Raw genomic sequence first — 55667 nt, 5'->3', positions numbered from 1 at the left:
GTCGGCCGCAAGACCGCCAACGTGGTGCTCAACACGGCCTTCCGCCACCCGGTGATGGCGGTGGACACCCACATCTTCCGGGTCAGCAACCGCACCCGCCTGGCCCCCGGGAAGAACGTGGTGGAGGTGGAGCGCAAGCTGATGAAGGTGGTGCCCAAGGAGTTCCTCCTGGATGCCCACCACTGGCTGATCCTCCACGGCCGCTACGTCTGCCAGGCCCGCAAGCCCCGCTGCGGCAGCTGCCGCATCGAAGACCTGTGCGAGTACCCGGACAAGACCAGCGACGATTGAAACGCCGCCTCTTCAGCGGTGCGTTCGATTGAAAAAATCTTTTGTACGGTCTCGGCCTTTGCCGCTATAAGGTGCGCCATCAGCCCCTCGATCACTGGAGCGAGCCATGAGCGCCGACAAAGACGAGATCGGGATCGAAGACGAATTCGTCGCCGACGATGCCGAAGAGGTGGTGGAGAAGCCCGTCGAGGTTTCCAAGACCAACCTGACGAAACGCCGCGTCATCGACAACCTGCTGGAAGAGCGGCGGTTGAAGCGACAATTGGCGGACTATGATTTCGACCTGTAAGCCTCGCGTCCGCGGGGCTTTTTCTTGGCGATGAAAAAACACGTTTCCCGGGCTCCCCCTGCCGTCGCGACCGGCGGCGGTTCGGGCGCGGATGCCGACTATTATTCGTCAAATAAATCTGGTTACATAAAAAACATGAACCCTTACACGTTATAGGGTATTTAACCCGGCGTGCCAGGCAGTACGGCACGCCCCCAGGGTATCCGGCCCCGCGCCGGACCCTACGGACCATTGACCCCATGGAGAGGTACATTCGATGGCATCCCCCGTTCCCCGCGGTTCGCCGCCCGCTGCTCCTTCGCCTCTGCGGCCCTGACCTCACCCTCGTCGCGTCGCCCCGTTCGCCCTCTCGCTCCGTCCATCGCCCAAGTCTTGGCGGTCGTCCGGCGGCGTTCAGCCTGGCGTGGCGGCCTTCGTCTTTCCGGCACTTTCATGGAGGAAATGCTCGCCTGTCATCCTTTTCCGTTTCCCGTGTGTCCAACCCCTTCGTTCATCGTTACCCCACAGCAAGACGGCATTTGTCATGTACATAGGAAAAGCAGCCAAACTCTCCGGCACCACGGTCAAGAGCATTCGTCACTACGAGGAAATCGGCCTGATCCCGCAGCCCCAGCGCGAGGGCAAGTACCGGATCTACAGCCAGGAAAGCGTGGAAGTCCTGCGCTTCATCAAGTGCGCCCAGCAGCTCGGCTTCAAGCTGAAGGAACTGCAGGGCATCCTCCGCGACTACAGCGGCCAGGCGTTCCCCTGGGAACTGGCGCAGCGGGAGGTGCAGCGCAAGAAGAAGGAACTGCTGACCCAGATCGGCAGCATGCAGCAGCTCTACCAGGGCCTGCTGGACTTCGAGGAAAACCTCAAGGACGCGCGTGAGGAATGCCCTCTGGAACGGCAGTTGGCGCAGGCCGAGAAGAGTCTGGTGGCGGGTCACCTCTGAGGGGCCTGCTGCAGCGCCTGCCACACCCCGCGCCCACGCCACGATCGCCACACCCCCAAAAAAACAGCCCACCGCAAGCGGTGGGCAAAGGTGGAGCATGGAGCGAATCGCGGCGATCAGGCCGCCTCGGCCGCTAGCCCGGCAGCGGGGCCAACCCGTCCAGGGACGCCGGCGCAGCCGCCACCCGGCGGTCGCGCTCGGCGACGATGGCGCCGAAGAACCAGGGCGAGATCAGCGCCACCACCAGCACCGTCATCACCCCGCTGGTGAACAGCGCCAGGGCTACCAGGGCGCCCAGATCGACGATGGGCTTGAAGTCGGAGAACAGCAGCGCCAGGAAACCCACCGAAAAGATCACCACGTTGACCACCGTGGAGCGGCCGACGCTGTGCATGGCCTGGAGGATCGCCGGGTCCACGTCCATGCCCTGCTGCACCAGCAGCTTGATCCGCGACAGCAGGTGTACCGCGTAGTCCACCACCCCCACCACCAGGAAGGTCACCAGAGTGGTGCCGATGTTCAGCTGAATCTTCAGCAGGAACATGCAGCCGTAGAGGGTCACCGAAGTGGTCAGCAGAGTCAGCATGCCCAGCAGGCCGAGGCGTACCGACTTCAGCCAGAGCATCATCATCAGCGTCACCACCAGGGTTGCCAGGGTGAAGCTGAGCACTTGCCCGCGGGTGATCTCGTGGAGCACGCCGGTCCAGATCACCGGGGTGCCGGCATGGGTCACCTCCAGGTTGGCCGGCTTGTTCACCGCCAGCCAGGCGTCGAGACGGTCCAGCAGGCTCTGGTAGTCGCCGGCCACCGACGAGGTCATGGTGTAGAGGGTCAGGGCCTTGGAGTAGTCGGCGTTGAGCAAGAATGCCGTGAGGGGCTGGCTGGCGGTGACGTTTCGAGCGCCGCCGCGGGCGTACAGCCCGGCCAGGCGACGGTCCTCGTCGGGCCGCGCGGTACCGCCACAGACCAGCAGGTCGGTGTCGCCCGGCCAGTCCAGGGCGGCGATATCGGCCTGGGCGGCGAGGTGGGCCAGGTGGATCTGCGGTGCGTCCTCCGCCAGGTCCGCGGCGCGGCGCAGCACCAGGGCCGCGGCGCCTTCCCCAGCAATGCCGCCCTCGCCGTCCTCGCCGTCCTCGTCGAACGGACGAAACGCGTCGGCACCGCGGGTGCCGATGACGCCGGCCCAGGCCCAGGGCGTCCAGCTCGCTGCCGGCGCCTACCGCGATGGCGGCGTCGATGCGGTAGTTCTGCAATGCCGCGCAGGCTTCGCGCAGGGCTGCCTGGTTGCCGGCCACGCCCTGCATGTAGGCGTTGCACTCGCACTCCAGCTTGCAGGCCAGACTAATCCCCCCCAGCAGCCCGTTGCTCAGGCTCTTGAGCACCAAGAACGGGTCCGGGGCCCGTTCCTGCAGCACCCGCCGGGCCAGGCGCGCGGCGTCCAGGCCGTGTTCGCCGCTGCTGTCCTGCACCAGTTCGGCGTAGGCCTCCAGGGACGGGTGGGTGTAACTGTCCTGGCAGCAATAGAGGCCGAAGCGCAGGCGCGCCTGCCGCGGCCCTGGGGGCCCGGCGCGGTGACCTTATAGGCGTCCAGGCTGCTGCCGTAGCCGATCACCTCGGCGTAGGGCGTGGCGCCCCGGGCCAGGGCATGCTCCAGGCGCTCCAGCACCACGAAGCCACCGCCCTCCCCGGCGATCAGGCCGCTGCGGTCGCGATCGAAGGGCCGGCACAGGTCCGCGCCCCAGCGCTGCTCGCCGCTGGCCGCGCCGAGCAGGTAGAGCGCCCCCATGGTGTCCAGGTTGAGTACCGAGTCGGCGCCGCCGGCGATGGCCAGCGCCACTTCGCCACGGCGGATCATGTGGAAGGCGTTGCCGATGGCCTGGGCAGCGCCGGCGCAGGCGCTGCTGACGTTGATCACCGGGCCCTCGCAGCCGAGGTGATCGGCGATCACCCGGGCCAGGCGGTCGTTGCCCTGGCGCAGGGAGCCGTCGTGGGCGACCCGCTCGGCGCGCCGCACCAGGTGCGACCCGTCCGGACGCTCCTGGGGGTTCTCCGGCAGGGTCAGGCGCATGTCGGCCACCACGTGCTGGGGCGCGCCAGAGGCGCACAGCACCGCCGCGTTGCGCCAGGCCGCCGCGTCCAGGCCGCTGTCCCGGGCCGCCTGGCTGGCCGCGATCCAGCCGTAGCGGCTGCGGGTCTCCAGCGGTGTGCGCCAGGCCGGGTGGTCCTCCAGGTAGGCCGGCAGCCGCGACAGGTCCACCGGCGCGGCGAAGCGCACCGGGAAACTCTCCTCGCCACTTTCATCCGGGTGCCAGGGGCGGATGCAATGGGCGCCTTCGAGCATGTCGCTCCACATGCGCGCCCACTCGAAACCGAAACCGGTCACCGCCCCCATGCCGGTTATCACAATCCGTGTCGCGCTCATGCGCCTTTCTCCTGTTCGTCGATAGCCAACAGCACCGCCCCGACGTGGCCCGCGGCGGTATGCGACAGCAGCAGCGCGTAATGGGATTCGCCCCAGACCTCCGTCGACGGCTCCGCCAGTACGCAGGCGAGGTCGGTGAGCAGCCCGCTGGCGCCCAGTTCGCCGACGGCGCAGCGGCTGCCGGCCTGCACCGGGGCATCCCGCAGCAGCTCCGCCAGCAGCGGGTCGTGGCGGTCGGCGACGATCCGCCGGACGTCGCTCAGGGCCAGGCGCTCGCCCTGCAGGGCCTGGTCCAGCACCTGGCGCAGCACCGCCTCGGCGCGCTCGGCGCTGGCAATGTAGCCACGGGCGTGGCCGGCGATGCGCACCCGCGGTCCGCTTGCCGCCGGGGCCGTCGCCAGCAGCAGCGCGGCGGCGCCTTCGCCATGCACGGTTTCACGCGGCCCGGCGCCGTCGCGCAGGTACAGCGCCGGGGTCAGGTTGGGGCTGCTGCTGATGACCAGGGCCGCGTCGGCGTTGTCCTCGGCCACCTGCAGCACCGCCTCGATCAGCGCGTCCAGGCCGGCGTTGGCCTGGGAGCAGTAGCCACCCATGGGGCCGTTGCAGTGCAGCGCCTCGGCGACATAGGCCATGACGCTGCTGTTGAGCAGGGTCAGGGCATGCAGCGGCGGGGTGTTCGCCAGCAGGCCGGCCACCGGCCGTTCCGGCTGGCGCCCCATGGCCTCCACGGCGTCCCAGCAGGGGCTCGGCGCATCCACCTCGGGAATCGCCGCGCACAGGGCGACCCGCTCCGGCGGCAGATCGAGGGCATGCAGCGCCCGCGCCAAGCGCGCGGCGCAATACAGCAGGCGCAGGCCCTGGGGCTCGACGCTGCGCTGGATCTTGCGGTCGAAGCGATCGGTGGGTAGCCGCGGCGTCGCCAGGGCATGGGCCAGGCGCGCCGGATCGAAAGACAGGGGCCGTGGCGCGGGCGTCTCGCCGCGCAACGCGGCGGGTTCGTCGCCGGCCACATTCAACACCGCCTGGGCATGCAGGTAGACCGCTCGGTTGGCACACGGCATGGTCAGGCCCTCCCCAGCACGATGGAGCTGTTCACCCCACCGAAGCCGAACGAATTGGATAGCACCACGCTCACCGCCTGGCGGGTCGGCTGGTTGACGAGGCGCAGCTCGGGGAATTCGGCGTCGGCCTCGTCGTAGTTGAGGGTCGGCAGGACCACCCCGTCGCGCAGGGTGATCAGCGACAGCACCGCCTCGATGGCACCGCTGCCGGCCAGGGAATGGCCGATGGCGGACTTGTTGGCGGTCAGGGTGATGTCCCCCAGCATCTTGCCGAACACTCGCTTCAGCGCATGGGCCTCGCAGCTGTCGTTGACCTGGTTGGACGTGCCATGGGTGTTCACGTGCTGCACCGCATAGCGCAGCAGGCCGGCGTCTTCGATGGCGGCCTCCATGCAATGGGCGTACGTGCTGCCGTCGCGGCTGCTGGAGGTCATCTTTTCCGACTCGCAGAAATTGGCGTAGCCCAGCACCCGGCCCAGGGGCCGTGCGCCGCGCCGTTCGGCGTGCTGCTTGGACTCCAGCACCAGCAGGGCGGCGCCCTCGCCGAGCACGAAGCCGCAGCGGTCGCGCATGAACGGCCGGCTCTGCCCGGCGGCGCCGAACTCGGGTTTCTGGCACAGGGCGCCCAGGCTGTTGAACATGGAGTACGGCAACTCGTTGGCCATCAGCTCGACCGCGCCGCACAGCGCCAGGTCGATGTCGCCCCGCTCGATGGCGCGGTAGGCGCTGCCGATGGCCATGGTCCCGGCGGCGCAGGCGTCCGAATGGGTGTAGACGTGGTCGCGGATGCCCAGGCTGGCCGCCAGGTACGCGGTCTGCTGGTCGACCCGGCGGGCGAAGGGATGCTCCGCCCGCGCCGGCCGCTGCATATAGCGGTCCAGGTCGAGGCGACCCTGGCGGTCCAGGAACAGGCTGACCTGGTCCAGTTCCTGGCTATTGGCGCAGTATTTGTTGGAGCCGACGAACAGCCCGCTGTCGACCTGGCGGAACGCGCCGGACGACAGCCCGGCGTGGTCCAGGGCCTGCCGGGCCACATAGTCGGCCAGGACGGTCTGCCGCGGCTGGCCGCTCGCGTCGCCTGCAAAACCGGCATTGAGGTGGCGCCACTGCTCATCGTCGAGATAGCCGGCGGCGGTATTGGGAAAGCCCAGTTCGGCGAACAGCGGATGCTCGCGAACGCAGGACTGCCTGTCGCTGATCCGTTGGAACAAAGTTTCCGCGTCCAGCACCGTGGGCGCCACCAGGCCGTAGCCGGTGACGAAGACTTCGCGAGCCCGCATGGCCGACTCCTAGGCGTTGGCTTCCAGGTGGGTGGCGACGTATTTCTCCACCAGACGCCGGGAGATTCGTCGCCATTCAGGGGCGTGACGCGGGTGCTGCAGGCACCGCAGACCACCTGCTGGCGATCGTTGAGGGTGGCCTGGATGCCGCCGCATTCCGGGCAACCGGCCGGCAGGTAGTTGAAGACGTTGCGGCACTGCTCGGCCCAGTTGCGCACCGTGGTGGCGGCGAACACGTCGGCAGGCTTCATGCCCAGGCGCAGCTGGCCAGGGGCATAGGCGCTCAGGCTGCCTTCCAGCAGAGCCTTGCCACTCTCGGTGAGGCCGGTGTCGCCGACGAATTCCTGGATGTCGCCGCAGACCGCCGCTGCGTGATCCAGCACGCTGGTCTTGGGCAGGGTGCAGCCATACAGGCGGCCCAGTTGAAAACTCAGGTCTACAATGTCCAGGGAATCGGCAGACAGGTCGTCGACGATGCTGCTGTCAGCCTCGATATCGTCCATCTCGATGACCAACAACTGGGAAAGTATTTCACGTGTGCTCATAATAACGGCATCCAGTTCCAGCGGATTGTTCATGATGAGCTCCTTATATATCCGTAAGCCTACTACGTAATATCGCCGTTATATCCGGCGCGTCTCGCTGCGGCCGGCGCAATCTAAACTCGCCCTTTAAGGAAGAGTCAACACGACCCCCTCGCTTATTTCCCACTTGGAATACACCGGAATACGGATTTTTCACGCCGTATTAATTTCGCGCACATTAATTCGCGATGCACATTTTTTATTCATCTGAGGGCTATAGACTGCCGCCTCTAATTAACCACCAGTAAATGACGCACTTTACTGCACTTGGAAAGTTACTATTTCAAGGAGGTTACGTTTCAGGCCTTGTCACAACACTGCCTATTTATTTTGATTCTTGATCGCTGTTTTTTTCATAGACAAATCAAACAGTTGCTCTGCAGGACCAAGAGAGACGGGCTCGACGGCCCTGAAGGCAAAGTCAGCGAATCTGGCACTGAAGTACCTGAATAAACTGAAAGCCGGTCACGCTGCGCAGACCAATTTGTTCTTCTCATTCACGAAAGACACAGGCCTGCCGGGGGCTTTCGACACCCGCTGACGCTGCAAAAAAACCGATACAGAACGCACCTCGCTGCGACGAACGGCCACATTCTGGCGGGATAAATGGCAACGAACGCGGTGCGAACGGTGGGTGGGAGGCAGCTGAAACCCTCCCGGAACCCAGGCTTACCGGCGACTTGAAGCCCTGAGGTAGGGCCGGATAGGAAGAAATTGAGGTTAAGGAAAGCATCCTTCTTCGGAGACACGAGCTACAGGTAGGACAGCCTCATCGAATAGGAAGACCCTGCAGCACCTCTTCTGGTACGGACGTGCAACTAAAAACCAGCGGCGAGATGCTTCCTGTCTGGAGCGTTTATTGACTCTCCCATAAGGGCAGGCTTTACCGTGCGGCGGCTTCGTCCACTTGCAAGGTAGTGACCCCGTGAGTAAGAAAATCCTGTTGATTCTCGGCCATCCCTCGTCCGACAGCCTCTGTGCGCACCTGGCGGACGCCTATGCCTCGGGCGCCACCCAGGCCGGCTGCCAGGTGAAGCAGATTCGCCTGGGCGACCTGCGCTTCGATCCCACGCTGCACGAGGGCTACAAGCGCATCCAACCCCTGGAGGACGACCTGGTGAAAGCCCAGGAGGCGATCACCTGGGCCGCGCACCTGGTGTTCGTCTACCCCACCTGGTGGGGCGCCATGCCGGCCCTGCTCAAAGGCTTCATCGACCGCGTGTTCCTTCCCGGCTTCGCCTTCAAGTACCGGCAGAATTCCAAGTTCTGGGACAAGCTGCTGGCCGGGCGCTCGGCGCACCTGTTGGTCACCATGGACACCCCGCCCTGGTATTACCGCTGGATCTTCAGCATGCCGGGGCATCACCAGATGAAGAAGACCATCCTGGAGTTCAGCGGGATCAAGCCAGTCAAGATTTCCAGCTTCGGCCCGATCATGAACTCCAGCACGAAACAACGGGAACAATGGACGGCCCAGGCCTTGGACTTCGGACGCGAGGCCTGACAAATAAGGATTGACTGAGCGAACAAATAAAAAAGCCCCATGACGGGGCTTTTTTATTTGTTCGATAAAACTTGTAGGACAATTAACGCGATTATCGCCTTATATATCAGACAGCCTCTCGCTGTCGCCTATCGAAAGTATGGAAAGCGTCCCCTTGAAGTTAGGCCGTCATCGAATCGGGATATACATCGCTGTATTCAAACCGGCGACAACAACTCGATGCGGTATCCATCCGGATCTTCCACGAATGCCAGGACCCGGCTGCCGTGTTTCATCGGTCCCGGTTCCCGCACGATTCGTCCACCCCGGGAGCGGATGTCCTCGCAGGCCTGGTAGATGTCCTCCACTTCCAGGGCGATGTGGCCGTAGCCGGTACCCAGCTCATAGGCGGGCTTGTCCCAGTTGTGGGTCAGCTCGAGCACCGAGTTGTGCGCCTCGTCACCGTAGCCGACGAAGGCCAGGGTGAAGCGCCCGTCCGGGTAGTCCTTGCGGCGCAGCAGGGTCATGCCTAGCACCTCGGTGTAGAACGCGAGGGACCGTTCCAGGTCGCCGACCCGCAGCATGGTATGGAGCAGTCGCATGGCGTCTCTTCCTCTTTTTTCGACTCCAAAAAAAGAACCCCGGTACCGGACCGGGGTTCCTTGACCGCGAGGGTCATCCGTCGAGGCGCAGGCCTCAGGACAGCGTGCGGCCCTTGCCGGCGGCGATGCGCATGCGCAGCGCATTCAGCTTGATGAAGCCCGCGGCGTCGGCCTGGTTGTAGGCGCCGCCGTCTTCCTCGAAGGTGGCGATGTTGGCGTCGAACAGCGAGTCGTCGGACTTGCGGCCGACCACGATAACGTTGCCCTTGTACAGCTTGAGGCGTACTACACCGTTCACGCTGGCCTGGGAGGCGTCGATCATCTGCTGCAGCATCAGCCGCTCGGGGCTCCACCAGTAGCCGGTGTAGATCAGGCTGGCGTACTTCGGCATCAGCTCGTCTTTCAGGTGGGCTACTTCGCGGTCCAGGGTGATGGACTCGATGGCGCGGTGGGCCTTGAGCATGATGGTGCCGCCGGGGGTCTCGTAGCAGCCACGGGACTTCATCCCCACGTAGCGGTTCTCGACGATGTCCAGGCGGCCGATGCCGTTGGCACCCCCGATGCGGTTCAGTTCGGTGAGAACCTGGGCCGGGGTCATCTCTTTGCCGTCCAGGGCGACGATGTCACCCTTGCGGTAGGTGAGCTCCAGGTAGGTGGGGGTATCCGGCGCCTTCTCCGGCGACACGGTCCACTTCCACATGTCCTCTTCGTGCTCGGTCCAGGTGTCCTCCAGCACGCCGCCCTCGTAGGAGATGTGCAACAGGTTGGCATCCATGGAGTACGGGGATTTCTTCTTGCCGTGGCGCTCGATGGGAATGCCGTGGGTCTCGGCGTAGTCCATCAGCTTCTCCCGGGACAGCAGGTCCCACTCGCGCCAGGGGGCGATGACCTTGACCCCGGGTTTCAGGGCATAGGCGCCCAGTTCGAAACGCACCTGGTCGTTGCCCTTGCCGGTGGCGCCATGGGAAATGGCGTCGGCACCGGTCTCGTTGGCGATTTCCACCAGGCGCTTGGCGATCAGCGGACGCGCGATGGAAGTACCCAGCAGGTACTCGCCTTCATAGACGGTGTTGGCGCGGAACATCGGGTAGACGAAGTCGCGGACGAATTCTTCTCGCAGGTCGTCGATGTAGATTTCCTTGACGCCCATGGCCTGGGCCTTGGCGCGGGCCGGCTCGACCTCCTCGCCCTGGCCGAGATCGGCCGTGAAGGTCACCACTTCGCAGGCATAGGTGTCCTGCAGCCACTTGAGAATCACCGAGGTATCCAGGCCACCGGAATACGCCAGGACGACCTTCTTCACATCCGCCATTGCCATCAACTCCCCGAGGGTGTCGGAAAAGGAGCGATTCTACTGCTCCCGCCCAGGGATTTACAGAGGCGCGACAGCTTCTGATGACCAGGCGACAAAATGGGTCAGTCCCGCGACACCTTTTCGCGGATTTCAGGACGTGGCAGCGGGTGCGGCAATGGCCGGTTTGGCGGTGTCGGGCGTGGTGGGCGCCTCGCTGGGCGCGGTCTCCCGGGACAGGCTGATGGCCACCCGGCGGTTCTTCGCCCGGTTCGCCTCGCCCTTGTTGGGCACCAGCGGGTACTGCTCGCCATGGAAGCGCACCACGATCTGCGCCTCGGGAATGCCGTTGGCCTTGAGGTAGTCGGCCACCGCGAGGGCGCGGCGCCGCGACAGGTCGCGGTTGGTCAGGCGGTTGCCGCCGTTGTCGGAATGGCCGTCCAGTTCGATGTGATTCACGCTGGGGTCGGCCTTGATGTACTCGAGGATGATATCCAGCTTGGCCCGGGCCATGTCGTCCAGGTCCGTACCGCTGCCGGGGAAGCCCACCTGGGTCTTCTGGATCTGCTCGAAGTTCACCGGCAGCAGCTTGGCGGTGCAGGTGAGGTAATCGTTGTAGGCCTGGCGGAACTTGGTGGGTAACAGGCGGATTTCCACCGGCTCGTTGCCACTGCGGGCGCGGTGGCGGACCACCGGGCTGCGGCCTTCCATGAGGCCGGTGAGCAGGCGGCCGGCCTGGTCCTGGGAGCTGTTGAACGGCACCTCGCCGGTGGCCACGCTGACCGACCCGAGGTTGATGTCGCCGCGCCCCGGCTGCCAGGGCGCCGCGGCGGCCAGCAGGGTGGCCGAGCCGGTTCCCATCCAGCGCTCGCGCACCTTCAGGCGGAAGGTGGCCTGCTCGCCAGCGCGGCGGACGAACTCGCCACTGCCGAAGTCGGTGATGGGCTGGGACAGCCGGCATTCGAAGATATCGCCGTCCACTTTCCATTCCACCTTCTCCAGGCGGGTCTGGAAGGTGATGGCCGCGGCGGGCAGGCTGATGAACAGGCTAAGCAGAACAAGATGGGGGCGCACGGCAGGCTCCAGCGGTAGCGCGACTCTGAAGGGGCTATCGGTCGCGGCTCGCGAAACTTGATAGTCGCCGGTGCCCGGCGGGGGGCTTTTCCGGTAGCATTCCTTCCTTGATTTACCCGCCTGGAAGCTCCCATGTCCGACCGCTTGACCCTGCTGCGTCCCGACGACTGGCACATCCATCTGCGCGACGGCGCGCTGCTGCCCCACACCGTCGGCGACGCCGCCCGCACCTTCGGCCGCGCCATCGTCATGCCCAACCTGGTGCCGCCGGTGCGCAATGCCGGGGAAGCGGATGCCTACCGCAAGCGCATCCTCGCCGCGCGGCCGGCGGGCCGGGCCTTCGAGCCGCTGATGGTGCTCTACCTCACCGACCGGACCCGCCCCGAGGAAATCCGCGAGGCCAAGGCCAGCGGCTTCGTCTACGCGGCAAAGCTCTACCCGGCGGGCGCCACCACCAACTCCGACTCGGGCGTGACCCGTCTCGAGCTGATCTACCCGACCCTGGAAGCCATGGCGGAGGTGGGCCTGCCGCTGCTGGTGCATGGCGAAGTGACCCGCGCCGAGATCGACGTCTTCGACCGGGAGAAGGTCTTCATCGACGAACACCTGCGCCCGGTGGTGGAACGCTTCCCCACCCTGAAGGTGGTGTTCGAGCACATCACCACCCGGGACGCCGCGCAGTTCGTCGAGTCCGCCCCGGCCAACGTGGGCGCCACCGTCACCGCGCACCACCTGTTGTACAACCGCAACCACATGCTGGTGGGCGGCGTCCGTCCGCACTTCTATTGCCTGCCGATCCTCAAGCGCAACGTGCACCAGGAGGCCCTGCTGGACGCCGCCACCTCCGGCAACCCGAAGTTCTTCCTCGGCACCGACTCCGCGCCCCATGCGCGGCACGCCAAGGAAGCCGCCTGCGGCTGCGCCGGCTGCTACACCGCCTACGCCGCCCTGGAGCTGTACGCCGAAGCCTTCGAGCAGCGTGGCGCGCTGGACCGCCTGGAGGCATTCGCCAGCCACCATGGCGCGGATTTCTACGGCCTGCCCCGCAACCGCGATACCGTCACCCTGGTGCGGGAAGAATGGAATGCACCCAAGGAATTGCCGCTGGGCGACCACACGGTGATCCCGCTGCGCGCGGGCGAGCCGTTGCGCTGGCGCCTGCTGGAGGACAACGCGTGAGCGAAGAGCTGTTCGACGACGAGCTGGACACCCCGAGCGGCGCCGCGCGCCATCCCATGGCGCGGCGCTTCCGCGGCTACCTGCCGGTGGTGGTGGACGTGGAGACCGGCGGCTTCAACGCCGCCACCGACGCCCTGCTGGAGATCGCCGCGGTGACCACCACCATGGACGAGAAGGGCTTCCTCTATCCCGAGCACACCTACTTCTTCCGCGTGGAGCCGTTCGCCGGCGCCAACGTGGAGGCCGCGGCGCTGGAGTTCACCGGGATCAAGCTAGACCATCCGCTGCGCATGGCGGTGAGCGAGGAGCATGCCATCACGGAAATCTTCCGGGGCATCCGCAAGGCGCTCAAGGCCCATGGCTGCAAGCGCGCCGTGCTGGTGGGCCACAACAGCAGCTTCGACCTGGGCTTCCTCAACGCGGCGGTGAACCGCATCGGCATGAAGCGCAACCCGTTCCACCCGTTCTCCAGCTTCGATACCGCCACCCTGGCCGGCCTCGCCTACGGCCAGACCGTGCTGGCCAAGGCCTGCCAGAGCGCTGGCATCGAATTCGATGGCCGCGAGGCGCATTCCGCCCGCTACGACACGGAGAAGACCGCCGAGCTGTTCTGCGGCATCGTCAACCGCTGGAAACAGCTGGGCGGCTGGATGGACTACGACGAGTAGTCCGTCTCGCCGACGACGGGGGCGGGCCCACCCCGCCCTCTCCCGCCCGGTCTGGGCCTCAGGCGCTCTGGGCCGGCAGTTCCTGAGTCACCCCCCAGCCGTCCAGCACCCCCCCCAGGGGCTCCACCACCGCCTCCAGGTCCTGTTCGAAATCGTCGATGCCACTGGACGTGGCGTACATCACCTTGCTCACCTGCAGGTGCCAGGTGCCGTCCTGCTGAGAGACCTGGGCCTTGAGCCACTCGCCGCGGAACTGGTCGGCGGCGAGCCGGGCATGATCCTCGTCCGGGAAGATCGCGTAGAACTCGATGGGGTGGACGCGGGAAAAGTCGAACCCCCCCTCTTTCATGTGGCGCAACACGTTATTGCTGACATCCTCGTGGAAGGCTGTGCTCATGATCGACCTCCTTTCAGCGATGGAATCGAAGCCGACGCGCGCCGCAGGGGTGAACGCGGCGCCGTGGCGATGGCGCATCCCTCTGTGACAGGCCTCGGCGACGGATATTCGCCGCGTCCGACGGGCGCGTCACCGACGCGATGCCCGGCGAAACGCGGCGAACGCCGGCGAGCCCCTGGCGGAACCGGCCCCAGGCGCCATACTGCCCGAGTGCCGGCCCGCTTCCAGCCCCCTCGCAGGTATGCCATGCGCCAGTCGTTCCTCGCCCTGTTGCTCCTGCTGCTGGCCGCCTGCGGTCAGGTGCCGACCCAACCGCCACCGGAGACCCCGCGTCACGTGCCCCAGGGCATCTTCTCGCCGCCCCCGGTGACGCTGACCCTGATCGATTACGGCCGCTTCGCCCTGCTCTACGACTGCCAGCGCGGCGAGGCGCACCGCTTCACTTACCACCTCGACGCCGACCACGGCACTCTCAAGCGCCCCGGCGCCTTCACCCTCGACCAGGCATTCCCGGCGGGCTGTGCGCAGCAACTGACCACCCGCCGCTACGCCCAGGTGCACCCGGGGTTCGACGTGGGCCACCTGGCGCCCATCAACCAGTTCGACGACGACTTGGACACCATGCTGGAAACCAACCACATGCCCAACCTGGTGCCCCAGTGGAGCCAGCACAACCGGCGCACCTGGTACGCCACCGAACTGGTCGCCGAATGCTACCGGGACATTCGCCCGGTGGACGTCATCGGCGGGGTGATCTATGGCGACGAAGAGGCCGACCGGGCCAACGACTTCTTCGTCGACTCCCACGGCATCCGCACGCCGGAGTACTTCTGGCGGGTCATTCGCACCACCGACCCCGACAGCGGCGAAGAGACGCTGATCGCCTGGTACCTCCCCCACCGCAACGACCTGGGCACCGACCTGGACCCCTTCCTCATCAGTGTGCACGAGCTGGAACGCATCCTCGGCCCTGACGAGCCGCCCATCGACGTGCCCGAAGCCCTGAAAGATCAGCGGCCCGCCACCAGTTGGGCGTTACCCGCGGGCTGCAACCGCAGCTGACAGCCGCCACTACGAGACGGCGCTCTTCCAGTATCCCCTGGCGATCCGAACCGGCCCCGGGCGTCGCTCTTAGGGCGCGAGGCTGGGGCTGAACGCGGACACCAGGTAACCCGACAGGAAGACGCTGCTGGCGCCGCAGTCGCTCGGGCAGGTGGAAACGTCCCGCTGGGTCAGCACGTACACCGTGCTCCCCGGGTCCGCATACAGGCGCACCGGCGATGCACCGGTATAGAGGTTGATGGTGGTCCGGAAGGCGGTGGTGAAGGTCGCCGACTTGGAGAACGGGATTTCATGCCAGGCGGTGACGCCGTTGACATCAGTCCTCACCGAGACCGACGTGGCCTGCTGGTCGTGGGGCGTTTCCAGCCGGATGCTCACGGTCTCGATCACCAGGCGCTTGTCGCCGGGCACCTCGAACGAAACGTCGGTGCCCAGGCTGCCACCCTCGTACTGGGCGAACGCCCGGTACTGGAAGGGCTCGCGGGGAAACAGGCCCGGCAACAGATTCGGGTTGTCGGCCTCGGCGCGGGCCATGGGCTGGACGCCGGCCAGCAGGGCCAGCAGCGGGAGGAAATGAGCGGTCTTCATCGGCGGTTCTCCGGGACGGATGAGGGCCGCGAGACTTGGGCAGCGCGCTTGGCAGGACCAGGGCGGCGAGGATACGGCAGACGTCCCCGGTTACCCGCGGCCTCGCAGCCGGACAGGTGCGCTCGCCCTGGCGCACGCAGGCGCCCCGGCTCCACGGCTACCGGAGGAGAACGAGCCGGGTTGAGGATAGCCGCCCGCGGCGAAAGCGCCCCAGGTCTACCCGGAGCCAGCCGACACTGCACGGGCGGGAAGGGGAAAACCCGGCAAACCGGGGGGTGTGCTCACCGCACCGCTACGAAACGCCCCCACACGATCCTGCGCGCTCGGGGTCCTGATGATTCCTGCCATCACTATTTGCCGCCCGAGGGCAAGGGCGCGATGCCTGTCCGCAATGGGCCGCCGGCTCGCGCGCCAGAAGCACCGTCGCGATCGGCCCGCTTGCGAGGACGCTACTTGTCCTCGCCCAACAGGGACTTCAGCGCCTGCTGCAGATTGTCCACGGCGATCGGCTTGACCAGGTAAGTGTCGAACCCCGCCTCCAGCACCCGGGCCACGTCGTTGCGCGCGCCAAAACCGGTCAGGGCGACGATCGGGGTGGCGGCGAAGGCCGGCAGCTTGCGCAGTTCGCCGATGAGCTGGATGCCGTCCATACCGGGCATGCCGATGTCCGACAGCACCAGGTCGAAGGACGTTTCCGTGGCGATCTCCAGGGCCTGATGGCCGTCGTAGGCTACCGTCACCCGGGCGTCCTCCAATTCCAGCAGCGCCTGCATGACGTCGCAGACCTCCCTGGAGTCCTCTACCAGCAGGATGGCTTTGCCCGCCAGTTGATTGCCCGAGGGCGCCTCACTGTTTACCTCTTCCGGTTGGTCCTGGCACAGGGGCAGCCATACGCTGAAGGTGGCGCCCTGGCCCAGTCCCGGCGAGCTGGCCTCGGCCCGACCGCCATGGGCTTCCGCCAGTTGCCGCACCAAGGCCAGACCGATGCCCAGGCCACCGCGGCTATGGATGCTGTCGCGGTTGGGAGCCTGGCCGAACAGCTCGAAGATCTTCGGCAGGTGTTCGGCCGAGATGCCTGGCCCCTGGTCCTGCACGTCCAGGCGCAGCCTGGCGTCTTCGCGCTGCACCCGCACCTGTACCACACTGTTGTCCGGACTGAACTTGATGGCGTTGCTCACCAGGTTGCCGATGATCTGCGCCAGGCGCACCGGATCGGCGGTCACCACCAGGGGCTCCTGCTCCACCGGGGGGATGGTCAGCTCCAGGCGGATGGAACGGGCTGCCGCGTCGCCCCGCAACCCTTCCAGCACGTCGTTGACATGCTGCTGGAGCAGCACCGGGCTGGTGCTCAATTTCAGCTTGCCGGTCCGGATCCGCGACAGGTCCAGCAGGTCGTCGATGATCCGCGCCTGGCTGCGCACCGCATTCTGGATGGTGTCCACCGCCTTGCCGGCGACTCGCTGGTTCTGGATCACCGGCAGCCGCGCGATCAGGTCGGCGTTCAGCTGGATGATGTTCAGCGGCTGCTTCAGCTCGTGGGACATGATGGCGAAGAACTCGTCCTTCAGCTTGCTGCTCACCTGGGTGCGCTCCAGGCGGTTCTCCTGCTCGTCTTCCTGGCGTTTCTTCTCGGTGACGTCACGGCCGATCTTGGCGAAGCCGTGGTGGCCGTCGTTCACCAGCGGGGTAGTGACGCCGCTGCAGAAGAACCGCGAACCGTCCTTGCGCAGGTGCCAGCGCTCGTCTTCCGCGCGTCCCACGCGCTCGGCGCGCTCCATTTCCTGCTTCAGCACCCGGGCCTGGCGATCTTCCTCGGTGAGGATCAGGTCGCCGGAGCGGCCGATCACTTCATCCTCGCGGTAGCCGAATACCCGTTCTGCGCCGCGGTTCCAGCTGGTGATGTTCCCGGCCCGGTCGAAGGTGATGATGATGAAGTCCCGGGTGCTCTCGGCCGCCAGGCGCAGGCGCGCCTCCCCTTCCCGGGCCCGGTCCTCGGCCTCGCGGCGCTCGGTGATGTCGATGAAGGTCAGCACCGCGCCGTCGATGAGGTTTTCCGTGGTGCGGTAGGGCAACAGGCGAACGATGTACCAGCGTCCGTTCTTGCTGGGGACCTCCCGCTCGATGATGCGCAGCGACTCGAACGCGGCTGCCGCGTCATCGGCCATGCCCGGATAGTCCAGGCGGTGGGTGATGTCCAGCAGGGAGCGCCCGGTGTCGGAGCTGATGATGCTGAAGATTTCCGTGGCCCGCGGCGTGTACGACTTGATGCGCATGCGCTTGTCGACGAACACCGTGGCGATGTCGGTGGAGGCGATCAGGTTCTGCAGGTCGTCGTTGATCTTCCCGGTTTCCTCGACCTTGGACTTCAGCTCCTGGTTGACCGTGATCAGCTCTTCGTTGATGGACTGCAGCTCCTCCTTGCTGGTCTCCAGCTCCTCGGTAGTGGAGCGCAGCTCTTCGTTTATGGCTTGCAGTTCCTCGTTGGAGGCCTTGAGCTCCTCGGTGGAGGTTTCCGACTGCTCGATGGTGGCCTGCAGCTGTTCCTTGGTGCGCTGCAGCTCACCCTCCAGCTGGGACAGCACGCTGTCCTTGGTCTCGTCCCGGGGGCCCTTGCCCTCGCCGCTCATGGTCTCCTCGACTTCGTCGAACAGCACCAGCACGAAGTCGGCGTCCAGGTCCTTGAACGGCCGGGCCACCATGTTGATGTAAGAGTTGAGCCCCTCGTTGACGAAGTGCACCCGGCGCGCCTCGATGCTCTTGCCGGTCTGGATCGCCTGGAACAGCGCGGTGCGCAGCTCCAGGCGCAGGTCCGGGTGCACCAGGGACAGGAGATTGTGGGAGGGCTCGCCGCCCACGTAGCGCAGGAAGCGGCCAGCCCGGTCGGACATGTGAACGATGTCCGACTCGTGGTTCACCACCACGCTGGGGGGCGCGTACTGCTCCAGGGCCCGCTGGTGGATCTCGGCGAAGGAGACCTTGCGCCGCTCTTTCTTCTCCCCGACGCTGGCCACCGACATGCTGGTGTAGTTGGTGAAGGGCAGCGGCGTGGTCGGGCGGACCAGGTTGGACACGGCCTTGGCGCGGTAAATGCGGTTCTTCTTGTCCACCGCGGTGAACAGCGTCGAGCAGACGTCGGCCGACTCCGAACTGCCGAGGAACAGGTAGCCACCAGGGGCCAGGGCGAAGTGGAACATCTGCAGGATGTCCGCCTGCACCTCCCGCTCCAGGTAGATCAGCAGGTTGCGACAGACGATCAATTGCAGCTTGGAGAACGGCGGGTCCCGCAGCAGGTTGTGCAGGGCGAACAGCACCCGCTCGCGGATCTCCTTCTTCACCCGGTAGTAATTCTGCTCCTTGGAGAAATACTGGCGCAGGCGCGCCGGCGGGATGTCGCTGACCACGCTCTCCGGGTAGGTACCGCCGCGGCCCATGGCGATGGCGTGCTCGTCGATGTCGGTGGCGAACACCTGGATCTTGTGGTTGGTGCCGCTGTAGTCCACCTGGTCCGAAAGCAGCATGGCCAGGGAATAGGCCTCCTCGCCGGAGGAACAGCCTGCCGACCACACCCGCACAGCGGAGGTTTCCCCCTCGCCTTCAGGGGGAAAATTCAGCAACTGGGGGATCACGTCCCGCTCCAGCGCCTCGAAGGCCTCGCGATCGCGGAAGAAATTGGTCACGCCGATGAGCATGTCGTCCAGCAGCGAAGAGGTCTCGTCAGGCGTCGCCTGGAGGAAATCGCGGTAGCTGGGCAGGTCGCTCAGGCGGTTTACCTGCAGGCGCCGCTCGATGCGCCGCAACACCGTAGCTCGCTTGTAGTGCTTGAAATCATGGCCAGTGCGGGTCCGTAGCAGGACGATGATGTCCCGCAGCGCCACTTCGGCCTCCCGGGCCAGCTCGGGGTCGCCGATGGGCTTGATGGGCGCATGCACGTCGGCATCGGCGGGCAGGCGAATGCGTCGGATGTTCTCCCACAGGTCCAACAATTTCTGCGGCATGTCCGCCACCGGCAGGATGAAGTCCACTTCCCCCGAGGCGATGGCGCTGCGCGGCATGCTGTCGTACTCGGCGTCTTCCGGCACTTGCGCCAGGGTGACGCCACCCTGTTCCTTGATCCGCACCATGCCGATGGTGCCATCGCTGCCGGAACCGGACAGGATGATGCCGACCGCGTGCTCCCGGTGGGCATCCCCCAGGGTCCGCATGAAGATGTCGATGGCGATGTGCCGAGGCTGGCCCGCCTCGCGCTCGCGCACGCTCAGGTAACCGTCCTGCATCATCAGGTGCAGGGCGGGCGAGATCAGGTAGACGTGGTTGGGCTCGATCTGGGTCGTCTGGGTGACCTGCTGCACCGGCATCTTGGTGGACTTGGCGAGGATCTTGTCGGCGCTGCTCTCGAAGTCCGGGGCCAGGTGCATCACCACCACGAACGCCATGCCGGTGTCCTTGGGCATGTTCTCGAAGAACGTCAAGAGCGCCTGCAAGCCACCCGCGGAGGCACCGAGCCCCACCACCGGGAAAGGAAGATTGCTGGGTAGGGTATTTCCTTGGCCTGGCTGTTTGCGCTTTTCCATTAATGATCCATTCGTATGCCCGATAGCGCTCTTGCACACCGGAATCCCCGGCCCGCAGCGGCGCGGAATCATACCCAGCGCCACTCGCCCTTGCACAACCCGATAGCCAACGCGGCGCCTTCACAACGGCGCTGATGGGTACCTGTTGCTGCACTCCTGTAAGCACAAGCGGCCGCCAGTGACCTTTTTCCCCCTGGGACATTCCCACGCACACGGGGAAGAGCGCCCAGCGCTCACGCAGTAAACGCGGATAACGGAGCACCCGCATACCCCTGCCATCGCAAGCAACGATCGCAGAAGGTATCGGTTGAAATCATTCAACAAAGGGTCTGAATGAAGCGGCGTCACACAAGTTCTTCATGCATGACGAACGGTAGATCCTGCGGAATAGCGTTTTGCAATCAACGCGACGTCATCTGAGGCGTGATTCAGTGCATCGAGCGGCACTGGGCAGGCAAGAAGTGATCGAGCCGGGACGACGCGGAACTATTCAGTGAGTTGAATAGTTTGACTGTAGGGCTACAAACGAAAGGGGTGGCGGTCAGTTGAACCACCACCCCGGGATGCCCAAAAAATCAGGCTTTCTTCAGGGTCGCGGCCTGGTCGCCACCCTGCTCGGCGATGGCCGACAGCTTCTCGTCGGCAGCCTTTTCTTCCTTCAGGGTGTCCACCAGCAGTTGTACCGCGCTGCTCTTCATGCCCAGGTGCTTGGCCATGGCAATCAGGGTGCCGTAGCCGGAAATCTCGTAGTGCTCGACCTTCTGGGCCGCGCCGATCAGGCCGGCATCCAGCACTTCGCCTTTTTCGATCTCATCGATGAGTTCCTTGGCCTCTTCCACCAGCCCTTCCATGGCCACGCACTTCATGCGCTTGAGCTTCAGGCCCGTCGCTTCGACGAATTGGTCGATCCGCTCGATCTGGCCCTGGGTTTCTTCCAGGTGGGACTTGAAGGCTTCTGCCAACAGCGGGTTGGTAGAAGACCGCGCCATGCGCGGCAGTGCCCGGGTGATTTGCTTCTCGGCACTGTAGATGTCGGACAGCTCATGGATGAACAGATCTTCGATGGTCTTTCTGGCCATGTTTCACCTCGTGGTTTTCAGGTTCGAAAGCGGCGGGGATGCCGCACAAGACAAGCGATTTCGCGGGGCGCTGGAGTGGCGTCCGCCATCTCCATCAGGCGTAACGGGGCAGCGCCGCCTTCTGGGTGTAGCGGGTGCGTACGCGGTCGACGCGGCGCTCGTAGGAAATCTCGGTGTTGGGTGCATAAGTGGGCAGTAGGCGGCGGGCCTGGCTCTGCAAGTCCGCCACGGTGGGGACGCGGCCGGTTTCCAGATCCAGATCGCGGCGGATTGCGCTGATCACCCACTCGGTGCGCATTGGAATGCCTGAATGAGGGGCCGGTACCACGCGCTGGTGCAGCTCGCCGTCCTTCAAGAGGGTCAGCAGATGGGAGCCATCCGGACGCGGGCTAACGGAAAGGTTGTAATCGGGAAAGGCGGCTTCGATGGTAGCGAAATCGATGTTCATGGCGACCCCCAGAGTTGGATACCGCCAAGCTATTGCAGAGGGCGTGCCAACATCGAAAACCCTTTAAAACCGCGGCTTTCATCCCATTTCGTTACTTCTAAGGATTGCAAACTGCAAGATGGCCTTCATCTTGATATCAGTAACTTGCAACGATCATTCTCCCGGAACTTTCCTTTTTTCCAGTGAGGTCAAATGGAGTTAGCCGTCGCAAAAAGAGTTCATGATGAAGCGCACGCCCTTCACCTTTCATACGTTCGCCCGCACCCTGGCCGAGTGGTGCGGGCGTGCCCGAACGTTCCAGCTGGCCATCGCCATCATCGTGCTCTGGGCGCTCACCGGGCCGATCTTCCACTTCAACGACACCTGGCAGTTAATCATCAACACAGGCACCACCATCGTCACCTTCCTCATGGTGTTCCTGATCCAGAACACCCAGAACCGGGACACCGACGCCGTCCACATCAAGCTGGACGAACTCTTGCGGGCGACCCAGGGCGCCCACGATCAGCTGTTGAATCTGGAGGAAATGGATCGCAAGGAACTGGAAGCCCTGAAGGCTTACTACAACAAGCTTGGAACCGAAGCGCAGGTCGAGACCTCTCTAGAGGACCTTCAACTCGTTGAAGCCAACCCTGTCGAGCCAAAAGAATCCCATTGAGGAGTGAGCGATGGACGACCTGAAAAACCGTGGCAGTGCCGACCGTAGCCGTATCAATGTGCATGAACGGCACGAAGTCGATTACTGGACCAAGGCCCTGGGTGTATCCGAGGACCAATTGAAGGCGGCCGTGGAGGCCGTGGGCGTCTCGGCGGACAAGGTTCGCGCCCATCTCAAACACTGAGTGCGAGGAAACAAAAAAGGCGGTGCAAGGCATGCACCGCCTTTTTTATGCCCGGTCAACGCTGGCCGGTGGCGTGGGATAACGATCCCAGTTCGGCGCCGGTGAGCGGATCGGCTTCCGGATCGGACAGGGTACGCACCACCCTATTTGCCAGGGTGTCCTGCTCGTCCGCCGAAGAATCATCGTAGCGGTTCCATCACACCATCCATCGCCGGCTGCGGCGACTCGATGTAGGTCCATTCCGGGTCATTGGCTGCGCTCCATTCGCCCTGAGGACCGCCGATTTGCTCCAGCAGTCGGTTCGCCGGGTTCCGCTCGGCGATGCGTACGGTGTATTGCAGCCGCTTGTTGTGCATGAACCTCTCAGGGCGTTATGGGGTGTACGTTGCTAGCCGGAATTTCATGCGCTATCGCTGAATGAATACCCGTCTTCGTATGGGCCCACCTGGACGTCAATCTTCGCCAAACGGACCCACCTTCCAGGAAGCGTTTTCCCGGCCAGCCATTCGTGCGTTGCATTGGCACGTAATGCAGGACAACGCGTATTGGCTTCCATCAAGACCGAGCCATTGCCAGCTGCCGTTGCGTAATAATTCATGAAGCTCTTCCCTGAATATGGACGATTTGCCCGTCGTCATAACGGAGGAAATGTAAGCGGCGTCGGTTTTGCACTCCGGACGAACGAAATAATGGCAATAAACTGACACCTACGGCGTGGAATCATAAATAAATAATTCAGCAAAGCTGTTCGGCCGAAGCTCGGAACCAGGTTCTGTACGAAAGTCGTCGAGCGAAGGTCAGGCAAGGCAAAAAGAGGCGAAGAAGCGGAGTTTACGTGCTGTAAAAGAGCATTCTGAGTTTGTTTTTAACGCAGCATCACCGAGCGCAGGCACTTTCCGTACAGGACCTAATACTCCCCATCAGGGGACGATCATAAGGTCAACCTCATACCCAGGAGACCGTAATGACGACGTCCAAGAAAGACAACTTGCTGGATTGGCTGCGGGATGCCCACGGCATGGAGCAACAGGCGGAACAGATGCTGAAGGCCCAGTCGAGCCGCCTGGAACATTATCCGCAGCTCAAGGCCCGCATCGAGGAACACATCGAGGAAACCCGGGGGCAGCAGCGTCTGCTGGATGAATGCATCATCCGACTGGGCGGCTCCACGTCCACCTTCAAGGACCTGGCGGGCAAGCTCATGGCCTTCGGCCAGGCAGTGGGTAGCATGGCCATGAGCGACGAGGTGGTGAAGGGCGCCATGGCCGGCTATACCTTTGAATGCGTTGAGATTTCCACCTACACCGTGTTGATCGCCGCCGCCCGGGAACTGGGTGACGAGCAGACCGCGTCGGCCTGCGAGCGCATCCTGGAGCAGGAGAAGGCCATGGCCCAGTGGTTGCTGGACCATCTGCCGGAAACCACCCAGGCCTTCATGCGCCGTTCGGAAGATCCGGACGCCACGGCCAAACGCTGAGGCCAGGTCCGCCGCCAAAGGCCCTGCGATGCAGGGCTTTCTTCGTTTAGCACTTCGTTAGTGCGCTGTTTGAAATCCAACAAAAACTCGCATTGGCTCCTGACCGAGAAGAACCAATGCGAGTCTTTGGTTCAACGCCACATCAAATAAACGTAGTTATTCAAGGAATACTCCGCGTGAATACCAGGTTTCACCCCTCATGCCCGCGGTCATTCACACGGAGTATTTTCTACTGCCAGCACTCAATTAGTGCTGTCCGCCCTTGCGGCCGGCTTCCGACGCTTTTTCGCGATCATTGGCGAAGTTACCGCCGCTGGACTGTCCGCCTTTACGGCCGGCTTCGGCAGCGCGTTCACGGTCGTTGGCAAAGTTACCCGGGTTGTTATTGCCTTGGCGATTATCGGCCATTTTCATTCTCCTTGATACGTTGCATAAGAAGCACCATTGCTTCTTATGATTGAGAGAGATAGGCACTCCCGGGAGTTCTTCGAAACGGACAAATGGTAACGTTCGCAATCAAAATGCAATTAACCGCTTCGCTTAAATATCCATGCCAAATTCTTTTCCGATGGTCGACTATATAAATAATCACGCTGGAATGAAGGGCGGACTGCTTGATGCAAACGCTTTTTATGATGGTCAATTGACCTCATATGCAGAAAGCGTTGCTATGGCGCATGACACTAACTATGTCCCCAACGTGGCGGAGTATCGACTGGTACTGGGCGCCTGCATGACACGGCCGCACCGGGTCGTGACCGGGGCTCTAGGGCATTGTGCTGAAGATGGAGAACCCAACGCGGGCGGAACCACCATCCTGGCAAGACTGTTTCCGAAGCGCTGGACCCCGTTACGACGACTCCTCAAGGAAGTCCTAGACCTGATCGCGCTGCTGGACCGAAGGGTGAACGTGGTTACCCGCATACGGCCAGACACAGGCCGCACGCGGGTCACCGGTGCTCAGCGCATGAAATTGGCGGCGCGGCCGGCATCCTGGGGAAACTCCCCGCATACCGCATTCATTTGCTGAAGAATTTCCAATCGCTTCGCCAGGCATTCGCTGGCGACCAGGCGATCCCCCTCACGCCCTGTCGCCAGCAAGTGCTCGCGCATTGCCGTGAGCGCCAGCGACTTGCTGCGATTGGTGACGCAGAATTGCTGGAACTGTTCGAAGTTCATCTTGATTTCCTCCTGAATCCAAGACCCATGGAAGCCTAACGCTAGCGCCGACCCTCTAAATTCGCCAAGAGCTATTCGTCCGCAAGCGGCGCGGCGCACAGCTTTCGGCCACCGGAACGCCCCGGCAGGTTGGCTCACGGGCCACTGAACCCAATCGGTATCGTCAGCCCTTGCTATGTTCGGGCGAACTGGGCGGCTCCACCACCGCCCGGGGACCGAACTTGCCCCAGACCGCCAGGCCGATCACCGGCAACGCCACGATGACCGCCGCCCAGCCAAGCCGGACGCCCAAGGGCTTGTCGCTTCGGAACACGCTCAGCAACGCCCACAGGTCGAACAGCGCGATCGCCACGGCGACCGTAAGGGCGCAGATAGTCCACAGAGTCATTTGGAGTCTCCTTTCAGGGGTTCTCCCTGTTCAGTCTCACGGTGCCGCTTGGGCGTTCCGGCGTTTCGTCGTCCTTACGTCGGGGAATCCTGCACATCCCGCCATTGCGCCGGGACCGCGATTCCGGGCAGGCTCGGGGCCTCGGTACCGGCCGGTCACCGCGCCTTGTTCCCCGGCGACATTTACTTATAAGATCGCGCCTTTCCCTTTTTCCGTCGCTTCACGCGGCCTTTGCCGCGGCTTCCCTTCTTTTCCCAATAAAAAGGAAGCCCGGCCCGATGTAAGGTGTGAATCATGAGCATTAGGCATTTTCTCTCGTTGATGGACTGTACGCCCGCCGAGCTGAACAGCCTGATCCGCCGAGGCGTGGAGTTGAAGGACCTGCGCGACCGCGGCGTGCTCTACGAACCCCTGCGCAACCGGGTACTGGGGATGATCTTCGAGAAGGCCTCCACCCGTACCCGGCTGTCCTTCGAGGCGGGCATGATCCAGTTCGGCGGCCAGGCGATCTTCCTGTCCCCCCGCGACACCCAGCTCGGCCGTGGCGAGCCCATCGCCGACTGTGCCCGGGTGATGTCGCGGATGGTGGACGGGGTGATGATCCGCACTTTCGCCCACAGCACCCTGACCGAGTTCGCCGCCCACTCCCGGGTGCCGGTGATCAATGGCCTGTCCGATGACCTGCACCCGTGCCAATTGCTCGCCGACATGCAGACCTATCTGGAACAGCGTGGCACTATCGCCGGCAAGACGGTGGCCTGGATCGGCGACGGCAACAACATGTGCAACACCTACATCGAAGCGGCGGAGCAATTCGACTTCCGCCTGCGCATCGCCTGCCCCGAGGGGTTCGAGCCGAAGGCCGCGTTCCTCGAACGCGCCGCCGGCCGCGTGGAGATCGTCCGCGACCCACGGGAAGCGGTGGCCGGTGCGCACCTGGTGAGCACCGACGTCTGGACCTCCATGGGCCAGGAAGAGGACGGCGAGCGGCGCCTGGCGCTGTTCCGGCCCTACCAGGTGGACCGGGCGCTGCTGGATGCCGCCGACCCGGGGGTGCTGTTCCTGCACTGCCTGCCCGCCCACCGCGGCGAGGAGATCAGCGAGGACCTGCTGGACGACCCCCGCGCCCGCGCCTGGGACCAGGCCGAGAACCGTCTACACGCGCAGAAAGCGCTTCTCGAATTCCTCATCGAACACGCCTCCCACGCATGAACGACACCCTGCTCAGCCTTCGCGACGTCGCCTGTGGCTACCACGACCAGACCGTGGTCCATCACCTCAACCTGAACCTGAGGGCCGGCGACATCGGTTGCCTGCTGGGCTCCTCGGGCTGCGGCAAGACCACCACCCTGCGCGCCATCGCCGGCTTCGAGCCGGTGCAGGACGGCGAGATTCGCCTGGCCGGCGAGCGGCTGTCCGCCGCCGGCCACACCCTCGCCCCGGAGAAACGCCGGATCGGCATGGTGTTCCAGGACTACGCGCTGTTCCCCCACCTGAGCGTGGCGGACAACGTGGCCTTCGGCATCCGCAAGCATCCGGACAAGGCGCGCATCACTGCCGAGTTGCTGGAGCTGGTGAACCTAGCCAGCCTCGGCAAGCGCTACCCCCACGAGCTGTCCGGCGGTCAGCAGCAACGGGTCTCCCTGGCCCGGGCGCTGGCGCCGGAACCGCTGCTGCTGTTGCTGGACGAGCCGTTCTCCAACCTGGACGGCGAACTGCGCCGGCGCCTCAGCCACGAAGTGCGCGACATCCTCAAGAGTCGCGGCACCAGCGCCATCCTGGTGACCCATGACCAGGAAGAAGCCTTCGCCGTGTGCGACCAGGTGGGCGTCTTCAACCAGGGTCGCCTGGAGCAGTGGGATACCCCCTACAACCTCTACCACGAGCCGCAGACGCCCTTCGTCGCCAGCTTCATCGGCCAGGGCTATTTCATCCGCGGCGAGATGCAGAGCCCGGACACGGTGCAGACCGAACTGGGGGTGATCCGCGGTAACCGGGCCTATTCCTGGCAGAGCGGCAGCGCGGTGGACGTGCTGCTGCGCCCGGACGACATCGTCCACGCGCCGGACAGCCCGCTGCAGGCCCAGGTGCTGGGCAAGACGTTCCTCGGCGCAGCGACCCTGTACCGCCTGCGGTTACCCACCGGCACACAGCTGGAGTCGGTGTTCCCCAGCCAGACCGACTACGCGCCGGGGCAGCAGGTGGGCATCCGCGTCGCGGCCGCACATCTGGTGCTCTACCCGGCCAGCGCCGCCGCCCCGGCCAACCAGGAGGACGGCGTGCGCCGCTTCAGCGGCGCCGCCTGAATCGCCTCACGCCAGGTGCAGGCGGCCGCTGGCGACGATCACCGCGTGGCCGCCGATCTTCACCCGCTCCCCTTCCAGCCGGCACCACAGACGCCCGCCCCGGGCGCCGCCCTGGGACGCCTCCAGCGCCGTGCGACCCAGCCGCTCGGCCCAGTAGGGCACCAGGATGCAATGGGCCGATCCGGTCACCGGGTCCTCGTCGATGCCGATCGTCGGCGCGAAGCAGCGGGAAACGAAGTCCAGCTCCCGGCCTTTCGCCGTCACGATCACCAGCCCCCAGGGCAGGCGCTTCAGGGCGGCCATGTCCGGCGCGCAGGCCCGTAGCGCCTCTTCCGACTCCAGCACCACCAGCAGTTGCGGCGCGTCCAGCACCGCCACCGGCGTCTGGCCGAGCATGTCCGCCAGGCCCTCGGGTGCCGCGATGGGCCGGGCCGGTTGCGCGGGGAAGTCCAGCACCAGCCGCTCGCCCTCCCGCGCCACCGCCAGGGCGCCGCTGCGGCAGACGAAGTCCAGTCGCTGCCCCGGCTCGCCATACACCTGGAACAACACGTGGGCAGCGGCCAGGGTGGCATGGCCACACAGCGGCACTTCGGCGGAGGGGGTGAACCAGCGGATGCGCCAGCCGGCGCCCTCGCGGACCACGAAGGCGGTTTCCGACAGGTTGTGCTCGGCGGCGATGCGCTGCATCAGGTCGTCGTCGAGCCAGTGGTCGAGGCGATAGACCATCGCCGGGTTGCCGGCGAAGAGGCCCGTGGCGAAGGCGTCGATCTGGTGGAAATCGAGGGGCATGGCGTATCTCCGATGAAAAGGCCCACCGAGCATGCCCACCCCGCCCTGCCGGCGCCCCGTACACTTTGGCCGGATTTCGCCGGACACGTGGCGCCGGTGTTCGCGGACGGTGGCCGCCGCCTCGGAGGCGTGCGGCGCAGCGGGCATCGCGACCGCTCCGCGCCGTGACCGTCCTCCTGGCTCATGCCGATGAGCCGGCGCCCCCCCCCGACCGGCTCGGCGAGATGGCCTCAGCCGGCGCTGCGCACCCGCACCACGGCATCCAGCCAGCCGGCATAGAGCCCGTCGCGCTGCGCATCGTCCAGGGTCGGCTCGAAGCGCTGCTGGCGCTGCCAGTGGCTGGCGATCTCGTCCAGGTCGCGGTAGAACCCGGCCTGCAGGCCGGCCAGGTAGGCCACGCCGAGGGCGGTGGTCTCGGTGACCCGGGGACGTTCCACGGGGACCCCGAGGATTTCCGCGAGGAACTGCATCACCCAGTTGTTCTGCACCATGCCGCCGTCCACCCGCAGGGCACTGGGCGCCGCCGCGCCGTCCTGGCGCATGGCTTCCAGCAGGTCGCGGGTCTGGTAGCAGACCGACTGCAGGCCAGCGGTGACGATTTCCTTGATCCCGGTGTCACGAGTCAGGCCGAAGATCGCCCCGCGGGCCTTCGGGTCCCAGTAGGGCGCGCCGAGGCCGGTGAAGGCCGGCACCAGGTAGACGCCGCAGGCGTGGCCGGTCTGCTCGGCCAGGGCCTCGGTGTCCCGGGCGTGGTCGATCAGCTTGATGCCATCGCGCAGCCACTGCACCGCCGCGCCGGCGACGAAGATGCTGCCCTCCACCGCATAGCTGACCTGGCCGCCCAGGCGGTAGCCGACGGTGGTGAGCAGGCGGTTCTTCGAGGTCACTGGCGTCGCCCCGGTGTTCTGGATCATGAAGCAGCCGGTGCCGTAGGTGCTCTTCACCATGCCCGGCTGGAAACAGGCCTGGCCCACCAGGGCGGCCTGCTGGTCGCCGGCCATGCCCAGCACCGGGATCGGCGCCCCCAGCAGGTCGGCGCAGGTGGTGCCGAAGTTCGCCGCGCAATCCAGGACCTCCGGCAGCAGGCTGGAGGGGATGTCGAACAACGCCAGCAGGTCCTCGTCCCAACGCTGCTCGTGGATGTTGAACAGCAGGGTGCGCGAGGCATTGGTGGCGTCGGTGCGGTGTACCGCGCCGCCGGTGAGGCGCCACAGCAGGAAGCAGTCCACGGTGCCGAAGCGCAGCTCGCCGCGCTCGGCCCGCTCCCGGGCGCCCGGCACGTTCTGCAGAATCCAGCGCAGCTTGGTGGCGGAGAAGTACGGGTCGATGAGCAGCCCGGTGCGGGCGCTGATGCGCGCTTCGTGGCCGGCCGCCTTGAGCTCGGCGCAGTAGTCGGCGGTGCGCCGGTCCTGCCAGACGATGGCATTGTGGATCGGCTCGCCGCTGCGGGCGTCCCACACCAGGGTGGTCTCGCGCTGGTTGGTGATGCCGATGGCGGCGATATCCGAGGCGCTCAGGCCCTGGCTCGCCAGCGCCTCGCGGCAGACCTGCAGGGTGCTCGCCCAAAGCTCCTCGCCGTCGTGCTCGACCCAGCCGTCCTGGGGAAAGTACTGGCGGAATTCCCGCTGGCTGCTGGCCACCGGCACCCCGTCGAGGTTGAACACGATGGCACGGGAACTGGTAGTGCCTTGGTCGATGGCAAGCAGATGACGGGACATAAAACCCCTGGGAACGGATGGAGGAAAACCGCCGGGAGGACCCGGCGGCAGGTTGTCATGGTCGGCCGATGGCGGCGAAGCGGGCCTGGGTGTGTTCGGCCAGCACCGCCGCGCTCAATTCCACTTCCAGGCCGCGCCGGCCGGCGCTGACATGGATGCTCGGGTACTGCTGCGCGCTGTCGTCTATGAAGGTGCGCAGGCGCTTCTTCTGGCCCAGTGGGCTGATGCCTCCCACCAGGTAGCCGGTGGCGCGCTGGGCCGCCTGGGGGTCGGCCATGTCCGCCTTCTTCGCCCCGGCGGCGGTGGCCAGGGCCTTCAGGTCCAGGCTGCCGCACACCGGCACCACCGCCACCAGCAACTCGCCCTTCTCGGTGGCCGCCAGCAGGGTCTTGAACACCCGCGCCGGGTCCAGCCCCAGCTTTTCCGCGGCCTCCAGGCCGTAGGACGGCGCCTTTGGGTCGTGGCTGTAGCTGTGCACTCGATGCTCGGCGCGGGCTTTCTTCAACAAGTCGATGGCGGGGGTCATGGCTACTCCGGACAGGACGGACGGCAGGCGCTCACCTTAAGCCATCGGCTCGCCAGCGCCCATGCCGGCATGCCGCTCAAGGCCGTTCGTGACGGCCGTCTCAGCAGTTCTGCCAAGCGCTTCACAAACCCCAGCGCGCCTGAAACCCACCGGTCCGTTTCGGTCCGAACGTTCACCTTCGCGCTTTGACAGCATTCCTTTCTGACTATATTTTTTCGAATCTGAACAATCTTCCCGGCAACCCGCCATAAATACAAGAACAGAGAGAGGGACCCTCCATGTCCGCACCTGCCGCAACCCCCACGCTGATGGGCCAGTGTCTGGCCGAATTCCTCGGAACCGCCCTGCTGATCTTCTTCGGCACCGGCTGCGTCGCGGCGCTGAAAGTCGCCGGCGCCAGCTTCGGCCTGTGGGAGATCAGCATCATCTGGGGGGTCGGCGTGAGCATGGCGATCTACCTCAGCGCCGGCGTCTCCGGCGCCCACCTGAACCCGGCGGTGAGCATCGCGCTGTGCCTGTTCGCCGGCTTCGAACGGCGCAAGCTGCCCTTCTACATCGTCGCCCAGGTGGCCGGCGCCTTCTGCGCCGCCGCCCTGGTGTACGGCCTCTACAGCGGCCTGTTCTTCGAATACGAAAGCAGCCAGCACATCGTGCGCGGCAGCGAGGCCAGCCTGCCCCTGGCGGCGGTGTTCTCCACCTACCCGCACCCGCTGCTGTCGGTGGGCCAGGCGTTCCTGGTGGAAGCCATCATCACGGCGATCCTGATGAGCGTGATCATGGCCCTCACCGACGACGGCAACGGCCTGCCCAAGGGTCCCTTGGCACCGCTGCTGATCGGCCTGCTGATCGCGGTGATCGGCAGCGCCATGGGCCCGCTGACCGGTTTCGCCATGAACCCGGCACGGGACTTCGGCCCGAAACTCATGACCTACCTGGCCGGCTGGGGCCCGCTGGCCTTCACCGGCGGCCGGGAGACTCCCTACTTCCTGGTGCCGATCTTCGCGCCCATCGTTGGCGCCTGCCTGGGCGCGGGCGGCTATCGTCTGCTGATCGCCCGTCACCTGCCGAGCGTGCTGCCGGTGGTGGCGGTGACCGAGACCGTGCGCCTGGAGGCGGTGCTCGGCGAGCCCGTCGACGCCGCGCCGGTGACCAAGATGCAGGCATCCTGACCCCTTCCGCCCCGAGGCTTACGCCATGACCGACACCCACAACAAGAAATACGTCGTCGCCCTGGACCAGGGCACCACCAGCTCCCGGGCCATCGTCTTCGACCGCGACGCCAACGTGGTGAGCCAGGCCCAGCGCGAATTCGCCCAGTACTACCCCCAGGCCGGCTGGGTCGAGCACGACCCCATGGAAATCTGGGCGACCCAGAGTTCCACCCTGGTGGAGGCCCTGGCCCAGGCCAGTATCGGCCACGACGACGTGGCCGCCATCGGCATCACCAACCAGCGCGAAACCACCGTGGTCTGGGACCGGCACACCGGCCGGCCGATCCACAACGCCATCGTCTGGCAGTGCCGGCGCAGCGCCGCCATCTGCGAGCAGCTCAAGCGCGACGGCCTGGAGCAACGGGTCCGCGAGATCACCGGACTGGTGATCGACCCCTATTTCTCCGGCACCAAGGTCAAGTGGATCCTCGACCACGTCGAGGGCAGCCGCGAGCGGGCCCGGCGCGGCGAGCTGCTGTTCGGCACCATCGACAGCTGGCTGATCTGGAAGCTCACCGAAGGCAAGGTGCACGTCACCGACTACACCAACGCCTCGCGCACCCTGATGTTCAACATCCACACCCTGGAGTGGGACGAGGAGATGCTGCGCGTCCTCGACGTGCCCCGGGAAATGCTGCCCACCGTGAAGCCGTCCTCGACCCTTTATGGTGAGGCCAGCATCGGCGGCGTCGGCGGTGGCGCGATTCCCATCGCGGGTATCGCCGGCGACCAGCAGGCGGCGCTGTTCGGGCAGATGTGCGTGGAACCCGGGCAGGCCAAGAACACCTACGGCACCGGCTGCTTCCTGCTGATGCACACCGGCGACAAGGCGGTGGACTCCACCCACGGGCTACTCACCACCATCGCCTGCGGCCCCCGCGGCGAGGTGGGCTATGCCCTGGAAGGCGCGGTGTTCAACGGCGGTTCCACCGTGCAGTGGCTGCGGGACGAACTGAAGGTGATCAACGACTCGTTCGATTCCGAATACTTCGCCACCAAGGTCAAGGACAGCAACGGCGTCTACCTGGTGCCGGCCTTCACCGGCCTCGGCGCGCCCTACTGGGACCCCTACGCCCGCGGCGCGGTGTTCGGCCTGACCCGGGGGGTCAAGGTGGACCACCTGATCCGCGCCACCCTGGAATCCATCGCCTACCAGACCCGCGACGTCCTCGACGCCATGCAGCAGGACGCCGGCGAGCGCCTGCAGGCCCTGCGGGTGGACGGCGGCGCGGTAGCCAACAACTTCCTCATGCAGTTCCAGGCCGACCTGCTCGGCACGCCGGTGGAGCGCCCGGAAATGCGCGAGACCACCGCCCTCGGCGCCGCCTACCTGGCGGGCCTGGCCAGCGGCTTCTGGAGCAGCCTGGATGAGCTCAAGCGCAAGGCGGTGATCGAGCGGGTATTCGAGCCGCAGTGCGACGAGCACCAACGCGAGAAACGCTATGCCGGCTGGAGAAAGGCCGTGGAACGTACCCGCGGCTGGGACGACGGCGACCTCTGAGGCGACGCCCCTCCGGGGCCGGCCCTTTGCCCACCCGCTGCCAGTCGCCCGCATATGGGCGGCTGACAGCGGGTGCCCTCGTGCGGCATCCTTGGGGACTTTCCTGGGACCCGGGCCCGGCCGCACGAGAACGACGAATGAACCTGCCTCCACGACAGCAGAGCATCATCCAGGAGGTCCGCGAGCGCGGCTATCTGAGTATCGAAGAGATGGCCCAGATGTTCGCGGTCACCCCGCAGACCATCCGCCGCGACATCAACCAGTTGGCCGAACAGGGCCTGCTGCGCCGCTACCACGGGGGCGCGGCCTACGACTCCAGTATCGAGAACACGGCCTATACCATGCGCGCCGACCAGATGCGCGACGAGAAGCAGCGCATCGCCGAGGCCATCGCCCGCCTGGTGCCGGACAATGCCTCGCTGTTCATCAACATCGGCACCACCACCGAGGCCATCGCCCGGGCGCTGCTGGATCACCGCCACCTGAAGATCATCACCAACAACCTGCACGTGGCCACCATCCTCGCCGGCAAGGAGGACTTCGAAGTCCTGGTGGCGGGCGGCACGGTGCGCAGCGACGGCGGCATCGTCGGTCAGGCGGCGGTGGACTTCATCCAGCAGTTCCGCGTGGACTTCGCCCTGGTGGGCATCAGCGGCATCGACGAGGATGGCAGCCTGCTGGACTTTGACTACCAGGAAGTGCGCGTGTCCCAGGCCATCATCGATAACGCCCGGCAGGTGTTCCTGGCTGCCGACTCCAGCAAGTTCGGCCGCAACGCCGTGGTGCGCCTGGGGCCCATCAGCCTGGTCACCCGGGTCTTCAGCGACAGCCCGCCACCGCCCTCGGTGACGCGCCTGATGGCCCAGCACAAGGTCCACCTGGACCTGGTCTGAGCCCAAGGGCCGGCCTTCCGCCGGCCGACGCACTCCCCCTTTCTTCACCCTCCGGCCACCCTATCCAGGGGCATGGCCCGGTGGCGGCTGCCTTTTTTGGACGACGCCGACCGATCGAATACGAACCCGGGCTGGTCAATATCCGTGCACTCGACTAAGCTATTTTCGTATTCGAACATAAACGCGTTCATTTTCGACACCGGGGAACCGCCCATGAACCCAACGCCTTCATCCTCCACCCCGCTCGCCGAAGTCTACGATCTCGCCGTGGTCGGGGGCGGTATCAATGGTGTGGGGATCGCCGCGGACGCCGCGGGTCGCGGGCTTTCCGTGTTCCTTTGCGAAAAGGACGACCTCGCCCAGCACACCTCGTCCGCCAGCAGCAAGCTGATCCACGGCGGCCTGCGCTATTTGGAGCACTACGAATTTCGCCTGGTCCGCGAGGCCCTCGCCGAACGCGAGGTGCTGCTGGCCAAGGCTCCCCATATCGTCAAGCCGATGCGCTTCGTCCTGCCCCACCGCCCCCACCTGCGGCCGGCCTGGATGATCCGCGCGGGGCTGTTCCTCTACGACAACCTGGGCAAGCGCCAGCGCCTGAAAGCCTCCCGCGGCCTGCGCTTCGACGCAACCAGCCCGCTGAAGGCGGAAATCGCCCGCGGGTTCGAATACGCCGACTGCTGGGTGGACGACGCCCGTCTGGTGGTGCTCAACGCCATGGCCGCCCGGGAACACGGTGCCCACCTCCACACCCGTACCCGCTGCCTCAGTGCCCGGCGCAGCAAGGACCTCTGGGACATCGAGCTGGAGCGGGCCGATGGCAGCCGCTACGCGATCCGCGCCCGCGCCCTGGTGAACGCCGCCGGCCCCTGGGTGGCGCGCTTCATCAAGGAAGACCTCAAGCAGCGCTCGCCCTACGGCATCCGCCTGATCCAGGGCAGCCACATCGTGGTGCCGCGCCTGTACGAAGGCACCCACGCCTACATCCTGCAGAACGAAGACCGCCGCATCGTCTTCGCCATCCCCTACCTGGACCGCTACACCCTGATCGGCACCACCGACCGGGAGTACCAGGGCGACCCGGCCCAGGTGCGCATCAGCGACGAAGAGATCGACTACCTGCTGGCGGTGGTGAACGCCCATTTCACCCGCCCCCTGGACCGCAGCCAGATCCTCCATACCTTCTCCGGGGTGCGCCCCCTCTGCGACGACGAGTCGGACGAGCCCTCGGCCATCACCCGCGACTACACCCTGTCCACATCCGGCGAGGCCGGCGAGGCGCCCCTGCTGTCGGTATTCGGCGGCAAGCTGACCACCTACCGCAAGCTGGCCGAGTCGGCCATGGCGCTCCTGGCCCCGCATTTCCCGCGCCTGGGGGCCAGCTGGACCGCCGCCACGCCATTGCCCGGTGGCGAGGACATGGACGACCCGCAGGCCCTGGCCGCACGCCTGCAGGCCCACAACCCCTGGCTGCCCGCGGCGCTCGCCAGCCGCTGGAGCACCACCTATGGCAGTCGTGCCTGGACATTGCTGGAAGGCGCTAACAGCCTCGACGACCTGGGCCAGGACTTCGGCGCCGGCCTGCATGCCCGCGAGGTGGACTACCTGCGTCGCGAGGAATGGGCCCGTGAGCTGGACGACATCCTCTGGCGGCGGACCAAGCTCGGTCTGGAGCTGAGCCCGTCGCAGCGGGACGCCCTCGCCCAATACTTGGAAGAACACCGGGGCTCGGTGGTGGAAAGCAGCGCCGCCTGAGAACCCATCCAAAATCCGGATGGTTTCTACGTAAAAACAGAGACCATCCATTGTATTTCCTGCTTTAGCATCCGCCTCACACCTGATGAGGAGGTTTGCCATGTCATCCCCCACCGTGCGTACCATCATCGCCCAGAGCCAGGGCCGCGCCACGTCCGACGGCGCCGGGGTCAACCTGACCCGCGTGCTGGCCGAGCCCGGCGACGGGCGCTTCGACCCGTTCCTGATGCTGGACGAATTCGGCTCCGCCAACCCCGACGACTACGTCGCCGGCTTCCCACCCCATCCCCACCGCGGTTTCGAGACCGTCACCTACATGATCGAGGGGCGCATGCGCCACGAGGATCACCTGGGCAATGTGGGCCTGCTGCGCAACGGCGGCGTGCAATGGATGACCGCGGCCCGCGGCATCATTCACAGCGAGATGCCGGAACAGCAGGAAGGCACCATGCGCGGTTTCCAGCTGTGGCTGAACCTGCCGGCGCGGGACAAGCTGGGCGAGCCGTCCTACCGGGACTTCGATCCGGACGAGATTCCCCATCGCCCGTTGGCCGGTGGCAGCGCCGTGCGGGTGATCGCCGGGCACTTCGACGATGGCCAGGTGCAGGTCGAAGGCGCAGTCCGGCGCCCGGTCACCGACCCCCAGCTGTACGACCTGACCCTGGCGCCCGGCGCACGGGTCGCGCCGCGCCTGGCCGATGGCCTGCGGGTCCTGCTGTACGTGTTCGAAGGTGCGCTGCAGGTGGGCGGCGAGACGGTGGCCAAGGGTCACCTGGCGCGGCTCGGCGACGCGGGCGAGCTGATCCTGGACAGCGCCGACGGCGCCCGGGTCCTGCTGCTGGCCGGCCGCCCGCTGGGGGAGCCCATCGTGCAATACGGGCCGTTCGTGATGAACAGCCGGGAGGAGATCGACCAGGCGCTGCGCGACTACCGGGCTGGCCGCCTGGCTGGTTGAGGGCCGGGGGGGCGCACGCCACTTAGGATTGAGAATCGATCTCATAGACGCTACAGTGGCCGCCCTTTTTGCCCAGCCCGGTCACTGGCGATGTTCAAGGATCGCGAAAAACTGCTGTACGCCTTCACTGAGCAACGCGCCGCCCTGACCCGCTTTCTCGCCCGGCGCCTGGGCTGCGCCGCCCTCGCCGAGGACCTGGCCCAGGAAACCTGGCTGCGCCTGGCCGGCCGCGAGACGGCGGGCATCGGCAACCCCCGCGCCTACCTGTTCCGCATTGCCTCCAACCTGGCCTTCGACCACCAGCGCCACGCCGGGCTGGGGGTCGAGGTGGAGGCCGATGCCGCTACCGTCGACGCCATCGCCGACCCCAAGCCCACCCCGGAAGCCGAGGCCCTGCAGCGCAGCGAGCTGGCGCGCCTGCTGCGGGAGGTGGACAACCTGCCGCCCCGCTGCCGCGAGGTGTTCATGCTGGCCAAGTTCGAGGAGCTCTCCTACGCGGAGATCGCCAGCCGCCTGGGCATCGCCAAGAACACCGTGATGGTGCATATGGTCAAGGCCCTGGCCACCCTGGAACGCTGCATGGGCGACGACGCCTCGGAGCGCGACCGATGAGCGCGCCGCCGTTGCCCACCGACAGCCTTGCAGAAGAAGCCCTGGCCTGGCTGGTGCGGCTGCAGGACGAGGCGGCCAGCGCGGCGGACCGGGCGGCCTTCGCGGCCTGGCTGGAGACCTCCGCCGACCACCGCGCCGCCTGGCAGCGGGCGCAGCGCCTCTGGCGGCGCCTGGACGACCTGGCGCCGCATCTCGCACCTCCACCTTCCGCCCAGCCGGTACGGCGTACCCGGCGACGCCGTTCGCTGCTGGCCGCCGCGGCCTGCCTGCTGCTGGCCCTGGGCGTCGGATCGATGCTGCGCACCGGGGTGCTGGCGGACTACCGCAGCGGCGTCGGCGAGCATCGCCACCTGACCCTGGCCGACGGGTCGCGCATCGAACTGGGCAGCGACAGTGCCCTGTCGGTGGATTTCAGCGCCGACCGCCGGCGCATTCACCTGTACCGCGGCGAAGCGTACTTCGAGGTGAGCCCCGACCCGGCCCGGCCCTTCGTGGTGGACGCCGGCCCCCTGCGCGGGCGTGCCCTGGGCACCGCCTTCGCCGTGCGCCGCGACGGCGACCAAGCCAGCCTGACAGTCACCGAGCACCAGGTGGCGGTGGAGGCCGGCGCAGCCCACGACACCCTCGGCCGCGGCCAGCAGGTGCGCTACGACGACGCCGGCCTGCACCCGGCGGAACCGGTGGACCTGCGCCGCGCCCTGGCCTGGCGCCGGGACCGGCTGGTGTTCGTTGAGGCGCCCCTGGTCGACGTGCTGGCCGAACTGCAGCGCTATCGCCACGGCCGCATCCTGGTCACCGACCCGGCGCTGGCGCGGCAGCCGGTGACTGCGGTGTTCCGCACCGACGACCCGGACGCCGCCCTGCGCACCATCGCCCGGGTCCTGCCGGTGCGGCTGACCCGCGCCACCGACTGGCTGGTGCTGGTGCGACCCGCGTCCTGAAAAAAATTTTGCCCTGGGACTAATGCTCCACCCGCTGCTCGCCCGTCTTAGTGGGGCGAATTATCAAATAAGATTTTTTCGCATTTGATATCTTAAGCCTCGCTCGCGCCCTGCGCGGCGAGCATCGGGGAGAACCACCACCATGTCCAAGCGACCCTCATCACCCTTCCACCGTCCCCGCAGCGCCTCGCTGCTGCTGGCCCTGGCCATGGCCGGCACGGCCCTGCCCGCCGGCACCGTCCTCGCCGCCGGCGCGGGCAGCGAGACCCAGGGGCAGCGGTTCGACATCCCCGCGCAGACCCTGAGCACCGCGCTGGTGGAGTTCACCGAGACCACCGGCATCCAGCTGTTCTTCGACGCGGCCATGGCCCGCGACCGGCATTCGCCCGGGGTGAGCGGGCGCATGAGCCGGGAACAGGCCCTGGCCCACCTGCTGGCCGGCAGCGGCCTGACCTACCGCTTCACCGACGCCGACACCGTGACCCTGGAGCCGGCCGCCACCGGTGCCGCCCTCAACCTGGACACCACCGTGGTGCAGAGCGCCGCCGACAGCGAGCGCGCCCTCGGCCCGGTCCAGGGCTACGTGGCCACGCGTAGCCTGAGCGCCACCAAGACCGACACCGCGCTACGGGAGATTCCCCAGTCGATCTCGGTGGTCACCCGTGACGACATGAACGATCGTGGCGTGCAGACCGTCGCCGAGGCGGTCCGCTACACCGCCGGCGTGCGCGCCGAGGCCTCGGGCATCGACAGCCGCGCCGACGACATCCGCGTGCGCGGCTTCGACGCCGGCAGCTGGAGCAACAACCTGTACCTCGACGGCCTGCGCACCCTGCGCGGCGGCCAGTGGACCACCACCCAGTTCGACAGCTACGGCCTGGAGCGGGTGGAAGTGATCAAGGGCCCCGCGGCGGTGCTCTACGGCCAGGTCACCCCCGGCGGGCTGGTGAACATGGTCAGCAAGCGCCCGGATGCCAACCAGCGCAACGAGGTCATGCTGCAGGTCGGCAGCTACGACCAGTACAAGCTGGCCCTGGACACCGGCGGCGTGCTGGACAGCCAGGGCGACTGGCTGGGACGGATCGTCGGCTCGTTCAACGACGGCAACGCCCAGGTCGACCACACCGACCTGCAGCGCACCTTCATCGCCCCCAGCCTCACCTGGATGCCCGGCGAGGACACCGAGCTGACCCTGCTGGGCCAGTACCAGAAGGACGAAGGCGGCTCCACCTACCAGTTCCTGCCCATGACCGGCACCCTGCGCACCCCGCACGGGCGCATCGACCGCGACACCTTCCTCGGCGAGAAGGACTGGAACACCTTCGACCGCGAACAGTGGTCCCTGGGCTACGACTTCAGCCAGCGCCTCAACGACAACCTGTCGTTCCGCCAGAACCTGCGCTACAGCCACGTGGATACCCTGTACAAGGGCGCGGTATCCCTGGGCGACACCCAGCCGGACGGCCACACCCTGCGCCGCCGCGCCGCCTACGGCGACGGCGATGCCCGCTCGGTAACGGTGGACAACCACCTGCAGGCGGACTTCGCCACCGGCGCGCTGCAGCACACCACCCTGGTGGGCCTGGACTACCTGCAGGCGGACTGGGAGCACACCCGCAAGATCAGCAACCACCCCAACATCGCCCCGATCAACATCTTCCATCCGGTCCATACCGGCGTGGCGCGGGTGCCGGCGACCCTGGCGGTGCAGACCGACTACGACACCACCAACCGCCAGACCGGCGTCTACCTGCAGGACCAGATCGCCCTGGACAACTGGCGCTTCACCCTGGGCGGCCGCCAGGACCACTTCAACGACGACCAGCTGAACCGCCGCACCGACAGCCGCACGGTCACCAAGGACGACGCCTTCACCTGGCGCGCCGGCGCCACCTACCTGTTCGACAATGGCCTGGCGCCCTACGTCAGCTATGCCACCTCCTTCGAACCGGCGGTGGGCGAAAGCTGGGACGGCAAGCCCTTCGAGCCCACCGAGGGCGAGCAGTACGAAGCGGGCATCAAGTTCCAGCCCGAGGGCAGCGACAGCTACCTGACCCTCTCGGTCTTCCACCTGGTGCAGAACAACATCACCGTGGACGACACCGACCCGACCCACACCACCTGCCTGCCCAGCCTGTGCGACAAGCAGAGCGGCGAAAGCCGCACCCGCGGCGTGGAACTGGAGGGCAAGGCATCCCTGACCCAGGGCCTGAGCCTGACCGGCGGCTACACCTACCTGGACGCGGAAATCACCGAGAGCACCGGCAGCGAGCTGGGCAAGCGCCTCGCCCAGGTGCCGCGGCACATGGCCTCGCTCTGGGCCGACTACGTGTTCCATGACGGCCCGCTGGCCGGCCTCGGTCTGGGCGCCGGCGCGCGCTACACCGGCAGCACCTACGGCGACGCGGACAACCTCTACCACATCCGCGGCTACACCCTCATCGACGCCGCGGTGCGCTACGACCTGAGCCGCGTGGGCATGAAAGGCACGGCGGTGGCCCTCAACGCCAGCAACCTGACCGACGAGCTCTACGTGGCCACCTGCGGCAGCGTCGCCAGTTGCTACTACGGCTCGGGGCGCAACGTCACCGCGTCGCTCACATACACCTGGTGAACCACCGGCGCCCGTTCGGCGGGCGCCAAGGAGAACGGATGAAAACGCTGTTGATCCTGGCCTGCGTCCTCGGCCTCGCCCCGTCGGCCTTCGCCGCCGGGAGCGGGGCAACGGGCTGGGCCCCGGCGGTGCTGCCCCAGAGCGTGCAGCGCGACCTGCCCTCGCACCACACCGGGCGCAGCTACCGGATCTTTGTCTCCAAGCCGAGCGCACCGGCGCCGGCAACGGGCTACCCGGTGATCTACGTGCTGGACGGCAACGCGCAGTTCCCGCTGCTGGCCCTGCAGGCCCGCGCCCAGGAGAAACGCGCCGCGGTCACCGGCCAGGCGCCCACGCTGGTGGTGGGCATCGGCTACCCCATCGATGGCCTGAACGACGAGCAGGCCCGGGCCGAGGACTACACACCGCCGGCCGCCGATCTCAGCGACACCGGGGACGAGCAGGCGCGCCGCCAGGGTGGCGCGGACCGTTTCCTGGCCTTCGTGGAAGACGAGCTGAAGCCGCTGATCGAGCGCAGCTACCCGGTGGATCGCCAGCGGCAGACGCTGTTCGGCCACTCCTACGGCGGGCTGTTTACCCTGCACACCCTGTTCACCCGGCCCCAGGCGTTCCAGACCTACCTTGCGATCAGCCCGTCCATCTGGTGGAACCACCGTCAGATCCTCGACGAACAGCGGGCCTTCGCCCAGCGCCTGGCGGACCGCCCGCAGCCGCTGCGGCTGTTCCTCGGGGTCGGCGCGCTGGAACAACCGTCGCCCCTCGACGCCGGTGGCAACGACCCTCGCCGGCAGCGGCTGGACAGCCGGCGCATGGTGGACAACGTCCGCGAGCTGGCCGCGACCCTGGCGCCCCTGGAGCGCGCCGGCCTGCGCAGCCAGTTGCGCATCTTCCCCGACGAAGGCCACGGCACCACCGCGCTGGTGGCCAGCGGCCGCGCCCTGGGCTTCGCCGCCGGGCAACCCGAATGAACCAGGAGACCCTCATGCTCCCCGAGCGCCACGCGCCTCGCCGGGCGCGACCTGCCGGTGCCGTCCCGGGGGCGTCGTCGTGAAAGGCGCCACCCTCTCCACCCGCTACCGCCTGGCGGTGGCGTCCCGCGGCGTCGCGGCGGTCTTCGCCGGCTACGGCCTGGCCACCGCCAGCGGCATCTGCCTGGCGCTGTTCCTGCCCATGTCCCGCTCGGAGGCGGTGCTCACCGGGGTGATGGTGAGCTTTCTGGTGTACCTCTGCGCCGTGCTCTGGGCGTTCGCCTGCCGCACGGCCCTGCAGGCCTGGCTGGGCATCGGCGTACCGGCCCTGGTGCTGGGCGGGCTCGCCTGGCTGGCGAAGAACGGAGTGCTGTCATGAAAGAAGGTTTCCGCCAATCCATGGCCTGGCTGCACACCTGGAGCGGCCTGCTGCTGGGCTGGCTGCTGTTCGCCATTTTCCTCACCGGCACCGCCAGCTACTTCCGCGAGGAAATCGACCACTGGATGCGCCCCGACCGCCACGCCCTGGATGCCCGGGCGCTGAACCTGGAGAAGGTGGTGGCCAGCCTGGAGCGCCAGGCGCCGGACGCGCCCAGCTGGACCCTGACCCTGCCGGACGAGCGCCGGCCGGTGGTCAAGGCGTTCTGGCCGGGCGGCGAAGGCCGCCGCTTCGGCAGCGCGACCCTGAACCCCGCCACCGGCGACGCCCTGGACGAGGACGCGACCCGGGGCGGCGAGTTCTTCTACGCCTTCCACTTCCAGCTCTGGCACGTGAGCCCGATCACCGGGCGGATCATCGTCGGGCTCGCCACCCTGAGCATGTTCGTCGCGCTGATCACCGGCATCGTCACCCACAAGAAGATCTTCAAGGACTTCTTCACCCTGCGCCCGCGCAAGGGCCAGCGCTCCTGGCTGGACGGCCACAACGTGTCCGCCGTGCTGTCCTTGCCGTTCCATCTGCTCATCACCTTCAGCGGCCTGGTGATGCTGATGCACATCTATATGCCCTGGCCGGGCCTGGCCCAGTACGGCCAGAAGCAGCGCCTGGAGCTGTACAGCGAGTTGTCGCCACGGGTCCAGCCGATCCCCCGCAGCGGCCAGGCAGCGCCGCTGCCCGCCCTGGAGCCACTGCTGGAGCGGGCGCGGGCGCACTGGAACGGCGTCGCGGTGGGCGGCCTGGTGGTGCACAACCCGGGCGACGCCAACGCGCGAATCGAGGTGCTGGGCAGCGACGGGGGCCACGTCAGCCGCATGGCGCCACGCCTGGTGTTCGGCGCCGACGGCCAGGTGCTGGAGGAAGTCCGCTCACCGGCCACGGTGGCGACCCTCTACCACACCCTCTACGGGCTGCACATGGGCCGCTTCGCCGAACCGCTGCTGCGCTGGCTGTACATCGTCTGCGGCCTGTCCGGCTGCTTCATGATCGCCAGCGGCCTGGTGCTCTGGGTGGTCAAGCGCGCCGCCCAGAGTGCCAAGCAGGCCAAGGCGGATGCCGGCCTGCGCCTGGTGCGGGCGCTCAACGTCGGCGCCCTGGCCGGCCTGCCCGTGGCCATGGCCGCCTACCTGTGGGCCAACCGCCTGCTGCCCGCCGGGCTCGGCGAGCGCGCCGCCTGGGAAGTGCACGTGTTCTTCATCACCTGGAGCCTGGCGCTGCTGCACCCCTGGCTGCGCCCCCACAAGCGCGCCTGGGTCGAGCAACTGGGCCTGGGCGCCGCCCTGCTGGGCGGCATCCCGCTGCTGGACCTGGCCTGCGGCCTGCTGAGCCTGCCGGGCGGCTGGCGCTACGCCGACTGGATACTGGGCGGCTTCGACCTGGCCTGCCTGGGCCTGGGCGTTTTGCTGGGCTGGCTGGCCTGGAAGGTGGCGCGGCACCGGCCGCCGGCCAAGCCGGTACGCGGCGAGCGCCCGGCCAAGGTGGCCCCCACCCACCGCGCCAGGGCCGAGGCGGCGCCTGCCGACGGCCTCGCGCCCGCCCGGGAGATCGCCGGATGAGCCTGCTCGCCTTCGGCCTGGCCTACGCCGGGTTCTGCGGCCTGTGCCTGGCCATGAACCGCCACCACGGCGACGTCTTCGGCGCCCCACCCTCGCCGCGCCGGGCCCGCCTGCTGCGCCTGGGGGGCTGGCTAGGGGTGGCAGCCTCCTGGGCGCCCTGCGTTGCCCACCACGGCATCACCGTGGGCAGCGTGCTGTGGGTCGGGCTGCTGGGGGCGGCCAGCCTGTCACTGGTCCTGCTGCTGCCCTACCGGCCACGCCTGAGCGTGGGCCTGGCACTGGGCATGCCCCTGGGCGGCGCGTTGCTGCTGCCCTTCGCCGGCTGACGCCCCTGGCACGACCGCCAGCGGCACAGGCCGCGGCGCCTCGCGCAGGTGCAGGAACGCCAGCAGGGCGTCCTTCTGGGCCATGGCGTCCTGGTAGCCCAGTTCGATCAGCTCGTTGCAGTAGCCCGGCTCGAACAGCAGGTAGCTCAGGGCGCCGGCGCCACTGGCCTTGGTTGCGCCCGGGCCGCGCAGGAACAGGCGCAGCGCCCGCGGCATCTCGTGACGATGGCGCGCGGCGATCACGTCCAGGGGCTGGCTGGGGGACACGATCAACACCTCCACCGGCTTGCTGCCCAGGGCGCGCGAACGCCGCTCCTCGGGCATCGCCAGGTTCATCTGGTTGATCCGCTCGAGGATCTCGATATCGGTCTCCAAATTGTCGACGAAGGTGCTGTTGAGCATGTGCCCACCGATCTGCGCCAGGGTCGGCGGCCGTCCGGTGCGCAGCCGGATCGCCCCGTCGTCGCCGTGCCGGGTATTGCCGCTCACACCCACCACCAGCACCCGGCTCGCGCCCAGGTGCAGCGCCGGGCTGATGGGCGCGGACTGGCGCACGGCGCCGTCGCCGAAGTATTCGCGGTTGAGCCGCTGGGGCGGGAAGATCAGCGGGATCGCCGAGCTGGCCATCAGGTGCGACACCTCCAGGCGGGTCGGGATGCCCACCCGGCGGTGACGGAACCAAGGGTCGATGGTGGCGCGGCCCTGGTAGAAGGTCATCGCCTGGCCGGACTCGTAGCCGAAGGCGGTCACCGCCACCGCCCGCAACTGCCGCAGGCGCACCGCCGCGGCGATGCCGGTGAAGTCCAGCTCCCGCGCCAGCAGGTCCCGCAGCGGGCTGTTGTCCAGCAGCGCCACCGGCTCGTCGCGACGCAGGCCGAACAGCCCCTGGCCGATGAAACGGCTGCTCTGGCGCGCCACCCCGAGCCAGTCGCTGCGGTACACCTGAGCGGTATGGAAGCCCTGCCAGACCCGGGTCAGGCGGCGGATCGCCTCGCCGAAGTGCAGCGCCCCGCAGGCCAGGGCCACCGCGTTGATGGCCCCCGCCGAGGTACCGACGATCACCGGGAACGGGTTGTAGGTGGCATTCGGCAGCAGGTCGGCGATAGCCGCCAGCACCCCCACCTGGTAGGCCGCCCGCGCGCCGCCGCCGGAAAGGATGAGCCCGGTGACGGGCTGGGCGGAGCGGTCGGCATCGGTCATGGGCGGCTTCCAGGCAGGGACTGCGAGCGAGTATAGGAGCCGTCTTCGCTCAGCGCTCCTTGCGGTACAGGCCCGGCTCGCCCGGCGGACGGGTCTTGAAGCGGCGGTGAGCCCACAGGTACTGGGCCGGGCAGTCGCTCACCGACACCTCGACCCAGGCATTGATGCGCCGGCAATCGGCCTCTTCGCTGTCCCCCGGGAAGTCCTCCAGGGGCGGGTGCAGGGTCAGCCGGTAGCCGGAGCCGTCGGCCAGCCGCTGCTGGGTGAAGGGCACGACCCGGGCCCGCCCCAGTCGGGCGAACTTGCTGGTGGCGGTGACGGTGGCGGCCGGGATGCCGAACAGCGGCACGAACAGGCTCTGCTTGGCGCCGTAGTCCTGGTCCGGGGCGTACCAGATGGCCCGCCCGGCCCGCAGCACCTTGAGCATTGCCCGCACGTCCTCGCGCTCGATGGCGGTGGCGTCACGGTTGTGCCGCTCGCGCCCGCGCCGCTGCACGTAGTCGAACACCGGGTTGCGGTGCTCGCGGTACATGCCGTCGATGGTGTGGACCTGGCCCAGCAGCGCGGCGCCGATCTCCAGGGTGGTGAAATGCAGGGCCATGAGGATCACCCCCTGGCCCTCCGCCTGGGCCGTCCGCAGGTGTTCCAGCCCCTCGATGTGGGCCAGCTTCGCCAGCCGGGCCCGGGGCCACCACCAGCTCATGGCCATCTCGAAGAAGGCGATGCCCATGGAGGCGAAGTTGGCCTTCAGCAGGCGCTCCCGCTCGGCCGCGGGCAGCGCCGGGAAGCACAGCTCCAGGTTGCGCGCGGCGATCCGCCGGCGCGAGCCGGCCAGGTGGTAGAGCAGCGCGCCGGCCACTCGCCCGAGCCCCAGCAGCACCCGGTAGGGCAACTGCGTCACCAGCCACAGCAGGCCCAGGCCCAGCCACAGCGGCCAGAAGCGCGGATGAAGGAAAGAGGCGCGAAACCGCGGGCGTTCCATGGGCGAACCCTGGTCGATGAAGGGCCGGCATTCTACCCCGAGGCGGGCACGGAAGGCGCCCCGCCAGCAGTAGCCAGCGTCGGCATTTCCCGTTATAAGTCCTCGCCATTCCATGTTGTGGGCCTACCATGAGCCAAGCCGATCTCCTCGACCAAGACCCCGTGTTCCAGCTCAAGGGCAGCATGCTCGCCATCACCATCATGGAGCTGGTACACGACGACCTGGAGCGCCTGGACCGGCAACTCACCGACAAGGTCGCCCAGGCGCCCGCCTTCTTCCAGAACACGCCGCTGGTACTGGCCCTGGACAAGCTGCCGGAAAGCCAGACGACCCTGGACCTGGCGGCGCTGATGGCGGTCTGTCGCCGCCATGGCCTGCGGACCCTGGCGATCCGCGCCAGCCGCGCCGAGCTGGTGGCCGCCGCCGATGCCCTGGACCTGCCGGTGCTGCCGCCCTCGGGCGCCCGGGAGCGGCCGATCGAGCCGGGCGGCGAACGCAAACGCGAGCCCGAGAAGCCGGCGCAGCCGGACGTCCGCCCCACCCGGGTGATCACCACCCCGGTGCGCGGCGGCCAGCAGGTCTATGCCCCGGGCGGCGACCTCTTGGTACTGGCCCCCGTGAGCCCGGGCGCGGAACTTCTCGCCGACGGCAACATCCACGTGTACGCCCCGCTGCGCGGCCGGGCGCTGGCCGGGGTCAAGGGCAACCCGGCGGCCCGCATTTTCTGTCAGCAGCTGGCGGCCGAACTGGTCTCTGTGGCCGGTCAGTACAAGGTCGCCGACGACCTGCGGCGCGACCCTCTGTGGGGCCAGGCGGTGCAGATCAACCTGTCGGGCGATGTGTTGAACATCACCCGCCTTTAACGGATACTGCCGCGGTTTTCAATCGTTCGAACGGGTCCTGGTTCACCTTTTTTCATCCGGGCCCGCGACGCGGCCGCACGTTCTGATTTCTTTTTCATTTTTAGGGTGGATCACCTTGGCCAAGATTCTCGTTGTCACGTCCGGTAAGGGCGGCGTCGGCAAAACCACATCCAGCGCCGCCATCGGCACCGGTCTCGCCCTGCGCGGGCACAAGACCGTCATCGTCGACTTCGACGTCGGCCTGCGCAACCTGGACCTGATCATGGGCTGCGAGCGCCGCGTGGTGTACGACTTCGTCAACGTCATCAACGGCGAAGCGACCCTCACCCAGGCCCTGATCAAGGACAAGCGCCTGGAGAACCTCTACGTGCTGGCCGCCAGCCAGACCCGCGACAAGGACGCCCTGACCCAGGAAGGCGTCGGCAAGGTGATCGACGAGCTGGCCAAGACCTTCGAATACGTAGTCTGCGACTCTCCCGCCGGCATCGAGAAAGGCGCTCACCTGGCCATGTACTTCGCCGACGAAGCCATCGTCGTGACCAACCCGGAAGTCTCCTCGGTCCGCGACTCCGACCGCATGCTGGGCCTGCTGGCCAGCAAGTCGCGACGCGCAGAGCAGGGCCTGGAGCCAATCAAGGAACGCCTGCTGCTGACCCGCTACAACCCGGAGCGGGTGACCAAGGGCGAGATGCTGGGCGTGGAGGACGTCGAGGAAATCCTCGCCATCAACCTGCTGGGGGTGATCCCCGAGTCCCAGGCGGTGCTCAAGGCATCCAACCAGGGCGTACCGGTGATCCTCGACGACCAGAGCGACGCCGGCCAGGCCTACAGCGACGCCGTCGACCGCCTGCTGGGCAAGGAAATGCCCCACCGCTTCCTGGACGTCCAGAAGAAAGGCTTCCTGCAACGGCTGTTCGGAGGTCGAGAATGAACATCTTCGACTTCTTTCGCGAGCGCAAGAAGCAGAGCAGCGCCTCGATCGCCAAGGAACGCCTGCAGATCATCGTCGCCCACGAACGGGGTCAGCGCAGCCAGCCGGACTACCTCCCTGCCCTGCAACAGGAACTGATGGAAGTGATCCGCAAGTACGTCAACATCGATCAGGACCAGGTCCAGGTCGCGCTGGAGAACCAGGGCGACTGTTCGATCCTCGAACTCAACATCACCCTGCCGGAACGCTGATTCCGCGGGTGTCCACGGCGGCGGCTTCGGCCGCCGCCGGCGTTTCCGGGCCCCTCTCCATGCCGCTTTCGCAGATCACAATCGTCCATTGCGACGCCGCCGTGCTGGTCGTCGACAAACCCACCCTGCTGTTGTCGGTCCCCGGCCGCGCCGAGGACAACCGCGACTGCCTGGTGACCCGCCTGCAGGAGAACGGCTACCCGGACGCGCGCATCGTCCACCGCCTGGACTGGGAAACCTCCGGCCTGATCGTGCTGGCCCGGGACGCCGACAGCCACCGGGAACTGTCTCGCCAGTTCCATGACCGAGAGACCGAGAAGGCCTACACCGCCCTCTGCTGGGGCGAGCCCGAGGCCGACAGCGGGCGCATCGAGCTGCCGCTGCGCTACGACCCGCCCACCAAGCCGCGCCACGTGGTGGACCACGTCGACGGCCGCCACGCCCTGACCTTCTGGCGCGTGCTGGAGCGCTGCGGCGCCTACAGCCGCGTCGAGCTGACCCCCATTACCGGCCGCTCGCACCAGTTGCGGGTGCACATGCTGTCCATCGGTCACCCGCTGCTGGGCGATCGCCTGTATGCCGAAGGCGACGCCCTGACCCTGCGGGATCGCCTCTGCCTGCACGCCAGCCAGCTCGGCCTGACCCACCCTCAAAGCGGCGAACGCCTGCGCTTCGAGAGCCCGGCGCCGTTCTGAACGGCCCCCGCCGAGCGCTCCGACGCAGATGCGATAGACTTCGCCGATCACCCTCTGGAGCCCCGTATGCGCGAAGACCTGAACCAGGGCCTGATCGATTTCCTGAAAGCCTCGCCCACTCCGTTCCACGCCACCCTCAGCCTCGCCCAGCGCCTGGAAGCCGCCGGCTACCAGCGCCTCGACGAGCGCGACGCCTGGCGCATCGAACCGGGCGGGCTGTACTACGTGACCCGTAACGATTCCTCGCTGATCGCCATCCGCCAGGGGCGCCGCCCGGCCCTGGACGGCGGCATCCGCCTGGTGGGCGCCCACACCGACAGCCCGTGCCTGCGGGTGAAGCCGAACCCGGAACTGTACAAGCAGGGGTTCTGGCAGTTGGGGGTGGAAGTCTACGGCGGCGCCCTGCTCGCCCCGTGGTTCGACCGCGACCTGTCCCTGGCCGGGCGCGTCACTTACCGTGCGGCGGGCAAGGTGGAAAGCCAGCTGGTCGACTTCCAGGCGCCCCTGGCGGTGATCCCGAACCTGGCGATCCACCTCAACCGCGAAGCCAACCTGGGCTGGGCGATCAACGCCCAGAACGAACTGCCGCCGATCCTCGCGCAACTGGCCAGCGGCGAACGCCGGGATTTCCGCGAGCTGCTGGCAGAGCAACTGGGCCGCGAGCACGGCATCAGCGCCGACGCGGTGCTGGACTACGAACTGAGTTTCTACGACACCCAGGCAGCAGCCGTCATCGGCCTCGAGCAGGATTTCATCGCCGGCGCGCGCCTGGACAACCTGCTGTCCTGCTACGCGGGCCTGCAGGCGCTGCTGGATGCCGACGGCGAGGAGAGCTGCGTGCTGGTCTGCACCGACCACGAGGAAGTGGGGTCCTGCTCGGCCTGCGGCGCCGACGGCCCGTTCCTCGAACAGGTGCTGCGCCGGCTGTTGCCGGAGGGCGATGCCTTCGCCCGCACGGTGCAGCGCTCGCTGCTGATCTCCGCCGACAATGCCCACGGCGTCCATCCCAACTATGCGGAAAAGCACGACGCCAACCACGGGCCCAAGCTCAATGCCGGCCCGGTGATCAAGGTCAACGGCAACCAGCGCTACGCCACCAACAGCGAGACCGCCGGGTTCTTCCGCCATTTGTGCCTGGAGAACGAAGTACCGGTGCAGAGCTTCGTGACCCGCAGCGACATGGGCTGCGGCTCCACCATCGGCCCCATCACCTCCAGCCAGTTGGGGGTGCGCACCGTGGACATCGGCCTGCCCACCTTCGCCATGCACTCCATCCGCGAACTGGCCGGCAGCCATGACCTGGCCCATCTGGTGAAGGTGCTGAGCGCCTTCTACGCCAGCCGCGACCTGCCCTGAGGTGGGAGGCGGCCGGTTTCATGCCGGCCGCCGCCTCCGCGGCTTCGCCTAACGGTTGTGCCTGAGCCGCCGGCGGGTGGCATGCCGTTCCAAGGCCAGGTCGATCAGCCGGCTCACCAGCGCCTGGTAGCTCATGCCCGCGGCCTGCCAGAGCTTGGGGTACATGCTGATGCGGGTGAAACCGGGCAGCGAGTTCAGCTCGTTGATCAGCACCTCGCCACGCTCGGTGAGGAACACGTCGACCCGGGCCAGGCCGGAGCAGCCCAGTACCTGGAACGCCTCCACGGCCAGGGCGCGGATGCGCTCGCTCGTGACGGCGTCGATGTCCGCCGGCACCACCACCCGCGCGGCCTCGTCGTCGATGTACTTGCTGTCGTAGGAATAGAAGCCTTGGCCCACGACGATCTCGCCGCACCCGCTGGCGATGGGCTCGTCGTTGCCCAGCACCGCGCACTCGATCTCGCGGCCCTGTACCGCCGCCTCCACCAGCACCTTCTCGTCGTAGTCCAGCGCCAGGCGCAGCGCCGCATCGTACTCGGCCTCCGTGGCGGCCTTGCTGACCCCCACCGATGAGCCCAGGTTGGCCGGCTTGATGAACAGCGGCGTGCCCAGGCGACGCACCGCCTCGGCAAAAGGCAGCTGCGCCAGATTGCGACGTGTCAGGCTGACGAAAGGCGTGATGGCGAGGCCAGCGTCCCGTAGCAGGCGCTTGGCCACGTCCTTGTCCATGCAGACCGCCGAGCCCAGCACGTCAGACCCTACGAACGGCAGGTCGGCCATGCGCAGCAGGCCCTGCAGGCAGCCGTCCTCACCCAGGGTGCCGTGAACAATGGGGAACACGACGTCTATCCCCAGCGCCCCCAGGCCGCTTGCCTCCTTCAGCGATCCGCCCTGACTCCCGGGAACGAACGCCACGTCGCGACCAGAACGTTCCAGTGCAATGCGTGCGGGATCGTCCGCGGCGATGAGATAGCGGGCGGCCTCGTTGAGGTGCCAGCGCCCGTCCTTGTCGATGCCGATCAGCACCGGCTCGAACCGTGCCGGGTCCAGGGCGTCAACGATATTCTTCGCCGATTGCAGCGACACCTCGTGCTCTACCGAACGCCCACCGAACACCACACCCACTCGAATCCTGCCCATTGAACGGCTCCTGCTCGACGATGCCGCTTATTACCACGGCGGGGCATCGGCGGCACGCGGACCGTTGATGGAAGGCGGCCGACATGGCCGCGCACCCGGCCGGCAAATGCCGGATGCCCGGGGGTAATGCCAGCGGCCTATTCCAGGCTGCCGGGATCGGTGGAGTGGTCGTGGGCACCGCCGCTGCCGGAGGTGCGCGAGGAATGATCCGGCTGGGCCTCGCCATCCGGCTTGGCGCCGGGCTCAGCGGTAGTGCCGGGGTTCACCTTGCGGCCGTCCTCGGTTACAACGTTGTCCTTGGCATCGGTGTGGGTCTTCATGTCCTGCTGGGCGGCGCTGCCGGTGCTGCTGGGCGAGCCCTTGCCGTTTTCCGGCGTGCCGACCGGGGACTGGGCGAACGCCGGCAGACTGAGAACACCGATCAGCAGGGCGGAAACGAGCGTCTGGCGCATGAGTCATCCTCCATTAGGGTACCCAGGCTTGGAGGGCAGCCACCGGAGGGAGTTGCGCCCCCGCGACGAGCCGGCTCTGCGCGCCCGCTGCGCCTCAGAGATCCACGCAGATCTTGCCGACGTGACGGTTACTTTCCTGGTAGCGGAACGCGTCCACCAGGGCGTCCAGGGGGAAGTGGCGATCGATCACCGGCCGCAGGCCGTTGGCGTCGATGGCCCGGACCATGGCCTGCTGCTGGGCGCGGCTGCCCACCAGCACGCTCTGCAGGCGCAGCTGCTTGAACAGCGCGGGGACAAGGTTCAGCTCGCCGGAGATGCCAGTGAGAATGCCGATCAGGGCCAGATGCCCGCCGATCCGGGCAGCGGTCATCGACTGCTCCAAGGTCCCCGGGCCGCCTACCTCCACCACATGATCGACGCCGCGCCCATCGGTCAGCTCGCGCACCCGCTCGCCCCAGGCCGGCGTGCTGCGGTAGTTGATCAGCGCATCGGCACCCAGGCGCTTCAGGCGCTCCAGCTTCTCGTCGCTGGACGAGGTGGCGATGACCGTGGCACCCGCCAGCTTGGCGAACTGCAGGGCGAAGATGGATACGCCGCCGGTGCCCTGGACCAGCACCGTCTCGCCCGGCATGAGACCGCCATCCACCATCAGCGCACGCCACGCGGTGAGGCCGGCGGTGGGCAGCGTCGCCGCCTCGGCGAAGCTCCAGCCACGGGGCGCACGGGTGAACCAGGTGGCAGGCGCGGTCAGTTGCTCGCGGGCGTAGCCATCAAGGCCATCCCCCGGCACCCGGGAGAAGCCTTCCACGTGGGGCTGGCCATCGAGCCAGTCGGGGAAAAAGGTGCTCACCACCGCATCGCCCACGGCGAACTCGCTCACGCCGTCGCCTACCGCCACCACTTCACCCGCGCCATCCGCCAGGGGGATGCGCGTCTCGCTGGGTCCCCAGAGGCCACTGACCACCGCAAAATCATGGTAATTGAGCGAACTGGCGCGCACCCGCACACTGATCTCGCCCGCCGCCGGCGGCGCCGCCTCGCAGGACCCGACCACGACCTTGTCGTAGCCCCCACCGGGCTGCACCTGAATCGCCTTGAATGCCATGGGAATGCTTCCTGGAAAGATCCAGCGATTCTAGCCGCCAACAGCCAGAAGGCGGAGGCGCTACCGGACGATCGCCTCGTCGTTCTCCTCTGGGGGTGCCGCGGGAGGTCTTACCTGTCATCCTCGCTTTTCACGGGAGGCGTGAATGGCTTCAGCTCGTACTGGATACCGTGACGGGCGCAGTCTTCCAGCGTGCCTTCCACGTCGCGGCGCAGGTAGGTAGACATGGCCATCGGATCCTGCCGCTCTACGACATCTTTCTTCAGGTCGATGCTGGGAGACGAGATGAGGCTATTCGCATAGTCGCTATAGTCTTCGGGGACGGTATCCCTTCCCGACCATAGGAAAATCCGACTACCTTCCGTCCAATACACCATCGCTTTCATCTTGTCGCTCGGCCATTTATAGCCCAAGAGACAGAAATGATTGACCTCCGAATTTCTCTTGAGAGCGACTACGAGATACATGAGGTCATACTGGAAATCTTTATACTGCCGTAGCCGCGTTAAATTTTCATACCCCACCTGCCCCTGAAATATAGAACTCTTAAAGCTTTCATTTGCTGATACTGGATTAGTCAACAACAACGTGATAGCGAATATTCGCATTAGCCTTGGATACATGCACAACCCTAATTCACCAGAAACAAGCTCCAAAAACTTATGACCACAGAAAAACAGCTAAAGCTAGACAGTGCATTTTGCAACCTAAAATATATTATCCGGTAGAAATTTTCCAACTGACAAACATCACTGCATGTAACAAATACACAGCCAGACTACCAGTCATCCATATCTTTCGGCGACGGAGGCGTGAAAGGTTTCAACTCATATTCCACGCCATGCTTAGCACAGTCCTCTAACGTACCCTCCACATCGCGACGCAGATAGGTCGACATAGCCATTTGGTCTTCACGATCAACTACGCTGTGCTTCAAATCAATGCTGTCCGACATTATCAGACTACTGGCATAGTCCCCATATTCTTCCGGCACAATTCGGCGTCCCGACCAAATATATAGATAGCTTTCTTCTTTCCAATTAACCGCAGCCCTCACAGCCCCATTGGGCCACCGATACCCGACCAAACAAAAATTATTGGCCTGTGAATTCCTTTTTGCATGGGCGACAAGATACATAAGGTCATATTGAAAATTCTTGAATTGCACATAGTTACTCAGTTCAATACGTACAACCCAACCCTCCAATATAGAGTTCTCAGCATAATCACCTGCAGCTACCGAATCAATAATTAATGCCAAAAACCAAATAATCGAAAATTTATCCTTTAAAGATTTCGAAAAAGCATTCATGACTAATAGACGACAAAACGCTTACCAATCATCATCACTGTTCTCCGGCGGCGGCGTGAATGGTTTAAGCTCGTATTGAGTGCCATGGCGCGAGCAATCATCAAGTGTGCCTTCCACATCACGACGCAAGTATGTAGACATGGCCATTTGATCTTCCCGCTCAACAACATTGTGATTGAGATCTATACTTTTAGTGGTTAGCAGACTGCTTGAATATTTCCCATACTCCTCAGGAGCAATATCTCGGCCAGGCCAAATAAAAAGCAGATTCTCTTCTCGCCAATGCACTACCGCTCTCGTTTTTCCATCTTCCCAACGATATCCAACCAAACAGAAATTGTTAGCCTGATTGTTTTTTTCAGAATAAGCGACCAAATACATTAAATCATATTCGTAATTAACGAAATTAGGATCTTTAGATAAATTTACATGACCTATGGGCCCAGAAAGTATAGAGGGCGAAAATAATTCGCCTGCCATTACCTGCGTAAACAAGGCTAAAAAAACAAAAAAAATCGAGATACACTTCATTTTATTCCGTTCTCCTTTAAAACGTCGTCCCGAAGCGTGTTAAATTGCTGCCCACCTACAATAGGACCTGGGACGTAGGAACCTCCAGCGGGTCCAGCACCCACTGTTCTCCAACCATAATTCCTACCAGGTATTTTCGGGACCCTTCCATTTGCAACATCCAGTATATTTTTTACATGCTGGCGGTAGGCTTCGAATTTCATATGACTACCATCGTTAGCATTACGCAACGTGACGTTAAAGCTTCCAATTTTTTCACTGCTCAGGCGGGGATACGCTCCAAATCCGTCGAACTCATTACCGCCCCCTGCCGTAATAATCGCCAGCATCGACCTTGAGGAAGGGTTACTGAATATCGAAAACTTAGGAAAAGACATTCTATTCTCGAGTACCTGACGCATCAGTTGCATGCTGAGAAAAGTCTCTTCGGCTCCCGGATAACCGGGAGCGCTAGGCTGCACGACCTCAGACAATAGCAATCGCGCCAACAGCCCCTCATCCGTATTTTCCGGAGGTAGCACCAGTGGCTCCAGCACGTTGATCTTCAATTCTAGAG

General features: G+C 65.9%; 55 protein-coding genes and 4 pseudogenes (2 of these 59 cut by a window edge). 29 read left to right on the top strand and 30 right to left on the bottom strand.

The window, feature by feature from the left end; all coding sequences use genetic code 11:
• The 3 genes from nth to FM069_RS16515 all read left to right on the top strand — a co-directional run.
• Positions 1–291, top strand: the 3' portion of a protein-coding gene (nth, locus tag FM069_RS16525) for an endonuclease III (RefSeq protein WP_143489470.1). It extends 348 nt beyond the left edge of the window; the window shows 291 of its 639 coding nt (coding positions 349–639); its start codon lies beyond the left edge, outside the window; the stop codon is at positions 289–291.
• A gap of 106 nt (positions 292–397) precedes the next feature.
• The gene (locus FM069_RS16520; protein WP_143489469.1) at positions 398–580 is read left to right on the top strand and encodes a PA3496 family putative envelope integrity protein; all 183 of its coding nucleotides are present in this window, start codon (positions 398–400) and stop codon (positions 578–580) included.
• Between the two features lie 523 nt (positions 581–1103).
• Complete coding sequence (locus tag FM069_RS16515; protein ID WP_143489468.1) at positions 1104–1514, top strand: MerR family transcriptional regulator; 411 nt, start codon at positions 1104–1106, stop codon at positions 1512–1514.
• 133 nt (positions 1515–1647) lie between these two features.
• On the opposite strand, the pseudogene FM069_RS16510 reads toward FM069_RS16515, so the two are convergent.
• The 5 genes and pseudogenes from FM069_RS16510 to FM069_RS22160 all read right to left on the bottom strand — a co-directional run.
• A pseudogene (locus tag FM069_RS16510) lies at positions 1648–2376 on the bottom strand (MMPL family transporter); the annotation flags it as partial.
• Positions 2377–2880: 504 nt separating this feature from the next.
• On the bottom strand, positions 2881–3936 hold the full coding sequence (locus FM069_RS16505; protein WP_233282066.1) for a beta-ketoacyl-[acyl-carrier-protein] synthase family protein: 1056 nt from the start codon (positions 3934–3936) through the stop codon (positions 2881–2883).
• On the bottom strand, positions 3933–4997 hold the full coding sequence (locus FM069_RS16500) for a beta-ketoacyl synthase (protein ID WP_143489467.1): 1065 nt from the start codon (positions 4995–4997) through the stop codon (positions 3933–3935). Before FM069_RS16500 ends, FM069_RS16505 begins: the two co-directional genes overlap by 4 nt.
• A 2-nt stretch (positions 4998–4999) precedes the next feature.
• Entirely contained in the window at positions 5000–6277 is a 1278-nt protein-coding gene (locus FM069_RS16495) for a beta-ketoacyl-[acyl-carrier-protein] synthase family protein (RefSeq protein WP_143489466.1), read from the bottom strand.
• Between the two features lie 9 nt (positions 6278–6286).
• Positions 6287–6855: pseudogene (locus tag FM069_RS22160) on the bottom strand (acyl carrier protein).
• A gap of 931 nt (positions 6856–7786) precedes the next feature.
• Here FM069_RS22160 and FM069_RS16485 point away from each other — a divergent pair.
• Positions 7787–8365 carry an NAD(P)H-dependent oxidoreductase gene (locus FM069_RS16485; RefSeq protein ID WP_143489465.1) on the top strand — a complete coding sequence of 193 codons (579 nt, stop codon included), beginning with the start codon at positions 7787–7789 and terminating at the stop codon, positions 8363–8365.
• A gap of 197 nt (positions 8366–8562) precedes the next feature.
• Here FM069_RS16485 and gloA read toward each other — a convergent pair whose 3' ends face one another.
• The 3 genes from gloA to FM069_RS16470 all read right to left on the bottom strand — a co-directional run bounded on the left by gloA (position 8563) and on the right by FM069_RS16470 (position 11311).
• Positions 8563–8946: a lactoylglutathione lyase gene (gene gloA, locus FM069_RS16480; RefSeq protein WP_218570308.1), complete on the bottom strand. Its 384-nt coding sequence runs from the start codon at positions 8944–8946 to the stop codon at positions 8563–8565.
• A 94-nt stretch (positions 8947–9040) separates the two neighbouring features.
• Positions 9041–10258 carry an argininosuccinate synthase gene (locus tag FM069_RS16475; RefSeq protein ID WP_143489463.1) on the bottom strand — a complete coding sequence of 406 codons (1218 nt, stop codon included), beginning with the start codon at positions 10256–10258 and terminating at the stop codon, positions 9041–9043.
• Between the two features lie 132 nt (positions 10259–10390).
• Complete coding sequence (locus tag FM069_RS16470; protein ID WP_143489462.1) at positions 10391–11311, bottom strand: flagellar protein MotY; 921 nt, start codon at positions 11309–11311, stop codon at positions 10391–10393.
• A gap of 132 nt (positions 11312–11443) precedes the next feature.
• Between FM069_RS16470 and pyrC the strand changes: the two genes are divergently transcribed.
• A complete protein-coding gene (gene pyrC / locus FM069_RS16465) occupies positions 11444–12490 on the top strand; it encodes a dihydroorotase (protein ID WP_143489461.1) in 1047 nt (348 codons plus the stop codon).
• Positions 12487–13158, top strand: a complete 672-nt coding sequence (rnt, locus tag FM069_RS16460; RefSeq protein WP_143489460.1) for a ribonuclease T — start codon at positions 12487–12489, stop codon at positions 13156–13158. Before pyrC ends, rnt begins: the two co-directional genes overlap by 4 nt.
• A gap of 58 nt (positions 13159–13216) precedes the next feature.
• On the opposite strand, the gene FM069_RS16455 is transcribed toward rnt, so the two are convergent.
• Positions 13217–13555, bottom strand: a complete 339-nt coding sequence (locus FM069_RS16455) for a ribonuclease E inhibitor RraB (protein ID WP_143489459.1) — start codon at positions 13553–13555, stop codon at positions 13217–13219.
• A gap of 246 nt (positions 13556–13801) precedes the next feature.
• On the opposite strand from FM069_RS16455, the gene FM069_RS16450 reads away from it, so the two are divergent.
• Positions 13802–14617, top strand: coding sequence for a DNA/RNA non-specific endonuclease (locus FM069_RS16450; RefSeq protein ID WP_178106787.1), 816 nt, complete (start codon positions 13802–13804; stop codon positions 14615–14617).
• A 69-nt stretch (positions 14618–14686) separates the two neighbouring features.
• On the opposite strand, the gene FM069_RS16445 is transcribed toward FM069_RS16450, so the two are convergent.
• The 4 genes from FM069_RS16445 to FM069_RS16430 all read right to left on the bottom strand — a co-directional run bounded on the left by FM069_RS16445 (position 14687) and on the right by FM069_RS16430 (position 21303).
• Positions 14687–15205, bottom strand: a complete 519-nt coding sequence (locus FM069_RS16445) for a hypothetical protein (protein WP_143489457.1) — start codon at positions 15203–15205, stop codon at positions 14687–14689.
• 449 nt (positions 15206–15654) lie between these two features.
• Positions 15655–19776 carry a CheR family methyltransferase gene (locus FM069_RS16440; protein ID WP_143489456.1) on the bottom strand — a complete coding sequence of 1374 codons (4122 nt, stop codon included), beginning with the start codon at positions 19774–19776 and terminating at the stop codon, positions 15655–15657.
• Positions 19777–20351: 575 nt separating this feature from the next.
• Positions 20352–20855, bottom strand: coding sequence for a YciE/YciF ferroxidase family protein (locus FM069_RS16435; protein WP_143489455.1), 504 nt, complete (start codon positions 20853–20855; stop codon positions 20352–20354).
• A gap of 94 nt (positions 20856–20949) precedes the next feature.
• Positions 20950–21303: a DUF3509 domain-containing protein gene (locus tag FM069_RS16430; protein WP_143489454.1), complete on the bottom strand. Its 354-nt coding sequence runs from the start codon at positions 21301–21303 to the stop codon at positions 20950–20952.
• A gap of 223 nt (positions 21304–21526) precedes the next feature.
• Here FM069_RS16430 and FM069_RS16425 point away from each other — a divergent pair, with 223 nt between their 5' ends.
• Positions 21527–21961, top strand: coding sequence for a low affinity iron permease family protein (locus tag FM069_RS16425; RefSeq protein WP_143489453.1), 435 nt, complete (start codon positions 21527–21529; stop codon positions 21959–21961).
• Between the two features lie 10 nt (positions 21962–21971).
• A complete protein-coding gene (locus FM069_RS16420) occupies positions 21972–22145 on the top strand; it encodes a DUF3606 domain-containing protein (RefSeq protein WP_143489452.1) in 174 nt (57 codons plus the stop codon).
• 251 nt (positions 22146–22396) lie between these two features.
• On the opposite strand, the pseudogene FM069_RS21900 reads toward FM069_RS16420, so the two are convergent.
• A pseudogene (locus FM069_RS21900) lies at positions 22397–22501 on the bottom strand (manganese catalase family protein); the annotation flags it as partial.
• 44 nt (positions 22502–22545) lie between these two features.
• Positions 22546–22743 (bottom strand): hypothetical protein, encoded by a 198-nt coding sequence (locus tag FM069_RS16410; RefSeq protein WP_143489450.1) that lies wholly within the window; start codon positions 22741–22743, stop codon positions 22546–22548.
• 366 nt (positions 22744–23109) lie between these two features.
• Between FM069_RS16410 and FM069_RS16405 the strand changes: the two genes are divergently transcribed.
• Positions 23110–23622, top strand: coding sequence for a ferritin-like domain-containing protein (locus FM069_RS16405; RefSeq protein ID WP_143489449.1), 513 nt, complete (start codon positions 23110–23112; stop codon positions 23620–23622).
• A gap of 246 nt (positions 23623–23868) precedes the next feature.
• Here the strand turns inward: FM069_RS16405 and FM069_RS16400 are convergent.
• The 3 genes and pseudogenes from FM069_RS16400 to FM069_RS16390 all read right to left on the bottom strand — a co-directional run.
• Positions 23869–24003 (bottom strand): annotated as a pseudogene (locus FM069_RS16400) (general stress protein); the annotation flags it as partial.
• Between the two features lie 579 nt (positions 24004–24582).
• Positions 24583–24801, bottom strand: coding sequence for a hypothetical protein (locus FM069_RS16395; protein ID WP_143489447.1), 219 nt, complete (start codon positions 24799–24801; stop codon positions 24583–24585).
• A gap of 163 nt (positions 24802–24964) precedes the next feature.
• The gene (locus FM069_RS16390; protein WP_143489446.1) at positions 24965–25189 is read right to left on the bottom strand and encodes a PLD nuclease N-terminal domain-containing protein; all 225 of its coding nucleotides are present in this window, start codon (positions 25187–25189) and stop codon (positions 24965–24967) included.
• Between the two features lie 294 nt (positions 25190–25483).
• Here FM069_RS16390 and argF point away from each other — a divergent pair, with 294 nt between their 5' ends.
• A complete protein-coding gene (argF, locus tag FM069_RS16385; protein ID WP_143489445.1) occupies positions 25484–26401 on the top strand; it encodes an ornithine carbamoyltransferase in 918 nt (305 codons plus the stop codon).
• Positions 26398–27495: an ABC transporter ATP-binding protein gene (locus FM069_RS16380; protein ID WP_143489444.1), complete on the top strand. Its 1098-nt coding sequence runs from the start codon at positions 26398–26400 to the stop codon at positions 27493–27495. The genes argF and FM069_RS16380 overlap by 4 nt, the downstream gene beginning before the upstream one ends.
• A gap of 6 nt (positions 27496–27501) precedes the next feature.
• Here the strand turns inward: FM069_RS16380 and FM069_RS16375 are convergent, their stop codons facing one another.
• From FM069_RS16375 to ybaK, 3 genes are all read right to left on the bottom strand, one after another.
• Positions 27502–28284, bottom strand: coding sequence for a PhzF family phenazine biosynthesis protein (locus FM069_RS16375; RefSeq protein ID WP_143489443.1), 783 nt, complete (start codon positions 28282–28284; stop codon positions 27502–27504).
• A 230-nt stretch (positions 28285–28514) separates the two neighbouring features.
• Positions 28515–30002, bottom strand: coding sequence for a glycerol kinase GlpK (glpK, locus tag FM069_RS16370; RefSeq protein ID WP_143489442.1), 1488 nt, complete (start codon positions 30000–30002; stop codon positions 28515–28517).
• Positions 30003–30057: 55 nt separating this feature from the next.
• Entirely contained in the window at positions 30058–30528 is a 471-nt protein-coding gene (gene ybaK / locus FM069_RS16365) for a Cys-tRNA(Pro) deacylase (protein WP_143489441.1), read from the bottom strand.
• Between the two features lie 278 nt (positions 30529–30806).
• Here ybaK and FM069_RS16360 point away from each other — a divergent pair, with 278 nt between their 5' ends.
• From FM069_RS16360 to FM069_RS16305, 12 genes are all read left to right on the top strand, one after another.
• A complete protein-coding gene (locus FM069_RS16360; RefSeq protein WP_143489440.1) occupies positions 30807–31697 on the top strand; it encodes an MIP/aquaporin family protein in 891 nt (296 codons plus the stop codon).
• Positions 31698–31722: 25 nt separating this feature from the next.
• The gene (gene glpK / locus FM069_RS16355) at positions 31723–33240 is read left to right on the top strand and encodes a glycerol kinase GlpK (RefSeq protein WP_143489439.1); all 1518 of its coding nucleotides are present in this window, start codon (positions 31723–31725) and stop codon (positions 33238–33240) included.
• A 137-nt stretch (positions 33241–33377) separates the two neighbouring features.
• The gene (locus FM069_RS16350; protein WP_143489438.1) at positions 33378–34133 is read left to right on the top strand and encodes a DeoR/GlpR family transcriptional regulator; all 756 of its coding nucleotides are present in this window, start codon (positions 33378–33380) and stop codon (positions 34131–34133) included.
• Positions 34134–34346: 213 nt separating this feature from the next.
• Positions 34347–35885, top strand: a complete 1539-nt coding sequence (gene glpD, locus FM069_RS16345) for a glycerol-3-phosphate dehydrogenase (RefSeq protein WP_143489437.1) — start codon at positions 34347–34349, stop codon at positions 35883–35885.
• Between the two features lie 100 nt (positions 35886–35985).
• A complete protein-coding gene (locus FM069_RS16340) occupies positions 35986–36840 on the top strand; it encodes a pirin family protein (RefSeq protein WP_143489436.1) in 855 nt (284 codons plus the stop codon).
• A 90-nt stretch (positions 36841–36930) separates the two neighbouring features.
• Complete coding sequence (locus FM069_RS16335) at positions 36931–37452, top strand: RNA polymerase sigma factor (protein WP_143489435.1); 522 nt, start codon at positions 36931–36933, stop codon at positions 37450–37452.
• A complete protein-coding gene (locus FM069_RS16330; RefSeq protein ID WP_143489434.1) occupies positions 37449–38393 on the top strand; it encodes a FecR family protein in 945 nt (314 codons plus the stop codon). Before FM069_RS16335 ends, FM069_RS16330 begins: the two co-directional genes overlap by 4 nt.
• 142 nt (positions 38394–38535) lie before the next feature.
• Positions 38536–41007 (top strand): TonB-dependent siderophore receptor, encoded by a 2472-nt coding sequence (locus tag FM069_RS16325; RefSeq protein WP_218570307.1) that lies wholly within the window; start codon positions 38536–38538, stop codon positions 41005–41007.
• Between the two features lie 38 nt (positions 41008–41045).
• Positions 41046–41975, top strand: coding sequence for an alpha/beta hydrolase (locus tag FM069_RS16320; protein WP_143489433.1), 930 nt, complete (start codon positions 41046–41048; stop codon positions 41973–41975).
• A gap of 79 nt (positions 41976–42054) precedes the next feature.
• Positions 42055–42354 carry a DUF3649 domain-containing protein gene (locus FM069_RS16315; RefSeq protein ID WP_143489432.1) on the top strand — a complete coding sequence of 100 codons (300 nt, stop codon included), beginning with the start codon at positions 42055–42057 and terminating at the stop codon, positions 42352–42354.
• A complete protein-coding gene (locus FM069_RS16310; protein ID WP_143489431.1) occupies positions 42351–43967 on the top strand; it encodes a PepSY-associated TM helix domain-containing protein in 1617 nt (538 codons plus the stop codon). The genes FM069_RS16315 and FM069_RS16310 overlap by 4 nt, the downstream gene beginning before the upstream one ends.
• Complete coding sequence (locus FM069_RS16305; protein WP_143489430.1) at positions 43964–44293, top strand: DUF3325 domain-containing protein; 330 nt, start codon at positions 43964–43966, stop codon at positions 44291–44293. The genes FM069_RS16310 and FM069_RS16305 overlap by 4 nt, the downstream gene beginning before the upstream one ends.
• Here the strand turns inward: FM069_RS16305 and FM069_RS16300 are convergent.
• Together FM069_RS16300 and FM069_RS16295 are read right to left on the bottom strand one after the other, a co-directional pair.
• Positions 44195–45493: a patatin-like phospholipase family protein gene (locus FM069_RS16300; protein WP_143489429.1), complete on the bottom strand. Its 1299-nt coding sequence runs from the start codon at positions 45491–45493 to the stop codon at positions 44195–44197. The two genes, FM069_RS16305 and FM069_RS16300, sit on opposite strands and share 99 nt — an antisense overlap.
• Positions 45494–45542: 49 nt before the next feature.
• The gene (locus FM069_RS16295) at positions 45543–46475 is read right to left on the bottom strand and encodes a lipid A biosynthesis lauroyl acyltransferase (protein ID WP_143489428.1); all 933 of its coding nucleotides are present in this window, start codon (positions 46473–46475) and stop codon (positions 45543–45545) included.
• A 128-nt stretch (positions 46476–46603) separates the two neighbouring features.
• Between FM069_RS16295 and minC the strand changes: the two genes are divergently transcribed.
• From minC to FM069_RS16270, 5 genes are all read left to right on the top strand, one after another.
• Positions 46604–47338, top strand: coding sequence for a septum site-determining protein MinC (gene minC, locus FM069_RS16290; protein WP_143489427.1), 735 nt, complete (start codon positions 46604–46606; stop codon positions 47336–47338).
• 115 nt (positions 47339–47453) lie between these two features.
• On the top strand, positions 47454–48269 hold the full coding sequence (gene minD, locus FM069_RS16285) for a septum site-determining protein MinD (protein WP_143489426.1): 816 nt from the start codon (positions 47454–47456) through the stop codon (positions 48267–48269).
• A complete protein-coding gene (gene minE, locus FM069_RS16280; protein ID WP_143489425.1) occupies positions 48266–48520 on the top strand; it encodes a cell division topological specificity factor MinE in 255 nt (84 codons plus the stop codon). Before minD ends, minE begins: the two co-directional genes overlap by 4 nt.
• A 59-nt stretch (positions 48521–48579) precedes the next feature.
• Positions 48580–49215, top strand: a complete 636-nt coding sequence (locus tag FM069_RS16275) for an RluA family pseudouridine synthase (RefSeq protein ID WP_143489424.1) — start codon at positions 48580–48582, stop codon at positions 49213–49215.
• Between the two features lie 66 nt (positions 49216–49281).
• The gene (locus tag FM069_RS16270) at positions 49282–50571 is read left to right on the top strand and encodes a M18 family aminopeptidase (RefSeq protein ID WP_143489423.1); all 1290 of its coding nucleotides are present in this window, start codon (positions 49282–49284) and stop codon (positions 50569–50571) included.
• Between the two features lie 48 nt (positions 50572–50619).
• Here FM069_RS16270 and ddlA read toward each other — a convergent pair whose 3' ends face one another.
• From ddlA to FM069_RS16235, 7 genes are all read right to left on the bottom strand, one after another.
• On the bottom strand, positions 50620–51711 hold the full coding sequence (gene ddlA, locus FM069_RS16265) for a D-alanine--D-alanine ligase (RefSeq protein ID WP_143489422.1): 1092 nt from the start codon (positions 51709–51711) through the stop codon (positions 50620–50622).
• A gap of 137 nt (positions 51712–51848) precedes the next feature.
• Complete coding sequence (locus tag FM069_RS16260; RefSeq protein ID WP_143489421.1) at positions 51849–52163, bottom strand: hypothetical protein; 315 nt, start codon at positions 52161–52163, stop codon at positions 51849–51851.
• 94 nt (positions 52164–52257) lie between these two features.
• Positions 52258–53268, bottom strand: coding sequence for a zinc-dependent alcohol dehydrogenase family protein (locus FM069_RS16255; RefSeq protein WP_143489420.1), 1011 nt, complete (start codon positions 53266–53268; stop codon positions 52258–52260).
• A 110-nt stretch (positions 53269–53378) separates the two neighbouring features.
• Positions 53379–53735 carry a hypothetical protein gene (locus FM069_RS16250; RefSeq protein WP_143489419.1) on the bottom strand — a complete coding sequence of 119 codons (357 nt, stop codon included), beginning with the start codon at positions 53733–53735 and terminating at the stop codon, positions 53379–53381.
• Between the two features lie 311 nt (positions 53736–54046).
• Entirely contained in the window at positions 54047–54580 is a 534-nt protein-coding gene (locus FM069_RS16245) for a hypothetical protein (protein ID WP_143489418.1), read from the bottom strand.
• A 21-nt stretch (positions 54581–54601) separates the two neighbouring features.
• Positions 54602–55111: a hypothetical protein gene (locus FM069_RS16240; protein ID WP_143489417.1), complete on the bottom strand. Its 510-nt coding sequence runs from the start codon at positions 55109–55111 to the stop codon at positions 54602–54604.
• Positions 55108–55667, bottom strand: the 3' portion of a protein-coding gene (locus FM069_RS16235) for a hypothetical protein (protein ID WP_143489416.1). 265 nt of this gene lie beyond the right edge of the window; the window shows 560 of its 825 coding nt (coding positions 266–825); the start codon falls outside the window, past its right edge; it ends in the stop codon at positions 55108–55110. Before FM069_RS16235 ends, FM069_RS16240 begins: the two co-directional genes overlap by 4 nt.

Origin of the sequence: Pseudomonas mangiferae, assembly GCF_007109405.1 — a bacterium.
In the GTDB taxonomy this organism is placed as follows: Bacteria; Pseudomonadota; Gammaproteobacteria; order Pseudomonadales; family Pseudomonadaceae; genus Pseudomonas_T; species Pseudomonas_T mangiferae.
Note: the sequence above shows the minus strand (reverse complement) of the source record. Positions and strands in the feature narration are given on the sequence as shown.

Coding starts and splice junctions, on each gene's coding strand:
- glpK (WP_143489442.1), bottom strand. CDS start 30,002: ATGTCCCGTCATCTGCTTGCCATCGACCAAGGCACTACCAGTTCCCGT.
- glpD (WP_143489437.1), top strand. CDS start 34,347: ATGAACCCAACGCCTTCATCCTCCACCCCGCTCGCCGAAGTCTACGAT.
- FM069_RS16380 (WP_143489444.1), top strand. CDS start 26,398: ATGAACGACACCCTGCTCAGCCTTCGCGACGTCGCCTGTGGCTACCAC.
- FM069_RS16495 (WP_143489466.1), bottom strand. CDS start 6,277: ATGCGGGCTCGCGAAGTCTTCGTCACCGGCTACGGCCTGGTGGCGCCC.
- FM069_RS16255 (WP_143489420.1), bottom strand. CDS start 53,268: ATGGCATTCAAGGCGATTCAGGTGCAGCCCGGTGGGGGCTACGACAAG.
- FM069_RS16515 (WP_143489468.1), top strand. CDS start 1,104: ATGTACATAGGAAAAGCAGCCAAACTCTCCGGCACCACGGTCAAGAGC.
- FM069_RS16305 (WP_143489430.1), top strand. CDS start 43,964: ATGAGCCTGCTCGCCTTCGGCCTGGCCTACGCCGGGTTCTGCGGCCTG.
- FM069_RS16475 (WP_143489463.1), bottom strand. CDS start 10,258: ATGGCGGATGTGAAGAAGGTCGTCCTGGCGTATTCCGGTGGCCTGGAT.
- FM069_RS16360 (WP_143489440.1), top strand. CDS start 30,807: ATGTCCGCACCTGCCGCAACCCCCACGCTGATGGGCCAGTGTCTGGCC.
- FM069_RS16405 (WP_143489449.1), top strand. CDS start 23,110: ATGACGACGTCCAAGAAAGACAACTTGCTGGATTGGCTGCGGGATGCC.
- FM069_RS16240 (WP_143489417.1), bottom strand. CDS start 55,111: ATGAAGTGTATCTCGATTTTTTTTGTTTTTTTAGCCTTGTTTACGCAG.
- FM069_RS16500 (WP_143489467.1), bottom strand. CDS start 4,997: ATGCCGTGTGCCAACCGAGCGGTCTACCTGCATGCCCAGGCGGTGTTG.
- FM069_RS16270 (WP_143489423.1), top strand. CDS start 49,282: ATGCGCGAAGACCTGAACCAGGGCCTGATCGATTTCCTGAAAGCCTCG.
- FM069_RS16275 (WP_143489424.1), top strand. CDS start 48,580: ATGCCGCTTTCGCAGATCACAATCGTCCATTGCGACGCCGCCGTGCTG.
- FM069_RS16340 (WP_143489436.1), top strand. CDS start 35,986: ATGTCATCCCCCACCGTGCGTACCATCATCGCCCAGAGCCAGGGCCGC.
- ybaK (WP_143489441.1), bottom strand. CDS start 30,528: ATGACCCCCGCCATCGACTTGTTGAAGAAAGCCCGCGCCGAGCATCGA.
- argF (WP_143489445.1), top strand. CDS start 25,484: ATGAGCATTAGGCATTTTCTCTCGTTGATGGACTGTACGCCCGCCGAG.
- FM069_RS16435 (WP_143489455.1), bottom strand. CDS start 20,855: ATGGCCAGAAAGACCATCGAAGATCTGTTCATCCATGAGCTGTCCGAC.
- FM069_RS16425 (WP_143489453.1), top strand. CDS start 21,527: ATGAAGCGCACGCCCTTCACCTTTCATACGTTCGCCCGCACCCTGGCC.
- FM069_RS16420 (WP_143489452.1), top strand. CDS start 21,972: ATGGACGACCTGAAAAACCGTGGCAGTGCCGACCGTAGCCGTATCAAT.
- FM069_RS16395 (WP_143489447.1), bottom strand. CDS start 24,801: ATGAACTTCGAACAGTTCCAGCAATTCTGCGTCACCAATCGCAGCAAG.
- FM069_RS16335 (WP_143489435.1), top strand. CDS start 36,931: ATGTTCAAGGATCGCGAAAAACTGCTGTACGCCTTCACTGAGCAACGC.
- FM069_RS16260 (WP_143489421.1), bottom strand. CDS start 52,163: ATGCGCCAGACGCTCGTTTCCGCCCTGCTGATCGGTGTTCTCAGTCTG.
- FM069_RS16445 (WP_143489457.1), bottom strand. CDS start 15,205: ATGAAGACCGCTCATTTCCTCCCGCTGCTGGCCCTGCTGGCCGGCGTC.
- FM069_RS16455 (WP_143489459.1), bottom strand. CDS start 13,555: ATGAGCACAGCCTTCCACGAGGATGTCAGCAATAACGTGTTGCGCCAC.
- FM069_RS16295 (WP_143489428.1), bottom strand. CDS start 46,475: ATGGAACGCCCGCGGTTTCGCGCCTCTTTCCTTCATCCGCGCTTCTGG.
- FM069_RS16245 (WP_143489418.1), bottom strand. CDS start 54,580: ATGAATGCTTTTTCGAAATCTTTAAAGGATAAATTTTCGATTATTTGG.
- minE (WP_143489425.1), top strand. CDS start 48,266: ATGAACATCTTCGACTTCTTTCGCGAGCGCAAGAAGCAGAGCAGCGCC.
- FM069_RS16310 (WP_143489431.1), top strand. CDS start 42,351: ATGAAAGAAGGTTTCCGCCAATCCATGGCCTGGCTGCACACCTGGAGC.
- FM069_RS16320 (WP_143489433.1), top strand. CDS start 41,046: ATGAAAACGCTGTTGATCCTGGCCTGCGTCCTCGGCCTCGCCCCGTCG.
- FM069_RS16440 (WP_143489456.1), bottom strand. CDS start 19,776: ATGGAAAAGCGCAAACAGCCAGGCCAAGGAAATACCCTACCCAGCAAT.
- FM069_RS16330 (WP_143489434.1), top strand. CDS start 37,449: ATGAGCGCGCCGCCGTTGCCCACCGACAGCCTTGCAGAAGAAGCCCTG.
- FM069_RS16350 (WP_143489438.1), top strand. CDS start 33,378: ATGAACCTGCCTCCACGACAGCAGAGCATCATCCAGGAGGTCCGCGAG.
- FM069_RS16300 (WP_143489429.1), bottom strand. CDS start 45,493: ATGACCGATGCCGACCGCTCCGCCCAGCCCGTCACCGGGCTCATCCTT.
- FM069_RS16325 (WP_218570307.1), top strand. CDS start 38,536: ATGTCCAAGCGACCCTCATCACCCTTCCACCGTCCCCGCAGCGCCTCG.
- FM069_RS16520 (WP_143489469.1), top strand. CDS start 398: ATGAGCGCCGACAAAGACGAGATCGGGATCGAAGACGAATTCGTCGCC.
- glpK (WP_143489439.1), top strand. CDS start 31,723: ATGACCGACACCCACAACAAGAAATACGTCGTCGCCCTGGACCAGGGC.
- FM069_RS16450 (WP_178106787.1), top strand. CDS start 13,802: ATGCGCCAGTCGTTCCTCGCCCTGTTGCTCCTGCTGCTGGCCGCCTGC.
- ddlA (WP_143489422.1), bottom strand. CDS start 51,711: ATGGGCAGGATTCGAGTGGGTGTGGTGTTCGGTGGGCGTTCGGTAGAG.
- FM069_RS16375 (WP_143489443.1), bottom strand. CDS start 28,284: ATGCCCCTCGATTTCCACCAGATCGACGCCTTCGCCACGGGCCTCTTC.
- FM069_RS16430 (WP_143489454.1), bottom strand. CDS start 21,303: ATGAACATCGATTTCGCTACCATCGAAGCCGCCTTTCCCGATTACAAC.
- FM069_RS16390 (WP_143489446.1), bottom strand. CDS start 25,189: ATGACTCTGTGGACTATCTGCGCCCTTACGGTCGCCGTGGCGATCGCG.
- FM069_RS16505 (WP_233282066.1), bottom strand. CDS start 3,936: ATGAGCGCGACACGGATTGTGATAACCGGCATGGGGGCGGTGACCGGT.
- FM069_RS16250 (WP_143489419.1), bottom strand. CDS start 53,735: ATGTATCTCGTAGTCGCTCTCAAGAGAAATTCGGAGGTCAATCATTTC.
- minC (WP_143489427.1), top strand. CDS start 46,604: ATGAGCCAAGCCGATCTCCTCGACCAAGACCCCGTGTTCCAGCTCAAG.
- FM069_RS16410 (WP_143489450.1), bottom strand. CDS start 22,743: ATGAATTATTACGCAACGGCAGCTGGCAATGGCTCGGTCTTGATGGAA.
- pyrC (WP_143489461.1), top strand. CDS start 11,444: ATGTCCGACCGCTTGACCCTGCTGCGTCCCGACGACTGGCACATCCAT.
- gloA (WP_218570308.1), bottom strand. CDS start 8,946: ATGCGACTGCTCCATACCATGCTGCGGGTCGGCGACCTGGAACGGTCC.